The sequence below is a fragment of the Kluyvera sichuanensis genome, assembly GCF_014218705.1.
Classification (GTDB): domain Bacteria; phylum Pseudomonadota; class Gammaproteobacteria; order Enterobacterales; family Enterobacteriaceae; genus Kluyvera; species Kluyvera sichuanensis.
The window spans coordinates 115,344-173,014 of sequence record NZ_JABBJF010000005.1 but is presented as its reverse complement, the minus strand read 5'-3'; the positions used below and the strand labels follow the sequence as shown (position 1 = coordinate 173,014).

50 protein-coding genes and 1 tRNA gene (2 of these 51 cut by a window edge) are annotated in these 57,671 nt (G+C 55.0%); 30 read left to right on the top strand and 21 right to left on the bottom strand.

The window, feature by feature from the left end:
• Positions 1–240: the final stretch of a selenocysteine-specific translation elongation factor gene (selB, locus tag HII27_RS08290; protein WP_185667456.1), read on the top strand. The gene continues 1,611 nt to the left of window position 1, outside the view; the window shows 240 of its 1,851 coding nt (coding positions 1,612–1,851); its start codon lies beyond the left edge, outside the window; its stop codon occupies positions 238–240.
• A gap of 184 nt (positions 241–424) precedes the next feature.
• Positions 425–1,576, top strand: a complete 1,152-nt coding sequence (gene yiaY / locus HII27_RS08285; RefSeq protein WP_185667455.1) for an L-threonine dehydrogenase — start codon at positions 425–427, stop codon at positions 1,574–1,576.
• 129 nt (positions 1,577–1,705) lie between these two features.
• Here the strand turns inward: yiaY and HII27_RS08280 are convergent, their stop codons facing one another.
• Together HII27_RS08280 and HII27_RS08275 are read right to left on the bottom strand one after the other, a co-directional pair.
• Positions 1,706–3,676, bottom strand: a complete 1,971-nt coding sequence (locus tag HII27_RS08280) for a glycoside hydrolase family 127 protein (protein ID WP_185667454.1) — start codon at positions 3,674–3,676, stop codon at positions 1,706–1,708.
• Positions 3,677–3,686: 10 nt separating this feature from the next.
• Positions 3,687–5,087, bottom strand: a complete 1,401-nt coding sequence (locus tag HII27_RS08275; protein WP_185667453.1) for an MFS transporter — start codon at positions 5,085–5,087, stop codon at positions 3,687–3,689.
• Between the two features lie 240 nt (positions 5,088–5,327).
• Here HII27_RS08275 and HII27_RS08270 point away from each other — a divergent pair, with 240 nt between their 5' ends.
• The gene (locus tag HII27_RS08270; RefSeq protein ID WP_185667452.1) at positions 5,328–6,146 is read left to right on the top strand and encodes an AraC family transcriptional regulator; all 819 of its coding nucleotides are present in this window, start codon (positions 5,328–5,330) and stop codon (positions 6,144–6,146) included.
• A 121-nt stretch (positions 6,147–6,267) separates the two neighbouring features.
• Entirely contained in the window at positions 6,268–6,729 is a 462-nt protein-coding gene (locus HII27_RS08265) for a 4Fe-4S dicluster domain-containing protein (protein WP_185667451.1), read from the top strand.
• Here HII27_RS08265 and HII27_RS08260 read toward each other — a convergent pair.
• The 4 genes from HII27_RS08260 to HII27_RS08245 all read right to left on the bottom strand — a co-directional run bounded on the left by HII27_RS08260 (position 6,721) and on the right by HII27_RS08245 (position 13,438).
• On the bottom strand, positions 6,721–8,436 hold the full coding sequence (locus tag HII27_RS08260) for a ShlB/FhaC/HecB family hemolysin secretion/activation protein (RefSeq protein ID WP_185667450.1): 1,716 nt from the start codon (positions 8,434–8,436) through the stop codon (positions 6,721–6,723). The two genes, HII27_RS08265 and HII27_RS08260, sit on opposite strands and share 9 nt — an antisense overlap.
• Before the next feature lie 104 nt (positions 8,437–8,540).
• Entirely contained in the window at positions 8,541–9,608 is a 1,068-nt protein-coding gene (locus HII27_RS08255) for a collagen-like triple helix repeat-containing protein (RefSeq protein ID WP_185667449.1), read from the bottom strand.
• Between the two features lie 366 nt (positions 9,609–9,974).
• Positions 9,975–11,228, bottom strand: coding sequence for a valine--pyruvate transaminase (avtA, locus tag HII27_RS08250; RefSeq protein ID WP_185667448.1), 1,254 nt, complete (start codon positions 11,226–11,228; stop codon positions 9,975–9,977).
• A 173-nt stretch (positions 11,229–11,401) separates the two neighbouring features.
• The gene (locus tag HII27_RS08245) at positions 11,402–13,438 is read right to left on the bottom strand and encodes an alpha-amylase (RefSeq protein WP_185667447.1); all 2,037 of its coding nucleotides are present in this window, start codon (positions 13,436–13,438) and stop codon (positions 11,402–11,404) included.
• A gap of 307 nt (positions 13,439–13,745) precedes the next feature.
• Here HII27_RS08245 and HII27_RS08240 point away from each other — a divergent pair, with 307 nt between their 5' ends.
• Entirely contained in the window at positions 13,746–14,600 is an 855-nt protein-coding gene (locus HII27_RS08240) for a protein bax (RefSeq protein WP_185667446.1), read from the top strand.
• Between the two features lie 57 nt (positions 14,601–14,657).
• Here HII27_RS08240 and xylR read toward each other — a convergent pair whose 3' ends face one another.
• From xylR to xylF, 4 genes are all read right to left on the bottom strand, one after another.
• Positions 14,658–15,842 (bottom strand): D-xylose utilization transcriptional activator XylR, encoded by a 1,185-nt coding sequence (gene xylR / locus HII27_RS08235; protein ID WP_185667445.1) that lies wholly within the window; start codon positions 15,840–15,842, stop codon positions 14,658–14,660.
• Between the two features lie 70 nt (positions 15,843–15,912).
• Positions 15,913–17,094, bottom strand: a complete 1,182-nt coding sequence (gene xylH, locus HII27_RS08230) for a xylose ABC transporter permease XylH (protein ID WP_185667444.1) — start codon at positions 17,092–17,094, stop codon at positions 15,913–15,915.
• Complete coding sequence (locus HII27_RS08225; protein WP_185667443.1) at positions 17,072–18,613, bottom strand: xylose ABC transporter ATP-binding protein; 1,542 nt, start codon at positions 18,611–18,613, stop codon at positions 17,072–17,074. Before HII27_RS08225 ends, xylH begins: the two co-directional genes overlap by 23 nt.
• A gap of 57 nt (positions 18,614–18,670) precedes the next feature.
• Positions 18,671–19,663, bottom strand: a complete 993-nt coding sequence (gene xylF, locus HII27_RS08220) for a D-xylose ABC transporter substrate-binding protein (RefSeq protein WP_185667442.1) — start codon at positions 19,661–19,663, stop codon at positions 18,671–18,673.
• Positions 19,664–20,021: 358 nt separating this feature from the next.
• Between xylF and xylA the strand changes: the two genes are divergently transcribed.
• From xylA to yiaB, 3 genes are all read left to right on the top strand, one after another.
• Entirely contained in the window at positions 20,022–21,344 is a 1,323-nt protein-coding gene (xylA, locus tag HII27_RS08215; RefSeq protein WP_185667441.1) for a xylose isomerase, read from the top strand.
• An 80-nt stretch (positions 21,345–21,424) separates the two neighbouring features.
• Complete coding sequence (gene xylB / locus HII27_RS08210; RefSeq protein ID WP_185667440.1) at positions 21,425–22,879, top strand: xylulokinase; 1,455 nt, start codon at positions 21,425–21,427, stop codon at positions 22,877–22,879.
• A 167-nt stretch (positions 22,880–23,046) separates the two neighbouring features.
• Entirely contained in the window at positions 23,047–23,424 is a 378-nt protein-coding gene (yiaB, locus tag HII27_RS08205) for an inner membrane protein YiaB (protein WP_185667439.1), read from the top strand.
• On the opposite strand, the gene HII27_RS08200 is transcribed toward yiaB, so the two are convergent.
• Complete coding sequence (locus HII27_RS08200) at positions 23,389–24,384, bottom strand: acyltransferase (protein ID WP_185667438.1); 996 nt, start codon at positions 24,382–24,384, stop codon at positions 23,389–23,391. The two genes, yiaB and HII27_RS08200, sit on opposite strands and share 36 nt — an antisense overlap.
• Before the next feature lie 170 nt (positions 24,385–24,554).
• Here HII27_RS08200 and HII27_RS08195 point away from each other — a divergent pair, with 170 nt between their 5' ends.
• The 5 genes from HII27_RS08195 to HII27_RS08175 all read left to right on the top strand — a co-directional run bounded on the left by HII27_RS08195 (position 24,555) and on the right by HII27_RS08175 (position 30,520).
• Positions 24,555–24,860 (top strand): YsaB family lipoprotein, encoded by a 306-nt coding sequence (locus tag HII27_RS08195; protein ID WP_185667437.1) that lies wholly within the window; start codon positions 24,555–24,557, stop codon positions 24,858–24,860.
• Positions 24,861–24,998: 138 nt separating this feature from the next.
• Positions 24,999–25,910 carry a glycine--tRNA ligase subunit alpha gene (gene glyQ / locus HII27_RS08190; RefSeq protein ID WP_035893112.1) on the top strand — a complete coding sequence of 304 codons (912 nt, stop codon included), beginning with the start codon at positions 24,999–25,001 and terminating at the stop codon, positions 25,908–25,910.
• Positions 25,911–25,919: 9 nt separating this feature from the next.
• On the top strand, positions 25,920–27,989 hold the full coding sequence (glyS, locus tag HII27_RS08185) for a glycine--tRNA ligase subunit beta (RefSeq protein ID WP_185667436.1): 2,070 nt from the start codon (positions 25,920–25,922) through the stop codon (positions 27,987–27,989).
• 442 nt (positions 27,990–28,431) lie between these two features.
• A complete protein-coding gene (gene hokA, locus HII27_RS08180; RefSeq protein ID WP_185667435.1) occupies positions 28,432–28,596 on the top strand; it encodes a type I toxin-antitoxin system toxin HokA in 165 nt (54 codons plus the stop codon).
• A gap of 304 nt (positions 28,597–28,900) precedes the next feature.
• The gene (locus HII27_RS08175; RefSeq protein ID WP_185667434.1) at positions 28,901–30,520 is read left to right on the top strand and encodes an ABC-F family ATP-binding cassette domain-containing protein; all 1,620 of its coding nucleotides are present in this window, start codon (positions 28,901–28,903) and stop codon (positions 30,518–30,520) included.
• A gap of 54 nt (positions 30,521–30,574) precedes the next feature.
• Here the strand turns inward: HII27_RS08175 and cspE are convergent, their stop codons facing one another.
• Positions 30,575–30,787, bottom strand: coding sequence for a transcription antiterminator/RNA stability regulator CspE (gene cspE, locus HII27_RS08170; protein WP_035893107.1), 213 nt, complete (start codon positions 30,785–30,787; stop codon positions 30,575–30,577).
• 341 nt (positions 30,788–31,128) lie between these two features.
• Positions 31,129–32,502: an MFS transporter gene (locus HII27_RS08165; RefSeq protein WP_223883173.1), complete on the bottom strand. Its 1,374-nt coding sequence runs from the start codon at positions 32,500–32,502 to the stop codon at positions 31,129–31,131.
• Between the two features lie 419 nt (positions 32,503–32,921).
• On the opposite strand from HII27_RS08165, the gene HII27_RS08160 reads away from it, so the two are divergent.
• Positions 32,922–33,632, top strand: coding sequence for a DUF3053 domain-containing protein (locus HII27_RS08160; RefSeq protein WP_185667433.1), 711 nt, complete (start codon positions 32,922–32,924; stop codon positions 33,630–33,632).
• Positions 33,633–33,671: 39 nt separating this feature from the next.
• Here the strand turns inward: HII27_RS08160 and ghrB are convergent, their stop codons facing one another.
• Together ghrB and HII27_RS08150 are read right to left on the bottom strand one after the other, a co-directional pair.
• Positions 33,672–34,646, bottom strand: coding sequence for a glyoxylate/hydroxypyruvate reductase GhrB (gene ghrB, locus HII27_RS08155; RefSeq protein WP_185667432.1), 975 nt, complete (start codon positions 34,644–34,646; stop codon positions 33,672–33,674).
• A 137-nt stretch (positions 34,647–34,783) separates the two neighbouring features.
• On the bottom strand, positions 34,784–35,443 hold the full coding sequence (locus tag HII27_RS08150; protein ID WP_035893103.1) for an OmpA family lipoprotein: 660 nt from the start codon (positions 35,441–35,443) through the stop codon (positions 34,784–34,786).
• 166 nt (positions 35,444–35,609) lie between these two features.
• On the opposite strand from HII27_RS08150, the gene HII27_RS08145 reads away from it, so the two are divergent.
• Positions 35,610–37,943, top strand: coding sequence for a molybdopterin guanine dinucleotide-containing S/N-oxide reductase (locus HII27_RS08145; RefSeq protein WP_185667431.1), 2,334 nt, complete (start codon positions 35,610–35,612; stop codon positions 37,941–37,943).
• On the opposite strand, the gene HII27_RS08140 is transcribed toward HII27_RS08145, so the two are convergent.
• The 3 genes from HII27_RS08140 to HII27_RS08130 are packed head-to-tail and all read right to left on the bottom strand — an operon-like array spanning position 37,906 to position 39,147.
• Positions 37,906–38,352, bottom strand: a complete 447-nt coding sequence (locus HII27_RS08140) for an N-acetyltransferase (protein WP_185667430.1) — start codon at positions 38,350–38,352, stop codon at positions 37,906–37,908. The genes HII27_RS08145 and HII27_RS08140 overlap by 38 nt on opposite strands.
• Positions 38,330–38,911, bottom strand: a complete 582-nt coding sequence (tag, locus tag HII27_RS08135; protein WP_185667429.1) for a DNA-3-methyladenine glycosylase I — start codon at positions 38,909–38,911, stop codon at positions 38,330–38,332. The genes HII27_RS08140 and tag overlap by 23 nt, the downstream gene beginning before the upstream one ends.
• Positions 38,890–39,147, bottom strand: a complete 258-nt coding sequence (locus HII27_RS08130; RefSeq protein WP_185667541.1) for a hypothetical protein — start codon at positions 39,145–39,147, stop codon at positions 38,890–38,892. Before HII27_RS08130 ends, tag begins: the two co-directional genes overlap by 22 nt.
• Here HII27_RS08130 and HII27_RS08125 point away from each other — a divergent pair.
• The 12 genes from HII27_RS08125 to HII27_RS08070 all read left to right on the top strand — a co-directional run bounded on the left by HII27_RS08125 (position 39,069) and on the right by HII27_RS08070 (position 51,078).
• Positions 39,069–39,776 carry an autotransporter outer membrane beta-barrel domain-containing protein gene (locus tag HII27_RS08125; RefSeq protein ID WP_185667428.1) on the top strand — a complete coding sequence of 236 codons (708 nt, stop codon included), beginning with the start codon at positions 39,069–39,071 and terminating at the stop codon, positions 39,774–39,776. The genes HII27_RS08130 and HII27_RS08125 overlap by 79 nt on opposite strands.
• 171 nt (positions 39,777–39,947) lie before the next feature.
• A complete protein-coding gene (locus HII27_RS08120; protein WP_185667427.1) occupies positions 39,948–41,150 on the top strand; it encodes an L-lactate MFS transporter in 1,203 nt (400 codons plus the stop codon).
• Between the two features lie 211 nt (positions 41,151–41,361).
• Positions 41,362–43,053, top strand: a complete 1,692-nt coding sequence (gene eptB, locus HII27_RS08115) for a kdo(2)-lipid A phosphoethanolamine 7''-transferase (protein ID WP_185667426.1) — start codon at positions 41,362–41,364, stop codon at positions 43,051–43,053.
• An 80-nt stretch (positions 43,054–43,133) separates the two neighbouring features.
• Positions 43,134–43,210: transfer RNA gene (locus tag HII27_RS08110), tRNA-Pro, on the top strand.
• 644 nt (positions 43,211–43,854) lie between these two features.
• On the top strand, positions 43,855–45,462 hold the full coding sequence (dppA, locus tag HII27_RS08105; protein WP_185667425.1) for a dipeptide ABC transporter periplasmic-binding protein DppA: 1,608 nt from the start codon (positions 43,855–43,857) through the stop codon (positions 45,460–45,462).
• Positions 45,463–45,622: 160 nt separating this feature from the next.
• On the top strand, positions 45,623–46,642 hold the full coding sequence (dppB, locus tag HII27_RS08100; protein ID WP_185667424.1) for a dipeptide ABC transporter permease DppB: 1,020 nt from the start codon (positions 45,623–45,625) through the stop codon (positions 46,640–46,642).
• A gap of 9 nt (positions 46,643–46,651) precedes the next feature.
• On the top strand, positions 46,652–47,545 hold the full coding sequence (gene dppC / locus HII27_RS08095; protein ID WP_185667423.1) for a dipeptide ABC transporter permease DppC: 894 nt from the start codon (positions 46,652–46,654) through the stop codon (positions 47,543–47,545).
• A 10-nt stretch (positions 47,546–47,555) separates the two neighbouring features.
• Positions 47,556–48,539, top strand: a complete 984-nt coding sequence (gene dppD, locus HII27_RS08090) for a dipeptide ABC transporter ATP-binding protein (protein WP_185667422.1) — start codon at positions 47,556–47,558, stop codon at positions 48,537–48,539.
• Positions 48,536–49,546: a dipeptide ABC transporter ATP-binding subunit DppF gene (gene dppF / locus HII27_RS08085; RefSeq protein WP_185667421.1), complete on the top strand. Its 1,011-nt coding sequence runs from the start codon at positions 48,536–48,538 to the stop codon at positions 49,544–49,546. Before dppD ends, dppF begins: the two co-directional genes overlap by 4 nt.
• A gap of 396 nt (positions 49,547–49,942) precedes the next feature.
• The gene (locus HII27_RS08080) at positions 49,943–50,050 is read left to right on the top strand and encodes a type I toxin-antitoxin system toxin Ldr family protein (RefSeq protein ID WP_115073682.1); all 108 of its coding nucleotides are present in this window, start codon (positions 49,943–49,945) and stop codon (positions 50,048–50,050) included.
• 388 nt (positions 50,051–50,438) lie between these two features.
• The gene (locus tag HII27_RS08075; protein ID WP_115073682.1) at positions 50,439–50,546 is read left to right on the top strand and encodes a type I toxin-antitoxin system toxin Ldr family protein; all 108 of its coding nucleotides are present in this window, start codon (positions 50,439–50,441) and stop codon (positions 50,544–50,546) included.
• A 424-nt stretch (positions 50,547–50,970) separates the two neighbouring features.
• The gene (locus HII27_RS08070; RefSeq protein ID WP_115073682.1) at positions 50,971–51,078 is read left to right on the top strand and encodes a type I toxin-antitoxin system toxin Ldr family protein; all 108 of its coding nucleotides are present in this window, start codon (positions 50,971–50,973) and stop codon (positions 51,076–51,078) included.
• An 86-nt stretch (positions 51,079–51,164) separates the two neighbouring features.
• Here the strand turns inward: HII27_RS08070 and bcsG are convergent, their stop codons facing one another.
• The 3 genes from bcsG to bcsE are packed head-to-tail and all read right to left on the bottom strand — an operon-like array spanning position 51,165 to position 54,584.
• The gene (bcsG, locus tag HII27_RS08065) at positions 51,165–52,838 is read right to left on the bottom strand and encodes a cellulose biosynthesis protein BcsG (protein ID WP_185667420.1); all 1,674 of its coding nucleotides are present in this window, start codon (positions 52,836–52,838) and stop codon (positions 51,165–51,167) included.
• The gene (gene bcsF / locus HII27_RS08060; RefSeq protein ID WP_185667419.1) at positions 52,831–53,028 is read right to left on the bottom strand and encodes a cellulose biosynthesis protein BcsF; all 198 of its coding nucleotides are present in this window, start codon (positions 53,026–53,028) and stop codon (positions 52,831–52,833) included. The genes bcsG and bcsF overlap by 8 nt, the downstream gene beginning before the upstream one ends.
• On the bottom strand, positions 53,025–54,584 hold the full coding sequence (bcsE, locus tag HII27_RS08055) for a cellulose biosynthesis protein BcsE (RefSeq protein WP_185667418.1): 1,560 nt from the start codon (positions 54,582–54,584) through the stop codon (positions 53,025–53,027). The genes bcsF and bcsE overlap by 4 nt, the downstream gene beginning before the upstream one ends.
• 301 nt (positions 54,585–54,885) lie before the next feature.
• On the opposite strand from bcsE, the gene bcsR reads away from it, so the two are divergent.
• The 3 genes in view from bcsR to bcsA are tightly spaced (at most 10 nt apart) and all read left to right on the top strand, a layout consistent with a single transcriptional unit that may run on beyond the window.
• Positions 54,886–55,086, top strand: coding sequence for a cellulose biosynthesis protein BcsR (bcsR, locus tag HII27_RS08050; protein WP_185667417.1), 201 nt, complete (start codon positions 54,886–54,888; stop codon positions 55,084–55,086).
• A gap of 10 nt (positions 55,087–55,096) precedes the next feature.
• On the top strand, positions 55,097–55,849 hold the full coding sequence (gene bcsQ, locus HII27_RS08045; RefSeq protein WP_185667416.1) for a cellulose biosynthesis protein BcsQ: 753 nt from the start codon (positions 55,097–55,099) through the stop codon (positions 55,847–55,849).
• Positions 55,846–57,671 carry the 5' portion of a UDP-forming cellulose synthase catalytic subunit gene (bcsA, locus tag HII27_RS08040; protein ID WP_185667415.1) on the top strand. 793 nt of this gene lie beyond the right edge of the window, so 1,826 of the gene's 2,619 nt are visible here — the first part of the coding sequence; its start codon is at positions 55,846–55,848; the stop codon falls past the right edge of the window. Before bcsQ ends, bcsA begins: the two co-directional genes overlap by 4 nt.

Genomic DNA, 57,671 nt, shown 5'->3' with positions numbered 1-57,671 from the left:
GCGATTGTCAAAGACCGCTATTATCGCAATGACCGGATTGTGACCTTTGCGAGCATGATCCGCGAACTCGACCAGGAAAAAGGCTCGACCTGCGCGGCGGATTTCCGCGATAAGCTCAACGTCGGCCGTAAGCTGGCGATTCAGATACTGGAATATTTTAACCGTATTGGTTTTACCCGCCGCCGTGGCAACGACCACTTATTACGCGATGCGCTATTGTTCCCGGATAATAAAAATTAACAAATCAATGCGAAAAGATATCAAATAAAATACATAGATATATAAAACTCTAAAAAGCACACCATAAACAATAACATGGCGTGCTTTTTATTTTATTCATGGATAAAAATGCCAACTTGATCGGGTTTTCTCGATAAATATTGCTATAGCCTCGGGAGCCTGCTTATTAAATAAAGGAACTATCATGGCTGCATCGACTTTTTTCATTCCATCAGTGAATGTCATCGGTAATGGCGCGTTGAATGACGCAATGAATACAATGAAAGCGTATGGCTATCGCCGTGCGCTGATTGTCACCGATGCGGTGCTGAATAAGCTAGGTGTCGCGGGCGATATCCAGAAACGTCTGCAGGAATTCGACATTCTGAGCGTGGTATTTGATGGTACTCATCCGAACCCAACGACGGTTAACGTTGAAGAAGGTCTGGAAATGCTGCGCGCCAATGATTGCGATTGCGTCATCTCCCTGGGCGGTGGTTCCCCGCACGACTGCGCGAAAGGGATCGCGCTGGTGGCAGCCAACGGCGGCGATATCCGTGATTACGAAGGCGTTGACCGCTCTGCAAAACCGCAGCTGCCGATGATCGCGATTAACACTACCGCGGGTACGGCGTCTGAAATGACCCGTTTCTGCATCATCACCGACGTGACGCGTCATATCAAAATGGCGATTGTCGACAAACATGTGACGCCAGTGCTGTCCGTTAACGACTCCTCCCTGATGGAAGGCATGCCGAAAGGGCTGACTGCCGCCACCGGTATGGATGCGCTGACTCATGCTATCGAAGCCTACGTTTCTATCGCCGCAACGCCGATTACCGATGCGTGTGCGCTGAAAGCGATCACCATGATTGTTGAAAACCTGCCGACTGCCGTTGAACAGGGCAGCAATAGCGAAGCGCGTGAAGCGATGGCCTATGCGCAGTTCCTGGCGGGCATGGCGTTCAACAATGCTTCCCTGGGCTACGTTCACGCCATGGCGCACCAGCTGGGCGGTTTCTACGACCTGCCGCACGGCGTTTGCAACGCGGTACTGCTGCCGCACGTTCAGGTGTTCAACAGCAAAGTGGCTGCTGCACGTCTGCGCGATTGCGCGAAAGCGATGAATATCGACGTGAGCGCGATGAACGACGAGCAGGGCGCGGCGGCATGCGTTGATGCGATCCGTAAACTGGCGCGTCAGGTGAATATTCCTGCTGGCCTGCGTGACCTGAACGTGAAAGAAGAGGATATCCCGGTGCTGGCAACCAACGCACTGAAAGACGCGTGCGGTTTCACTAACCCTATCCAGGCCACCCACGAAGAGATCATGGCGATTTTCCGCGCGGCGATGTAATTCGGACTCGGCGTTAAAAAAAAGCAGAACGCTTGCGTTCTGCTTTTTTTGTGCCTGTAGCCCGGCCAAGCGCAGCGCCGCCGGGGGACCCGGAGTCGGCGTATTCACGCCTCGTCCGGGCTACAATGGTTACATCTCCGCTGACTTTTCTTCGTTAACCCAAATACGCATTTCCCCCTCGCCACGGTTAGCCCAGCTAAACCACGGAATAAAGGTCAGCGTCTGCGTCTGACGTTCGGCTGGCGCCGTGTCGTAATGCCACAACGACTGCTTTTCTGGATGACGCGTGGTGTATTTCACGCCTTGCGCCTGCAGCAAAACCTTGTGGGCGAAAATGCCTTTGCCTTCCAGCTCGGTAAACACTGCGTTATCCGGCAGCCACAGGTTATGCAGTTCTTCACCGTTATCGGCCTGCTCCAGGCAGTAGACCAGCGGCCCACGCTGCACGGCGACTTTCCCAGCGACGTGGCGCACCAGCGGGTTACCGTAGACGCGGCGCACCGGCATCGGCATTGTCAGGGTGAGCGTATCGCCCTCAACCCAAGTGCGGCTGATATGCAGATAGCCTTTTTTCACCGTCCCCGCGACGTCACGGCCGTTCAGCGCCACCTGCGGCGCGCTGCACCAGTCAGGCAGACGCAGCGCCAGCGTGTGGGTCAGCGGATCCGGTGAATCAATGGCTACCTTGACCTGCTCCTGCCACGGATAGTTGCCGCTAATGCGCAGGCGTAGCGTTCGATCGCCCACCGGCACTTCTACGCTGTTGCCAATGTAGAGGTTCACGTACAGCGCATCTTCGCGCGGCGTGTAGATATAGTGGCCGATGGAGGTCAGCACGCGGGCGATATTCGGTGGGCAGCAGGCGCAGCCGAACCAGCGCTGGCGCACGGGCTTCACGTGGTCGTAGATGTGGTTAAACTGCAGCGTTTTTGGGTGCACTTCCAGTGGGTTAACGTAGAAGAAGTGTTTCCCGTCCAGCGCCATACCGCCGAGCACCGTGTTATACAGGGCGCGTTCCATGACGTCGGCATACTGGCTGTCGCCTTCCATTTCCAGCATGCGGCGGGCGAACATCATCAGGCCAATCGAGGCGCAACTTTCGGCGTAGACCGTGTCGTTCGGCAGGTCGTAGTCGCTGCTAAAGGCTTCCCCGCTGCTTTGAGAACCGATGCCGCCAGTAATGTACAGCTGACGCTGCGCCATGTTGTTCCACAGGCGCAGACAGTCCTGGCGTTTACTTTCGTCATGGCTTAGCCGGGCAAGGTGCGCCACGCCGGTCATCAGGTAGACAAAGCGCACCGCATGGCCGATAGCGGTTTGCTGCTCGGCAAGCGGCTGGTGCGCCTGGCTGTAGGCTTTATCTTTCACCATCCAGGCCGGGCCGTAGGTATGCCAGTAGGAGGTGTGACCGCGTTTTTCGTACTCGTCGTCATAGAAGTGCGGCTGCTTGCCGCGTTCTTCGACGAAATAATTGACCAGCGCCATGTAGCGTGGCTCCTGAGTCACTTCATACAGGCGCATCAGCGCCAGTTCGATCTCTGGGTGGCCCGGATAGCCGTGGATCTGCTGCTCACCGGTGCCAAAGACCTGGTAGATATGGTCAGCCAGGCGGCATACCACCTCGAGCAGGCGGCGCTTGCCGGTGGCCTGGAAGAAGGCTACGCCCGCTTCTATCATATGCCCGGCACAGTAAAGCTCGTGGCATTCGGCCAGGTTGGTCCAGCGTTCATCAGGCGCTTTCGCCGTAAAGTAGGTGTTGAGATAGCCGTCTTCGCACTGGGCGGCGGCCACCAGTTCGATGACTTCATCGGCGGTGCGTTCAAGCTCGGCATCTGGCTTTTGGCATAGCGACCAGGCGACGGCTTCCAGCCATTTCGCTACGTCGCTGTCCTGGAAGACCATGCCGTAAAATTCCCCCTCCTGCTGCCCGGTGGCGATGCGGAAATTCTCTATTGCGTGGCTCGGCTCAGCGTCGTCTATCCGGTCATTCAGCGCATCCCATTGATACGGGATCACCACATCGCGCACCAACTGCTGGTACTGGGCGAAAAACGGGTCATTCACTTTCAAGGTATGCAAATCGACTTCCATAGCGGACATGACAAACTCCTCAGGATGAAACGTGACGCGCGCGCAGGTCGGTAGCAATGCGCGACATCATAGGGTTAGTGAGCTTGCAGGCGCGGATGGAGAACGCCAGCAGCAGGTGGAACAGCGCCGGTAACAGCGTCTCGGTGGCGGTGATCCCGGCCAGTGACGAGGCGGTTTGATTGCCTGCGCCCGGCTGATAGGCGACGTAGATAAACACCAGGCTGATGATGCCGGCGCTGGATGCCCAGGCGAGCTTGATGCAAAACAGATTGAAGGCGAAGTTCATGCCGGATGAACGTACGCCGGTTTTCCACTCGCCGTAATCATCGGAGAAGGCCATCAGGGAGAAGTGCAGCGGCAGCGTAAAGCCCAGAATGATGCCGTTGCCGAGGATAACGGCCAGCCATAGCGTCTGGTAGGCGGCCCCGGTCGGTAAGAACCACATCAGCACGGCGAGCGCCGCCAGTACCAGGTTGGTGTGGTAGTACAGTTTGACGGTATCAAAGCGGCGCGACAGGAAGTTGATGATCACCGAACCGAAAATAGACGCGAAGGTCACCATGGTGAAGAACAGCGAGGTGTAGCCGGTAGAGCCGCCGAGGACGTAGGTGATGAAGTACATATAGCCGCCGCCGCGAATATTAAACACGTTGATCAGCAGGAAGGACATCAGCAGCATCAGCAGCAGTTGGTCGTTTTTACGCAGCCCGGCGATGTGTTCACGCAGGGTGAATTTGCCCATCATGTCCAGCGAAACGCGCTCGCGAACCCAGAAGAAGCAGCACAGGAACATCACGGCGGCAATCGCGCAGAGGATGCCCACGCCATACTGATAGCCCTGAGCGCTGTTGCCCTGACCCAGTACGTTCACCAACCACGGCAGGCCGACGGAGACCAAAAAGCCCGCCACGCCGCACAGTACAAAGCGCCAGGCCTGGCAGGAGATCACCTCGCTATGGCGCGTAGTCATGGTGTTAATCAGCGCGCAATAAGGGACGTTAATGGCGGTGTAGCTAATGGAGAGCAGCAGATAGGTACCGAAGGCCCAGGCAATTTTTACGCCCATGCTGGCATCGGGCACGGTAAAGGTCAGCACGCCGACAATCGCAATGGGAACCGCAATCCACAGCTGCCATGGGCGAAAGCGCCCCCAGCGGCTGCGGGTACGGTCTGCGACCACGCCCATAATCGGGTCGGAAATTGCATCAAAAATGCGAAGTACCATAAAGAGCGTACCAACGACCGCGGGCGTCAGGCCAAAAACGTCGGTGTAGAAAAAGGTGAGAAAGTTGCCGATGAGACAGGTAATGACGGTGCCGCCTGCATCGCCAAGGCCGTAGCCGATTTTCTCCCGAACGGTTAACTTCTCGTCCAGGGTACCCGGCACAACCTCGCTGGTGGAAATGGGTGTAGCGGTCATGGGATGCTCCTCGCAGTGTGGAGATGTCTGCTTTTAGTAGGGATATTGTTGTTGTGTCATGACCTGTTTAATTTTGCCTGGAAAACGAAGACCAACAAGGTCACAAAGAAGTATAAAAAGTGGGTAATTCCGACCTGATTGGAAAAGTGTGAAGGTGATCGAGCATAAACGACTTTAATTGTTAATAATCAAATAGAAAGGGTGTTTGTTTTTGGCGAACAAGCGGGATTATTAATATTTATGCTCAATCTATCCATAGCGCTTCCGATTAAGGTGCAAAACGGTGGGCTGTTTATCTCCCGGGGCGTGGGTCGGCATCCGGCCCGCAGGCTGCGTTCGTGGGAGGTGCTGTTTGTTGAAAAAGGGACATTAGCGATTCAGGAGGAGGAGCGAATTTTTCACGTTGCCGCGGGCGATAGCCTGTTGCTCTGGCCCGGTCGCCGACACGTTGGTATCGAGGATTTTCCCGCCGACCTGAAATTCTACTGGCTGCATTTCGAGATTAGCGCCTCGGCATCGCCGCACCCGCTGTTAATGCAGTTAGCTATCCCTCAGCAGACCACGCTACACGACCCTCATTACCTGACATCGTTGTTTCGCCAGTTTCTCAACGAGCAGGAAAAAATTCAGCGCAACGCCTCGCTTGAACTGATTTTACTGTTGATATTGCAGCATATTTCGCTTTCGGCGCAGCAGGCGGAGCCAAAGGATGAAGGCGGCGCGGCGCTGGCATGGAAAGCCCAGCAGGTGATCCACACGCGCTACCATCTCCCGCTGTCGACTTCCATGTTAGCGCGGGAGCTGCACTGCAACGCGGACTATCTGGGGCGCGTTTATCGCCGCGTTTTCCACCTCACCATCACCGAAGCCATCCATCGCCAGCGGGTAAAGGCGGCGGAGAAGCTGCTGAGTAACCATGCAGGCTCACTAAAAGAAGTGGCCGAGCAGTGCGGTTTTGCCGATGTGGGGTATTTCCGACAAATTTTCCGTAAGCACACCGGGCTGACGCCCGCCGCGTGGAAGCGGCGGTACTGTAAGGAACATATCAATTCGGCCTGAGGCAAACGACTGAATTGACTCTGGCATTTATCAAAAAATGCCCATTCCCCACCTCGGATCAAAGCATATCGCCTCGCCGCTCTGGCACTCTTAGGGTTTATCTCTCGCAACGGAGTGGGGAATGAACCCGTTTATTGTCGCTGATTCTTTAAAGTGCATTGGCTGTCGAACCTGTGAAGTGGCCTGCGTAGTGGCGCATCAGGATGAACAGGCGTGTGCTAGCGTCTCGCGCGAGGCGTTTCTTCCTCGCATTCGGGTGGTGAAGGGCGGGATGTTTTCCACGGCGGTGGCCTGCCATCAGTGTGAAGATGCGCCGTGCAGTAACGTGTGCCCCACCGGCGCGATCCAGCGTGAAAACGGCGTGGTTGCTGTTCAGCAGGCACTGTGCATCGGTTGTAAGAGCTGTATGCTGGCGTGTCCTTTTGGGGCGATGAACGTCAGCGTGCAGGGGCGACGACCGCAGGCGATAAAGTGCGATTTATGCCGTCATCGCGAAGAAGGCCCCGCCTGCATGGCGGCCTGTCCGACGGGAGCGCTGGCCTGTGTTGACGTTAGCCAGCGCCCGGTGCCGGGATTAATGTAGGTTGTTGAAGTTCCAGCTGAACGTCAGGCTGTAGCGCCAGTCACGATTGTGGCTGTCGGTGGGCACATCGCCCACCGGGCGCGCGGCCTCTACCGTCAGGCTGTAGTGCTTGTTGTCGCCAAACATCACCCCGGTGGCAACAGACGCAAGCCGCTGATGCGGCAGCCCCGGCGCGTTAAACCAGGTCTGGGCGGTGTCGGTCAGCACGTACGGCTGCACGGTGGCAACCCAGCTGTTCTCTTTTATCGGATGCACGTAGCGAAGCTCAACCTGCCCACCATAACCGTAGTCACCGCTGGCCTCTCCGTCCTGGTAGCCGCGGCCAAAGCGCTGGGCACCGAAGCTGACGCGTTCAGGTTCGGGCAAGTCGTTATCTGACCAGTCACCCTCCATTGACGTGGAGAGGCGCCATTTGTCGGTGATCATCCAGGCCGCATCAATATTGCTTTTCCATAGCGTGAAGGAGAGATCGTTGCCGAAAGCCGGCGCGGCATCCGCCATTGACGAAATATCCACGCCCTGACGCAGCGTCAGCTTGCCGTTAATACTGGCGCGGTCGAATGCCTGCAGGCCGTTGATGCCGAACTCAAATGCCGGGTAGCGAACGTGGCTTTTGAGATCGAGGCTATCGACCGTTTGTGTGTTCTCAACCTGGCGGATGTGGTTGTCGTTCCGGCGGTCGGTGTAGTCGATGCCTCCATTGACGTTGAGCTGCTGCTTGCCGGTTAAGATAATCGGATAGCTGAACATCGCGCCGCCGTTATATTGCGTGGTTTCCTGCCGGGAATCTAAGTAGCCGCCCGAGTAGTACTGTAACGGCGTATAGTCCCGCGGGTTGTCGCGGTAGAAGCTGCCTTTGAGCTGCATCATCAGCCCGTCGTCGGTCAGGAACTGTTGATAGTTCAACCCTAAATAGGATTTCCGCGTTGAGCTGTCGAGTGGAATCAATGTCGCCAGCCCGAGCTGATCGCCATAGCTGGTTAAGTTGCTCAGCGACCCGGTGACGAAGGCCATGTTCTGGCTGCGACGGGTATCAATGGTCGATGAAATATCCCAGATATGCGGCTGAATACTTTTAGCCTGCATGGCCGCGGCGCCATAGATGTTTTGCGGCAGTTGCGCGCTGGCATCGACGGTGACGCCGGGGGTACGGGTCATCAACTGGGTATAGCGGTCGAAGGTTGCCTGTGTCAGCGGCTTCTCGGCCATGATTTTGGCTGCAAGCCGCTTTAAGCGCTCTGCCAGATTGGGGTTATTACTTTGAATGTCGCTGTGCGCAACATAGCCTTCCACTAGAACGATTTTGATCGTGCCGTCATGAAAGTTGTCATCCGGAAGCCACGCGTAGGAGAGCGGATAGCCGTCAGCGCGGTAGCGCAGCGTAATATCATTAATAAGCCCGACCAACGTTTTTAACGGAACCTGTTTGCGTGCATAGGGAACAAAAGGCTGCAAGAGCTCTTTTAACGGATATACCGTGCCGCCAATAAATTGAATATGATCGACTTTAATAAGCGTTTCCGGTGTTAATTTATTTTTAGGAACGCTTACGGTTAAACTCGGGGCTGCTGCAGGAGGGGCTTGCGGCGTGCTGTTATGTTCCGCTTTTGCCGGGTTATTGGGGTCAATCAATGCGGGTAATGTGTCTGCTCTGGCTATATTAAGCAGAACAACCCCCGATAGCGCATAAGCCAGGGTCGTTTTCATGACGCGTTCCTTGTGTATTTTATTGTGCAAGGATGATTATTGTTATTCTGCTGAAAAACGTGCCCCCATTGCGGGGGCACGGAAAGCATTAATAAATATATAGCTTATTTTTTTAACGTTAACCCGCTAAGCAGACCACCTAAAGGACTGGTCGTGGTAGTGGTTGAAGAGCTGCTGGCGCTGGCGTTAGCAGAGGTGCTGACGTTGAGCGTATTGGTTAATGAACTGACCGTGCCGCCCAGTGAAGCGCTCGCCAGCAGGCCACCGCTGCTGGTCTGGGTGCCGGTAGGTTTCACTAAGCCACCGGCATCCGTTACGATATTCCCAACGCTAGTGACCACCTGCCCGACGCCGCCCAGTGCCGGCGTTGAGGTGCTGACGTTGTTACCAAGCCCGCTTACGGTGGTGCCCACCTGGGTGAGCAGACCGTTAACCGGAGTGCCTAAACCGGTCGTTGTCCCGACGCCCTGAGTAACGCCCTGGACCCCAGAAAGCGTGTTATTGACGACGGAAGTCACGCCAGTTGTGGCGGCGACGGCACCTGGGCTTTGCAGGGTGCTGGTTAAGCCTGTGCCGGTGCTGCTGACAATCTGACCCGCGCTATTCACCACGTTGCCGACCAGCCCTGTCACCCCAGCAACCGGAGTGCCGGAGGTGCTGGTGGACAGGTTGCTACCCACGCCGGATACCGTATTCCCCAGCACCGTAACGGTACTGGTGGTGCCCTGCAGCGTCGTCCCCACGCCGTTAGGGTTTGATGAGTTCCCAACGCCGTTGGTTACGCCGGTTCCTAAGGTATCGACCGCGTTACCCACGCCGGTGACGGTAGTTGAAATGGTTGAGGTGACCGGGTTGTTGCCCGCCGTGCTGGTCAACTGACTACCCAGACCGCCCAACGTATCGCCCACGCCGGATACCGCTTTCCCGGTTTCACCCAGAATGCTGCTGCCAGCGGTTTGGCTGCCGCTACCCGAGTTGCCATTACCGTTCCCGCCGCCGCTACCATCGCCGCCGCCGGAGCCGTCTCCACCGCCAGAACCGCTACCCGAAGTGGTACCGTTTTTGGCCGTTGAATGTGAACCCCCGCCGCTTCCGCTACAGGCAGAGAGTGAGAAAGCAAGAAGCACCGCCATAGCAATTATGCTTAATTGGCTAATTTTTTTAGAGGCCATGATCTTATCTCCACCAGTTAAAAACGCCGAGTGCGTATTAGTCAGTGTATGGTGAAAATTAAGCCTTGCATGGGGCGTTTCTTTTCATACGAAAGTATGGAAAACTCTGATTTAACTTAAGCATAAACAAAGTCTGCTATGTAAATAAATATGCTCTTGAGAAACATGTTGTTACTCCATATTTAACATATTAAGCAATGATGAATAATGGGTGCGAGTGTTTAGTGGTAATAAAATAGCAGGCTGAAATTGGGAGTAATCCGAGTGGGGTAGTTAGGCTGTATTTCTATTTTCTTTTTCAAAAATAACAATGCAGATCACAGAAAAATATCAGCCTCCATATTTTGGAGGCTGATATATTATATTTTAACGCTGTTCATTCCAGGCTAATTCAATTTCTTCAGCAAGAATTTTGACACCGGCTTCAATTTTATCCGGCTCCGGCACATAGTTCATGCGCATACACTGGTGGGTATGCGGCCAGGGTTTATCCAGCCCAGGGAAGAAGAAATCACCGGGCACCATCAGGACGCCGCGTTTTTTCAGACGCTGATAGAGCACTTCGGTGGTAATCGGCAAATCTTTAAACCACAGCCACAGGAAGATGGCTCCTTCAGGCTTATGGATGAGGCAGCGCTCTTCCGGTAAATAGCGGCGAAGGATGGCGATGGTCTCCTGAACTCGCTGGTAGTAGAACGGCTTGATGACCGTTTCTGACAGTCGCAGCAGATCGTGGCGCTTAATCATTTCGCACATGATCGCCGGCCCAATGCCGCCCGGCGCAAGGCTGATGATACCGTTCATATTGCTGATGGCGGTGATAATCGACTCGTTGGCAATGATGATGCCGCAGCGGCTACCCGGCAGGCCGAGTTTGGACAGGCTCATGCACAGCACGGTGTTCGGGTTCCACAGCGGGCGCGCCTCGCTAAAGATGATTCCTGGGAAAGGAACACCGTAGGCATTATCGATAACCAGCGGGACGCCGTGCTGGTTGGCCAATGCATCGAGCTGTTTCAGTTCATCGTCGGTGATCACGTTACCCGTTGGGTTGGTCGGGCGTGAAACGCAGATCATCCCGGTGTCTTCACCGATCGGTAAATTATCGAAATCGACGTGATACTTAAACTGCCCTTCCGGGAGCAGTTCAATGTGCGGGCGGGTAGAGACAAACAGATCGTCTTCGAGGCCGGAATCCGCATAGCCAATGTACTCTGGCGTTAACGGGAACAGCACTTTGCGAGTAGAACCATCCGCGCGTCGTCCGGCGAACAGATTGAACAAGTAGAAAAATGCGCTTTGGCTGCCATTTGTCAGTGCAATATTCTGTGGGCCGATCTCCCAACCTAATTCATTGCGCAGCATATCGGCCAGGGCGACGAGCAGTTCATTTTTGCCCTGAGGACCATCGTAATTACACAGCGCTTCAGAGACTTTGCCGCTTTCCAGCATCTCCGCCAGTAGATTATTGAAGTACGCGTTCATCTCAGGGATCTGCGCCGGGTTACCGCCGCCTAGCATGATGGCACCTGGAGTGCGTAAACCGTCGTTGAGGTCTTCCATCAGGCGGGTAATGCCCGAATGGCGGGTGAATTTGTCGCCAAAAAGTGAAAATGTCATAGCCGAGCTTCTATTGCTTGTTCTGTGAAGCCGATAACGATAACGCCACTGACGATGGGGTGCAAATGACCTCGCGGAAGGTACTTTAGCGAATAACGCGTGATATTTGTGTTTATGCAGTCATTTATTCTAAAGGAGCCCGTATGATAAATACGGGCCATGATAAGAAAAAATTATGGCTTACCAGCCCAGACGACCATCACTTTATCTCCACCCATTTGACGAACAAAACCATAGCCTTGTGGGAGAGTAAGAGTGGTTTGCTTGCCCGCGCCGATAGCAGGGTGACGGGCGCGGAACTGGCCCAGCGTTTGCCAGTGTGTGACCGCGGCGGCGGATTGACCGGTGACGTCCTGCCAGTTCATCTGTGAGCGAGTGCCCTGTAGCGGGTCTGAGCCGGTTGGCCCAAAGGGACGATTGGACTCATCACCGTAGAAGATCTGCACAGCGCCGGGAGCAAGCAGCAACAGTTCAGCGGCGTTATTGCCTTTTTCGCGGAACAGGCGGGTATCGTGTGATGATAGGTAGCTTAAGACGTTGAAGCTTTGCAGCTTGTCGGCCATCTGCTGCCAGGTCATATCGATATTGGCCAGGCAGTCGGTAGCTTTTGCCGCCTGATCCTGGTAATCGAAGTTGATCATCGCATCAAAACCGTGGCGGTAGTACTCGCTCTCCATTACGCCGTGTCCCCAGGCTTCGCCGGTCATCCAGAACGGCGCTGCGTCGAGCGCTTTTTGAGGGTTGGCTTTCTTCCACTCGGCTAGCGCCTCGATAGATTGCGCTTTGAGTTGCTGCCAGGCGGCCATCTCAACGTGTTTGGCGGTATCCAAGCGGAAACCGTCAATACCGTAGTCGCGCACCCATTGGCTGAGCCAGTGATTCAGATAGTCGCGTGGCGTAAAGCCCTCGATGGCGCTGGCGTGGGTATCCGGCTTGTTGCGGTAGAAATTCGGCAGCCCGCTCGGCGTGGTGGACTCGGTCTTGAGGTCCGGCAGGAATGCCAGCGACATGGTTAAATCATCAAACCCGGGGTTGTCGTAATCACCAATATCGGTGCGGACCCACGCTTTGCCCCACCATTTTTCCCACGCGGCTTTATCGCTAAAGTTGATGTAATCGTTAAAGCTATGCCAGGTCTGGCCAGGGCCTGGCTTCCAGTCCGTCCACCGCTGGCCCAGCGTTTTGGTGATGTCATCGCCTTTAAGATAGAGCGCGCCGAACTGGTACTGCTGCATATCGGCAAGGGTAGCGTAGCCGGTGTGGTTCATCACCACGTCAAACAGAATGCGTATGCCGCGCTGATGTGCGCCATCCACCAACGCACGCAGGTCGTCTTCGGTACCCATATTGGCGTCCAGACGCGTCCAGTCCTGGGTGTAGTAGCCGTGATAGGCATAATGCGGGAAGTCGCCTTTTGTGCCACCGCCAACCCAGCCGTGGATCTGCTCGAGCGGAGAGCTAATCCACAGCGCATTGACCCCCAGTTTTTGCAGATAGTCGAGCTTGCTGGTCAAGCCTTTCAGATCGCCGCCGTGGAAGGTGCCAATCTCTTGCATGCCGTCGTTATGACGACCATAGCTATGGTCGTTGCTTGGGTCGCCGTTGACGTAACGGTCGGTCAGTACGAAATAGACCGTGGCGTTGTGCCAGCTAAACGGCGCAGTGCTGGAGACCTCTAAGCTTTCAAGCAACAGGAGGCCGTTGCTGTTATCGGCCGGGCGCAGCGTGATCTTTCCCTGCTTTACCGTTGCCGTCTGGCCGCTGTAAAAATCGCGCACGGTGCTGCCTTCCGGGAAGGTGTTGGCGACATCCAGCGTCAGCGGTTTGCCGTCCCAGCGCGGGCACTGGCGAACGGCTATGGTGTTTGCGCCGTCCTGGGCATCGTTTTGTACCGCAATGGTGAGCGTGGGTGTTCCTGAGCGGGTATCAACCTCCAGTACGTAACTGCCGTCACGAAATAGACGCCACTGCGGCGCTTCGCCCTGGCACGGTTCCAGCGACAACATTTGGTTGAGGCGAATGGGTGAAGAGGGCTGCCAGCACTGTTGGTCAAAATTCAGTCTTAGCGGGCGAGTACCCTTAGCGAGCATTTTTTGGCTGCTGAACTTGCCGGTGCCTTCCGCTGAAAAAGCAGGAAAGCCCTCGCTGGACCAGCTAGCTGCGCCAGCAAAAGTGGGAATCAGTAGCGGTATCAGGGCGGCGAATTTCATTCCGGGATCCTTGTGCCAACGAATTTTTCCTTAGTGTGCCAGTCGCTTATCGCGCTGTACTCATCCTGGCAAAAGGAGGAGAAGCAGGGCTGAGTGATAGAGGTCAAAAAATGAACTAAAATGAGAGGTGGCTGACATTTTGCCTGCGCAATTTGTCTTATGCTGAATCGCGTCCACATGCCGATTCGGAATCGGACTATTTCCTGAGCGTGCGTTGGCGGGGTATTTTTGCTATAATTTGAGATTCAGCTCTCAATTTTTTGAAATAATAAGGCGTTGGAATGATTAAATCCGACCAGGAGACCTAATGATATCGACTCCCATTCGACGATATGGGGCCGCGATACTTATGTTACTCATCTGGACTTTTTCAGGTGGGGTGTTTGCAACAACACACACGGTAACGAAGCATCAAAAAGCCTCGGTAACAAAACATACGAAGGCGACGGCACCAAAAGTAACAAAGGCAAGTTATAGCAAGGCAAGCAGTAAACAAGAGTATTCTCGCAATAGTGTAAAGAGCAGTTCACTTCCTGATTTGCGAAAATACCCTTCCGGAACCCTAAGGAAAAGAGCGTTTCTCCGGACGGTAATGCCTTATATCACAAGCCAAAATGCAGCTATCACTGCCGATCGTAACTGGCTGGTTTCTAAGCAGTACGAAGGCCGCTGGTCGCCGTCTGAACGTGCGCGTCTAAAAGATATCGCTGCGCGCTACAAAGTCAGCTGGAACGGCAACACCCGTAAGGTGCCGTGGAACTCGCTGCTTGAGCGTGTTGATATTATTCCAGGCAGTATGGTCGCAACGATGGCAGCTGCTGAAAGCGGCTGGGGTACCTCTAAGCTGGCGCGCGCCAATAACAACCTGTTCGGCATGAAATGCGGGAAAGGCTGTAAAAATGGCTCAGGTTCAGTGAATGGTTACACCAAGTTTGATTCCGTAAAGGAGTCCGTTCAGGCCTACGCAGCTAACCTGAATACGCACCCGGCGTATGCCTCGTTCCGTAAATCTCGCGCCCAGATGCGTAAGTCGGATCAGGAACTCACCGCCACGGCGATGATTCATAAGCTGAAAGGGTATTCGACCAAGGGGTCTAGCTATAACGACTACCTGTTCGCGATGTACCAGGACAACCAGCGTCTGATTGCTGCACATATGTAATCGGCGCGGTATTGAAAAAAGGCCTTCCACTGGAAGGCCTTTTTTTATGTCTCTGGCTTAAGTCTGAATCAAGGATTCACTGTGCTGCTCGCGATACTCTTTTGGCGTGGTGTCGTACTCTTTCTTAAACACTGAATAGAAATACTGCAGCGAGGGATAGCCGCACATCTGCGAGATCTCGTTAATGGATAGTGAGGTTGAAACCAGCAGGCTGCGGGCTTTTTCCAGCTTTTCGCTGTGGATCACCGCATGAATCGTTTCCCCTACCTCTTCTTTAAAACGCTTCTCGAGGTTTGAGCGGGATATCCCCACCGAGTCCAGCACCTGCTCGACCTTAATGCCCTTACAGGCGTTATTGCGAATGTAGTGCATCGCCTGAATTACCGCCGGATCGTTCAAAGAGCGGTAGTCGGTGGAGCGTCGCTCCATCACCCGCATCGGAGGGACCAGCACGCGCTGGAGCGGCAGGACTTCGTTATCGAGCAACCTTTGCATCAGTTTAGCTGCTTGATACCCCATCTGCCTGGCCCCTTGCGCCACCGAGGAGAGGGCCACGCGCGAGAGATAGCGCGTCAACTCTTCATTATCGATGCCAATCACGCATAGCTTCTCCGGTACCGGAATATGCAGATGCTCGCAGGCTTGCAGGACATGGCGGGCACGAGAGTCGGTAACGGCGATAATGCCGGTTTGCGGCGGGAGGGTTTGCAGCCAATCGGCCAGCCGATTTTGCGCATGCTGCCAGTTTTCCGGGGCGGTCTGCTGGCCCTGGTAGATGACGCCGCGATATTTCTCTTTGGCGACGATCTGGCTAAAGGCATATTCGCGCTCCTCGGCCCAGCGTTTACCGCTAGCGGAGGGCAGCCCGTAAAACGCAAAGCGATGCACCCCTTTTTCCTTCAGGTGCAGAAAGGCGCTTTCAACCAGCGCGTAGTTATCGGTGGCGATATAGTGAACGGGAGGATACTGCTCCTGGCGGTGATAGGAGCCGCCTACACCGACGATGGGGACGTTAACGTCGGTCAGGAGCGCTTCGATAGTCGGGTCGTCGTAGTCGGCGATAACGCCATCGCCCAGCCACTCTTTGATGTTTTCGATACGTGCGCGGAAGTCTTCTTCTATGAAGATATCCCACTCAGATTGCGACGCCTGTAAGTATTCGCCCACGCCTTCAACCACCTGACGGTCAAAGGCTTTATTGGCATTGAATAGCAGCGTCACGCGGTGACGTTTTCCAAACATGGTTCAGGGTTCCTCGTGAATCATGAGGGGTGTTGCCGTCATGGGGAACGGCAACACCACGGCTGGGCAATCAAGCACGCCGTTTGGTTGCGGAATCCATCCAGACGGCAAGTAATAAAATTGCACCTTTGACGATATATTGCCAGAAAGTGGGCACGTCCATCATACTCATTCCGTTGTCGAGTGAAGCCATAATAAATGCCCCCATCACCGCACCGGCCACGCTACCGACACCGCCCGCCAGGCTGGTTCCGCCGATAACGCAGGCGGCAATGGCATCCAGTTCGGCAATGTTCCCGGCAGACGGCGAACCCGCCCCCAGACGTGAGCTAAGGATCAGCCCAGCAATTGCGACCATCAGGCCATTAATGGCAAAGACCGCAAGCTTATTGCGCTCAACGTTAATACCGGAGAGACGCGCCGCTTCGATATTGCCGCCAATGGCGTAAATGCGCCGACCAAAGGCGGTGCGGGTTGCCATAAACATCCCTGCTAATAACAGCAGTGTAAGCAGCAGAACCGGTGTCGGGACGCCGCGATAATCGTTGAGCAACCAGATGGCGCCCAGCACAATCACCGCCGTCAGCGCCTGACGCCCCACCACGCCGCTGGATGCTGGTGTACCGAGCCCCATCGACTGACGGCGCATCCGCCCGCGCCATTGCCAGGCCACAAACGCCATCAGCCCGATGGCGCCGAAGGTAAAGCCGATGCCGTTTGGCAGGTAGCTTTGACCAATCTGCGACATGGCCGCGCTGGTAGGGGAAACGGTGGTGCCGTTAGTGATGCCAATCAGAATGCCGCGGAAGGCGAGCATCCCGGCCAGGGTGACGATAAACGACGGCACTTTGCGATAGGCCACCCACCACCCGTTCCAGGCACCGAGCACCAGGCCCATCGCCAGTGTAACGACAATGGTCAGCGGTAGCGGCCAGCCCAACCAGACGTCAAAAATAGCCGCAGCACCGCCCAGCAGGCCCATCATGGAGCCGACGGAGAGGTCGATTTCGGCGGAGATAATCACAAACACCATGCCGACGGCGAGAATGCCGGTGATGGCGGTCTGGCGCAGCAGGTTAGAGACGTTTCGCGCACTGAGGTAAGCGCCCTCGGTGGTCCAGGTGAAGAACAGCATAATCACAATAATGGCCGCGATCATGACGAAGACCTGCAGGTTAAGCGATTTTAGCCGCAATGCAGGGGCGGATGCAGGGGCCGCCAGTTTGATTTCAGACGGGTTGTTTTTCGACATGACGTTCACTCCTTAAGGCGGCTTCCATCACTTGTTCCTGAGTCAGATTGTCGTTGACCAGGTTGGCTTTTAATTTCCCTTCATGCATTACCAGCACCCGGTCGCTCAGACCCAGTACCTCCGGCAATTCAGAAGAGATAACGATGACGGCAATCCCTTGCTGCACCAGTTGATTGATAAGCTTGTAGATTTCGTATTTCGCGCCGATATCGATCCCGCGCGTGGGTTCATCCAGAATGAGGATGCGTGGATTGAGCAGCAGACAGCGCGCCAGAATGGCTTTTTGCTGGTTGCCGCCGCTCAGGCGACCAATGGCGAGATCCGGCGAAGAGGTTTTGACCTTCAGGCGTTGAATGGATTGCAAAATGCACTGCTGCTCTTTGGCGTCATCAAGGCTGCTGAGCGCGCCGCTGAAGTCGCTCAGCGCGGCAAGCGTAATGTTCTTACCGACCGCCATCACCGGCACGATACCGTCTTTTTTGCGGTCCTCCGGTACCATCGCAATGCCGTGGGCGATGGCCTGCTGGCAGTTGCGGATATCTACCGGCTTACCATCAATAAAGATTTTTCCCTCCCAGCGCCCGCGCCATACGCCAAACAGGCACTGTACCGCCTCGGTTCTCCCGGCGCCGACCAAGCCCGCGATACCGAGGATCTCCCCACGCTTGAGGTTAAAGGAGATATCGTTAACGCGTTTAATATGGCGGTTCACGGGGTGCCAGGCGGTGAGATGCTCCACGCGTAGAATTTCGTCACCGGCGGAGTGAGGTTCGCTCGGATAAAGCGCGGTCAGTTCGCGCCCAACCATCATGGTGATGATGTCATCTTCGGTCATGTTGGTGGCATCGCGGGTACCAATGTGCTGGCCGTCGCGGATCACGCAGATGGTGTCTGAGATGGCTTTGACTTCGTTGAGCTTGTGGGAGATGTAGACGCAGGCGATGCCGTGGTTCTGCAGATCGCGAATAATCCCCAGCAGCACGCCGGTTTCCTGTTCGGTTAACGACGCGGTGGGTTCGTCAAGGATCAGCAGTCGCACCTGTTTATTCAGCGCCTTAGCAATTTCAACCAGTTGCTGTTGCCCGAGCCCTAAATCTCCCACTCGCGTATCCGGCGAAATGGCCAGGTTGACCTGCGCGAGCAGCTTTTCGCAGCGCAGCGTCATGGTGTCGTAATCCAGCACGCCGTGGCGGCTAATTTCCGCACCGAGGAAAATGTTCTCTAGCACGGTCAGATGCTTAACCAGCGCCAGCTCCTGGTGAATAATGGCAATGCCTTTGCGCTCGGTGTCGCGAATATGCGTCGGCTGTAGCGTCTCACCGGCAAAAACGATTTCCCCTTCATAGCTGCCATGCGGGTAAATACCGCATAGCACCTTCATTAAAGTCGATTTCCCTGAACCATTTTCGCCGCACAGGGAAACCACCTCGCCGGGGTTTAATCGCAGGCTGACATTATCAATCGCCTTCACCACCCCGAAGGTTTTGGTGATGTTTTTCATTTCGAGTAAATACGGCATAAGTGCTTGTGCTCCGCGTAAGCCAGGCTGCCCCAGCGCGAGGCCGGGGCGGGCCGTTTAGAGTTCGCTCTTCTTATGGAAACCGTCTTTCACTACGGTCTCGTCAATATTGGTTTTATTGACTTCAATCGGGGTCAGCAGGCGGGACGGTACATCTTTCAGCCCGTTATTCAGCGTGGCATCGGCTTTAGGCTGTTTTCCGTTACCGAGTTCGACGGCAATTTCTGCCGCGCTGTTGGCCAGCAATGTAATCGGCTTATACACGGTCATGGTCTGCGTGCCGTTGATGATGCGCTTCACGCCAGCCAGATCGGCATCCTGGCCAGAAATGGCCACTTTGCCAGCCAGGCCCTGGGCGCTGAGTGCCTGAATGGCGCCGCCTGCGGTGGCATCGTTTGAGGCGACCACGGCATCCACTTTGTTATTGTTGGCGGTGAGGGCGTTTTCCATAATTTTCAGCGCATTTTCCGGCAGCCAGCCGTCAACCCATTGATCGCCTACGACTTTAATCTTGCCGTCATCAATATAAGGTTTTAATACTTTCATCTGCCCGGCGCGGAACAGCTTGGCATTATTATCAACCGGTGAGCCGCCCATCAGGAAATAATTTCCCTGAGGGACCTGGTTGACCAGACTTTGTGCCTGCATTTCACCGACTTTTTCATTGTCGAAGGAGATATAAAAATCAATATCCGCATTATTAATCATGCGGTCATAGGCTAATACTTTAATGCCTTCTTGTTTGGCTTCTTTAATTACGTTGCTAAGTACTTGCCCGTTATAAGGAATAATGACAAGGACATCCACGCCGCGGTTGATCATATTTTCTATCTGCGACATTTGCGTCTCTTCGTTACCGTTGGCGGACTGCACGAAGACCTGTGCGCCCAGCTGTTCGGCCTTGTTCACGAAGATGTCGCGGTCTTTTTGCCAGCGCTCCAGGCGCAGGTCATCAATAGCCATACCGATTTTAACTTCTTTAGCACTGCTCGCCATGCTGGTGAGAAGTAGCGATGCGCAGAGTGTGAGGCAAAGGTTCTTTATCTTCATAATCGTAATGCCTTCTGTAGGGATAGGAGATGAGATTGGCGATAAAAGAAACAGAGATGACTTAACACGCAGCAAATTTTTAACATGTATACGCCTGCTGGCAATTACAGATTTTTATCTTCCCATTACGATATTTCGTTTAATTGTCAATTTTTGACCGCGATCTGATTTTAAAATTACTTTATGCAAAATTTGCTGACATAAAGGGAGACGGATTCCTATTTATTTTGCGAGCCAGCGCACATTTGTGGATTCTCTTAATAGCAGTGTGAAATAACGTAATTGAGCTACCGCAAATCAGAATTCAGTATTACAACACGAAGTATTCCTCGCCGCGTGTCAGATTATGGAGTTCATTATGCAAGCTTATTTCGACCAACTGGATCGTGTTCGTTTCGAAGGCCCAAAAACCGAAAATCCGCTGGCTTTCCGCCACTACAACCCAGATGAACTCGTGCTGGGCAAACGTATGGAAGACCACCTGCGCTTTGCTGCCTGCTACTGGCATACCTTCTGCTGGAACGGCGCGGATATGTTTGGTGTCGGCTCATTCGATCGCCCTTGGCAGCAGCCAGGCGAAGCCATTGAGCGTGCGAAACGCAAAGCTGACGTGGCGTTTGAGTTTTTCCATAAACTGAACGTGCCTTACTACTGCTTCCACGACGTGGACGTCTCCCCGGAAGGCGCCAACCTGAAAGAGTATCTGAATAACTTTGCTCAGATGGTGGACGTGCTGGCTGAAAAACAGCAGCAGAGCGGCGTGAAGTTACTGTGGGGTACCGCAAACTGCTTCACTAACCCACGCTACGGCGCGGGCGCAGCGACTAACCCGGACCCAGAAGTCTTTAGCTGGGCGGCGACTCAGGTGTTCACCGCCATGAATGCAACCCATAAACTGGGTGGCGAAAACTACGTGCTGTGGGGCGGTCGCGAAGGCTATGAATCACTGCTGAATACCGATCTGCGTCAGGAACGTGAACAGATTGGCCGCTTCATGCAGATGGTGGTTGAGCACAAACACAAAATTGGCTTCCAGGGCACGCTGCTTATCGAGCCGAAACCTCAGGAACCGACCAAACACCAGTATGACTACGATGCATCAACCGTTTATGGCTTCCTGAAGCAGTTCGGTCTGGAAAAAGAGATTAAGCTCAACATTGAAGCGAACCACGCTACGCTGGCGGGCCACTCTTTCCATCACGAAATTGCGACCGCCATTGCGCTGGGCCTGTTTGGTTCCGTCGATGCGAACCGCGGTGACCCGCAGCTGGGTTGGGATACCGACCAGTTCCCGAACAGCGTAGAAGAAAATGCGCTGGTGATGTACGAAATCCTGAAAGCGGGCGGCTTTACCACCGGTGGCCTGAACTTCGATGCGAAAGTTCGTCGTCAAAGCACCGATAAATATGACCTGTTCTACGGCCATATCGGCGCGATGGACACGATGGCGCTGTCCCTGAAAGTGGCGGCCCGTATGATTGAAGGCGGCGAGCTGGATAAACGTGTGGCGAAACGCTATGCGGGTTGGAACGGCGAACTGGGTCAGCAGATCCTCAAAGGTCAGATGTCACTGCAGGATCTGGCGAAATATGCTGAACAGCATCAGCTGGCGCCGCAGCACCAGAGCGGCCATCAGGAACTGCTGGAAGGGCTGGTAAACCACTACCTGTTCGACAAGTAAGTTCATCACGCATTTCGCAGTATACCGTGCCCGGGAGCGCAAGCTTGCCGGGCATCGTACCACCTAAAGGAGCAGTCGCGATGTATATCGGCATAGATCTAGGCACGTCTGGCGTTAAGGCGATTCTGCTTGATGAGCAGGGTACAGTCCTGGCGTCGCAGACGGAAAAACTGACGGTTTCCCGTCCGCATCCGCTATGGTCCGAACAGGATCCTGAGCAGTGGTGGCAGGCGACGGATCGTGCCATGAAGGGGCTCGGTCAGCAGCATAGCCTGCAAGGGGTGAAAGCGCTGGGGATCGCTGGGCAAATGCATGGTGCAACGCTGCTGGATAAACAACAGCGCGTGCTGCGTCCCGCGATTCTGTGGAACGATGGCCGCTGCGCGCAAGAGTGTGAACTGCTGGAAGCGCAGGTTAAAACATCGCGACAGATAACCGGCAATCTGATGATGCCGGGCTTTACCGCGCCGAAACTGCTGTGGGTGCAGCGCCATGAGCCTGAAATCTTCCGTCAGGTTGATAAAGTGCTGTTACCAAAAGATTATCTCCGTCTGCGGATGACCGGCGACTTTGCCAGCGATATGTCAGATGCTGCCGGTACCATGTGGATGGACGTGGCGAAGCGTGACTGGAGCGACGAGATGCTTGCCGCCTGTCATCTGAGCCGTGACAACATGCCTGCGCTGTATGAAGGCTGCGACATCACCGGGCACCTGCTGCCAGCGGTGGCCAGCGCATGGAATATGCCTGCGGTGCCGGTGGTGGCCGGTGGTGGTGATAACGCCGCTGGCGCCGTCGGCGTCGGGATGGCGGATGCCGGTCAGGCGATGTTGTCGTTGGGAACATCGGGGGTCTACTTTGCGGTGAGCGAAGGTTTCCTGAGCAAGCCGGAAAGCGCCGTGCATAGCTTCTGCCACGCGCTGCCGGGCCGCTGGCACCTGATGTCGGTGATGCTGAGCGCGGCTTCCTGTCTGGATTGGGCCGCCAGGCTGACCGGCCTGACGACCGTGCCTGCGCTGATTAGCGCGGCGGAATCTGCCGATAATCAGGCTGATCCTATCTGGTTCCTGCCGTATCTTTCCGGTGAACGCACACCGCACAATAATCCGCAGGCCAAAGGCGTCTTCTTTGGTCTGACTCACCAGCATGGGCCTGCCGAGCTGGCGCGTGCGGTGCTTGAAGGCGTGGGCTACGCGCTGGCGGATGGGATGGATGTCGTGCATGCCTGCGGCGTGACGCCAAAGAGCATCACGCTTATCGGCGGTGGAGCGCGCAGCCCCTGGTGGCGACAAATGCTGGCGGATATTAGTGGGCTGCAGCTGGACTATCGCACCGGGGGGGATGTTGGCCCGGCGCTGGGTGCGGCGCGGCTGGCGCAAATTGCCGTTAATCCGGACAAACCACTTTCAGACCTGCTGCCGCAACTGCAGTTGGAACAAACGCATTGCCCGGATGCTCAGCAGCATACGGTTTATCAGCAGCGCCGTGAGACTTTCCGCAGGTTGTATCAGCAGCTTCTCCCGCTGATGTCCTGACGATAAATCCCTCCTGTTCGCAGGAGGGATTTACTCCCGCAATTAAACCGGCGAAAACGATAAAAAAATCGCATGGTTTTATTCTGAAATGCTCCCTTGACTCCCTTTTTCAGTGTCGCCGTTCTCCCGTATCCCATAATGTGCATTTGATGGATAAGGAGATCCCAATGAAACGTTCTGTGCTTATTGCATGGTTATTTATGCTGGTCGGAGCCCTGATTTACCTCATTGGTTTATGGCGGGCTTGTCCGTTATTAAGCGGTAAAGGCTATTTTCTGGGTGTGTTGATAACCAGCATGTTCATCATCTATGTCTACCAGCGTGAAGTGAAACGTGGACTGCTTGACGAGCGTTTTGCTGCTGTCTGCCAGATGGTGGCGCTTATGACTAGCGGGTTGCTGCTGGTGGGATTATGGAATGCGCCGCTCTCGCTGGTCGAAAGAGGCGCATATCTTGCGGCGTTCTGTCTCTGTATATCAGGTCAGTATCTTCTGATGCGGGTCGCGGTATTAACTGACCAGCCTACGGGTATCGACACGCTGTAGCATCATAGAAAGCACGAGGCTTCCGGCAAGCGTTGCGGTGAATATCCAGAGAATATCCAGGGCAGGCCAGCGTTTTAATTCCAGACCGCCGGTACGTAAGGTGTAAATAATTAGCGCGTGAAAGCCATAAATACCCAGCGAATGTTTTGAAATAAAGCCCAGTCCTGGAAGCACTCGTGCATTCAGGGTGTTTTTAACCAATGTCAGCAGCGATGCGGCGCAGATAAAGACCATCGGGCCGCAGTAGACGTACCAGGTGTCGGCGAAGTTGCCGCGCCATTGCAATTCGTGGAGCGTCCCGCGCGAAATAATCCACACCGCGGCTGCAAATAACAGCCCGCAGCACCACGTCAGCGATTTTTTATCGGTTTCCATCATGCCGATAGCGCGGCCAAGTAGCCCGTAAATAACGTAATAAAACGTATCGCCGTTGATGTACAGATTGACCGGCAACCATTCAACGCCGTGCGTACTCAACGAAACGGTATTGGGGTTTGCCACCAGGCCAATCACCACCATTAAAGCCAGCAGCATTTTACCGCTCATAGCTTTGACCTCAATCAGCGGCGAAACCAGGTAAATGACGATGATGGCGAAGAAAAACCACAGGTGATAGAACACCGGTTTTTGCAGCAGATGCTTCAAAGAGGCTTCAACGCTGATATGGGTAAAAGAGGCGATAAACAGCAACGCGATAGCGCTATAGAACAGCAGGCAGAGCGCAATGCGGAGAAAATGGCGCGGCTGTGCGCTGCGTGGGCCGAAAAACAGGTAGCCGGAAATCATAAAAAAGAGCGGCACGCTGACGCGGGAAGCGGAGTTTAAGACGTTGGCAAAGTCCCAGCTTAGCGGGCTCACGTCGTGCGGGTGGGTGATATACCAGGTTGTAGTATGGATCATCACTACCATCAGGCAGGCAATTCCGCGTAAGTTCTCAATCCAGCTAATCTTTGCTTGCATCAGATACCTATTATTCCGCTATAAATAAGGTCAGACTCGCCCCAGTGCTAGCTATCTCACTGGATAATTCCGAGTTTCTCACCCTGCACTTGTGATGGCGTAGCAATCTTCGCACAATGCGGCGGTAAGAAAGGGGTAAAGCCTAAAATAACAGCCCGGTAAGATAAATAATGATGATGAAGTCTCTCTCTACTTTGCTGGCACTTATTGTCCTCGCAGGGTGCTCGTCGGCTGAACCGCCGGTGGTGCAAAAATCGCAAAGCGCGCGGGTGAATTCCGAGCGTTCGCTCTCCATGGAGCAACTGTGCAAAGACAACGCGGCAGAGCGCTATAATACGGCGGCGAAGAAAATCGACGTCACCGGGTTTGAACGTTTTCAGGGCAGCTACGAACTGCGTGGCTATACCATGCGAAATGAAAGTTTTGTCTGCTCTTTCGATGCTGATGGCCGATTTTTACATCTCTCCATGAGCTAAAACAGGTAGGTTGGCGGCAAAAACCGGCCTGTTTTTCCCAATTTAGTCTAAACAACCTCGTTTCATACTGTATATCTCGCAGCCAGCGGGTATACTGACTCCTTCCTTTAAATCCACACGTATCCAGCACGAAATCATATGCAAAAGTTTGATACCAGGACCTTCCAGGGCCTGATCCTGACCTTACAGGATTACTGGGCTCGTCAGGGCTGCACCATTGTTCAACCACTGGACATGGAAGTTGGCGCCGGCACCTCACACCCGATGACTAGCCTGCGTGCGTTGGGGCCAGAACCGATGGCAACTGCCTACGTGCAGCCTTCCCGTCGCCCAACCGATGGCCGTTATGGCGAGAACCCGAACCGTTTACAACACTACTATCAGTTCCAGGTAGTGATTAAACCGTCTCCGGACAATATCCAGGAGCTGTACCTCGGATCGCTGAAAGAGCTGGGTATGGACCCGACCATTCACGACATTCGTTTCGTGGAAGACAACTGGGAAAACCCAACGCTGGGTGCCTGGGGTCTGGGTTGGGAAGTGTGGCTGAACGGCATGGAAGTGACTCAGTTCACTTACTTCCAGCAGGTTGGCGGTCTGGAATGTAAGCCGATCACCGGCGAGATCACCTACGGTCTGGAACGTCTGGCGATGTACATTCAGGGCGTAGACAGCGTTTACGACCTGGTCTGGAGCGACGGCCCGCTGGGTAAAACCACCTACGGCGACGTGTTCCATCAGAACGAAGTGGAGCAGTCCACCTACAACTTTGAATACGCGGACGTGGACTTCCTGTTCACCTGCTTCGAGCAGTACGAGAAAGAAGCGCAGCAGCTGCTGGCGCTGGAAACTCCGCTGCCGCTGCCTGCTTACGAGCGTATTCTGAAGGCCGCCCATAGCTTTAACCTGCTGGATGCGCGTAAAGCCATCTCCGTCACCGAACGTCAGCGCTATATCCTGCGCATTCGTACCCTGACCAAAGCAGTGGCAGAAGCTTACTATGCTTCCCGTGAGGCCCTCGGCTTCCCGATGTGCAACAAGAATAAATAAGAGGCGGCCATGTCTGAAAATACTTTTCTGGTGGAAATCGGCACTGAAGAGCTGCCACCAAAAGCGCTGCGCAACCTGGCTGAATCCTTTGCTGCGAACGTCACGGCAGAGCTGGATAACGCCGGCCTCGCGCACGGTAACGTTGAATGGTTTGCAGCTCCTCGCCGTCTGGCGCTGAAAGTGGCAAATCTGGCGGCTGCGCAAGCGGATCGCGAAGTTGAAAAACGCGGCCCGGCGATTGCCCAGGCGTTTGACGCGGAAGGTAAACCAAGCAAAGCGGCTGAAGGCTGGGCGCGCGGCTGCGGTATCACCGTCGATCAGGCTGAGCGTCTGACCACAGATAAAGGCGAATGGCTGCTGTATCGCGCGCACGTGAAAGGTGAAAGCACCGAAGCGCTGCTGCCGAACATGATTGCCAACTCGCTGGCTAAGCTGCCAATTCCTAAACTGATGCGCTGGGGCGCGTCTGACGTCCACTTCGTGCGTCCGGTTCACACCGTGACCCTGCTGCTGGGTGATAAAGTCGTTCCGGCGACCATTCTCGGCGTGCAGTCCGATCGCATTATCCGCGGTCACCGCTTTATGGGCGAGCCTGAGTTCACCATCGACAATGCCGACCAGTACCCGCAGATTCTGCTGGAACGCGGCATGGTGATGGCTGACTACGAAATGCGTAAAGCCAAAATTAAAGCCGATGCTGAAGAAGCGGCGCGTAAGATTGGCGGCAATGCGGATCTCAGCGAAAGCCTGCTGGAAGAAGTTACCTCACTGGTGGAATGGCCGGTGGTGCTGACCGCGAAGTTCGAAGAGAAATTCCTCGCGGTACCAGCTGAAGCGCTGGTTTACACCATGAAGGGCGATCAGAAGTACTTCCCGGTTTATGACAACGCGGGCAAGCTGCTGCCAAACTTCATCTTCGTGGCGAACATCGAGTCGAAAGACCCGCAGCAGATTATCTCCGGTAACGAGAAAGTGGTTCGTCCACGTCTGGCTGATGCAGAGTTCTTCTTCAATTCTGACCGTAAAAAACGTCTGGAAGATCACCTGCCGCGCCTGCAAACCGTGCTGTTCCAACAGCAACTGGGTACGCTGCGCGATAAGACTGACCGTATTCAGGCGCTGGCCGGTTGGATCGCGGGCCAGATTGGCGCTGACGTCAACCACGCAACCCGCGCGGGCTTGCTGTCCAAGTGTGACCTGATGACCAACATGGTCTTCGAGTTCACCGACACCCAGGGCGTGATGGGCATGCACTACGCGCGCCATGATGGCGAAGCGGAAGACGTTGCCGTTGCGTTGAACGAGCAGTATCAGCCGCGCTTTGCCGGTGACGATCTGCCGTCTAACCCGGTTGCTTGTGCGCTGGCGATTGCTGACAAGATGGACACCCTGGCGGGTATCTTCGGTATTGGTCAGCATCCGAAAGGCGACAAAGACCCGTTTGCGCTGCGTCGTGCTGCGCTGGGCGTGCTGCGTATCATCGTTGAGAAGAACCTGCCGCTGGATCTGCAGACCCTCACCGAAGAAGCGGTGCGTCTGTATGGTGACAAGCTGACCAACGCGAAAGTGGTGGATGAAGTTATCGACTTCATGCTCGGTCGTTTCCGCGCCTGGTATCAGGACGAAGGCTACACCGTTGACACCATCCAGGCCGTGCTGGCACGTCGTCCGACGCGTCCGGCAGATTTCGATGCGCGTATGAAAGCAGTGTCCCACTTCCGCACGTTGGAAGAGGCCTCTGCGCTGGCTGCGGCCAACAAGCGTGTATCCAACATCCTGGCGAAATCAGACGAAACGCTGAACGATATCGTTCACGCTTCCGTGCTGAAAGAAGCGGCGGAAATCAAGCTGGCGGGTAACCTGGTTGTGCTGCGCGACAAACTGCAGCCGTACTTTGCGGAAGGTCGTTATCAGGAAGCGTTGGTTGAACTGGCCTCCCTGCGTGAGCCGGTGGATGAGTTCTTCGAGAACGTGATGGTTAACGCTGAAGACCAGAACGTGCGTGTGAACCGTCTGACGCTGCTGTCTAAACTGCGCGATCTGTTCCTGCAGGTAGCGGATATTTCGTTGCTACAGTAATCAGTCTGCTGATAATTAAAAACCTGCTCTCGAGCAGGTTTTTTTATGTCTAAAATATTATTACCAGAAACATTAATAATTCCAGTATTAATAAATATGTTTATAGATATTTATGACTGAGAAATATTTTAGGCATACATCAAAGTAAGATAGTGTAATATTTAAGGTAGAATGATTGCGGGTGCTTGAGACTGTCTGTCTCAGGTATTCGCCCGATGGCAGACAGAGAAAAGCCCCACCTGATGGTAAATCAAAGTGAGGCCAACTCTATGCCTAGACCACATAAGGTTAGCCTCTTACTTGTTGAAAATCAACACAGGAGGCCAGGGATGCCGCAAAAATCTATGTTGTATATACCCGTCATACTTCAAGCTGCAGGCGCGTTGGCTGCGTTCGCTCACCCCAGTCACGTACTTATGTACGCTCCTGGGGATTCCCTCTCTTGCCGCCTTCCTGCAACTCGAATTATTTAGGGTATAGTTTGATAGTGATATGTCTCACTATTTTATTATTTACCTGGATGATTCGTGATTCATTATGTGAATTGCATATTAAGCAAGGAAACAATGAATTAGCGGCATCTTTAGCTTGCGATATTAGACAGTAAGGGCGTACGGCGGGGAATATTCCCCGCCGCTATTGCGGCGTTATGCAGGCTCAATGCACCCTATTTTATTTACCAAAATAATATTATGGTTTTCCGTTAGCGGAAGGACTATTTTTTTATGGATATGAAAATTGTGCAAAAAAGAACCTTGAAATGGCTGGCGCAATGCGTTTATGCTTTGCCGCGACGAATCCCTCGTCTCACTGAGGCACACTGAAAATGGACAAACACACCTGCTGAATTCGAATCCTTGCTGGGCGCTTGCCGCAAGCAGGGGAACTATTGATTTCATTCAGGAGTGCTTATGGCCCATTGTGCGCAATCCCCTTCTTTTGTTTTACATCAGGTTACCTGTCAGTTTCCGACGGGTGATACTCTTTTTGGTCCGCTGAATTTATCGCTGGAGCGTTCACTGTGTGGCCTTGTCGGGCGCAACGGTGTGGGCAAATCCCGACTGCTGCGCCTGCTGGCGAGCGTTGATGAACCTTCCTCCGGACATATTGAATGTTTTACATCCTGCGCTTATGTGGCTCAGCAGCATGCGGCCTCAGCGGAAACCACGCTAGCTGAGTTGCTGGGATACGAGGCAATTTTTGCCGCGCAGCGGCGTCTCGAGCAAGGCCAGCCCCACGATGACGACATCGAGACGCTGGACGGTTTCTGGGATCTATCGGACCGGCTCCATGTCGCTTTCCAGGGGGCAGGGTTGGGTGAGTTTAGCCCGCTAAGGCTGGCCAGCTCCTTAAGCGGCGGCGAACGGGTGAAAGCGCTGCTTTGCGCTGCGTTCACCTCCGGCGCCCATTTTCTGCTCCTTGATGAACCCACCAACCATCTGGATAGGTCAGGACGCGAGTGGTTCTATCAACAGCTCGACGCCTGGCAGGGCGGGGCGCTTGTCGCGAGCCACGACCGGGAACTGTTGGCTCGGATGCCGCGCATTCTTGAGCTGACGCCTGTGACGCTACGCAGTTATGGCGGTAGCTACGAGCAGTATCAGCAGCAGCGTGATGCGGAACAGCAGGCGGCGCGAGCCGCGCTCGATCATGCCGCCACTGAACGCCGTCGCACGCGTGCCAGGCTGCACAAAGAGCATGATGACTGCCAAAGGCGTTCAGCTAAAACGCTGCGCACCGTCGATTCTCTCAATATCGCCTCGTTTGAACGGGTGAAGTACAAAGGGGCGGCAAGAGAGCGGCCTGGTACCCTGTTGCGCCAGCATCGTGAGCAGCAGAGTGCATTGGACAGTGCGGTGAAGCAGGCACGGGAGCGGGTGGAAGAGGATACGCCAGTGATGTTTACACTGCCCGGTAGCATGGTGCCCTGCGGTAAGCAGGTTCTGGTGCTGGAGGCGTTACAGCTGGTACATCAGGCGCATCCTGCTCTCGACTGGCGCATGGACGGTCCGATGCGGGTCGCGCTGCGTGGCCCTAATGGCTGCGGAAAAACGACGTTGCTTAAAACGATCGTTGGGCTTGAAACGCCTCTGACCGGACACTGTCAGCTTTCGGTCGCGGCTGCCTGGCTGGATCAGCACCTTAGCCAGTTCGACTTATCGTTATCAGTAATGGACCATCTTCGCGCGGGCGATACGCCGCTGGAGGAAGGGGTGCTTCGCACCCGGCTGGCGCAGTTGCAGCTTGGGGCGAATAAAGTCAATCTGCCGTTATCAGCGCTCAGCGGTGGTGAGCGGTTAAAGGCGGCGCTGGCCTGCGTGCTGTGGCGGCGAGAATCTACGCAGCTCTTGTTGCTGGATGAACCGACCAACCATCTCGATCTGGCATCGGTGCAGGCCATTGAAGCGGCGCTGGCTGATTTTCCGGGGGCGATGCTGGTGGTGTCTCACGATGAGACGTTCTTACAGAGGCTGAAACTGACACATGCGCTGGAGTGGCGTGAGTCGGGCTGGCATTTTACCGCGCTATAGATAAAAAAAATCCCCGCCATAGGGCAGGGATTTTCAATTCTTAGCGGCGTTAACTTACAGGGAAGTTACGTTGCCAGCTGCTGGGCCTTTAGCGCCGTTCTCGATGGTGAAGGAAACTTTCTGACCTTCGTCCAGAGATTTGTAGCCATCGTTCTGGATAGCAGAGAAGTGTACGAACACGTCTTTAGAACCATCGTCAGGAGTGATGAAGCCGAAACCTTTATCAGCGTTGAACCATTTTACGATACCAGTCATTTTACCGGACATAGAAATTACCTTTAAAAATTAATTGAGCCTTACGGCGATATGGCATGCTTTACAGAATTTAAAGCGTAAAGGAAATGTCACTACGAGGGGTACCAATGGATAACCTTGAAGGGAACTGCTTTACTCAACTGCTTTGTGGTCTGTATGTCAAACCGTGGACGTATTAACGCATACTTCTTATCGCAAAAGCAAACGTTATCTACGGATAAATTACAAAGCCCCTGGGGTTTTAGCATTGGTATTGATTCGTAATTGATTGATAAGTAATGATTGTTGATACTTGTGAGCGGTTTGTAAAAAAACGTTATTTGACCCCGGCAGCGCACTGCCGGGGTCAAATATCAGACCTTTTGCGCCGATTCAGGCAGCGTTGTCGCTGCGTTGTCGCTTTGATTCTGCTGATTTTTACCGGCCGCGTACTTCACCATTAGCGCGATGGCCGACAGCACTGCGGGGATCGCCAGCAGGGCAAAAATGGTCTTAAACGACAGCTCGGCCTGCATCAGGAAAGCGCCGCTGAAGGCACCGAGGATCCCGCCGAAGCGCCCCAGGCCCAGCATCCAGGCCACGCCAGTTGCACGTCCCTGGGTTGGATAAAAGCCGGCCGCCAGCGCTGGCATCGAGGACTGTGCGCCGTTCATAATCGTCCCCGCGATAAACACCATCACGCCCATCAGCACCAGGTTGCTGGTTGAGAAGCCCACCAGGCAGACAAAGATGCCAGTTAGCAGGTAGCCTACCGCCACCACTTTGTTTGGGTTGATTTTGTCCATCAGCGCGCCCAGCACCAGCACGCCAATGCCTCCACCGAGCGGGAACAATGCGGTGATGACGGAAGCCTGGCTCAGCGTCGCGCCGGTCTCACGGATCAGCAGCGGTAACCAGCTGGTCAGCAGATAGAAGATCAGCAGGCCCATAAAGTAGGTCAGGCACAGCATGATGGTACCCACCAGGTAGCGCGGCGAGAAAATGACCCCCAGCGCCGACTGCTCTTTGACCTGGCCCGCCTCCTGCAGGACAAAGCGCGTGTTCTCGGGCAGCGCGGCAATGCGGCGCAGAATATTGCTAATCTGCTGCTGAGAGCGGTTTTTGACCGCCAGATAACGGGCCGACTCCGGCAGCAGGAAAATTAACGCGACCGCCAGCGCCAGCGGCATCACGCCGCCCAGCACCAGTACGCTCTGCCAGCCGTAATGCGGGATCATCCATGCGGAGATAAAGCCGCCCATTGATGAACCAATCGGGAAGCCGACGAACATCAGGTTAACCATCAGCGCGCGGCGGCGCTCCGGCGCGTATTCGCTCATTAACGTTGCGGCGTTAGGCATGGCGGCACCAAGCCCTAAGCCGGTTAAGAAGCGCAAAACCGTCAGCTGCGTCAGCGAGGTTGCGAAGGCGGTAATCAGGCTGAAGCCGCCAAAGACCAGAATCGACAGCACCAGCACCTTTTTGCGGCCAATGCGGTCGGCCATCGGCCCTGCGGTCAGCGCGCCGACGGCAAGTCCCACCAGCGCGGCGCTCATCACCGGGCCGAGGTCAGATTTCTGCACGCCCCATTCCTGAACCAGGTCGGACGCAATAAAGCCGATAATGGCGGTATCGAAGCCGTCCAGCGCGACGGTCACAAAGCACAGCACCAAAATCATCCACTGGTACTTTGAGAAGGGGTGGCGGTTGATAAAAGCCTGAATATCCGTTGTTGTCTGTGTTGTCATGCGGTAATTCCTGCTAATCGGTGCAAAGAAGTGGTTTTTTCAACGCTTATCTTCTTCGTCGGTATTGAGGTATTTGGGCGATTATCGAACGTTTTGTCGTTAATCGTTCGTTAAATAAAATCACTTATGCCGCAGGACAACAATCTGCCGTGGTCAGGAAGTGTGCGATTATCGCGCTATCCGTGATGAATTGGCTTGTTAGTAGATGAAAAATGGTTCTATATCATAGTGTTAATCCTTTTTTTGTACCGGGTTTTCACGACGATAAATGTGATGGATGCAACAGCTCGTTAACATTTTTCGGTAACCGCCGGAGAACGTATGAAAAAGGTATCTTGCGGCGCGGCTCTGGACTATCCTTGTCACCGTTAGGCACGCGTGTGCCGGTTTGCGCTTTTTTTGGCTGAAGGAGTATGAAAATGGCGACAGGAAAGTCCTGCTCTCGCTGGTTTGCGCCTGTTGCGGCGTTATTAATGGTGGTTAGCCTGAGTGGGTGTTTTGATAAGGAAGGCGATCAGCGTAAAGCATTCGTCGATTTCCTGCAGAATACCGTTATGCGCGGCGGTGAACGCCTGCCGACGTTGACCGCTGACCAGAAAAAACAGTTCGGTCCTTTTGTTTCCGACTACGCCGTTATTTATGGCTACTCACAGCAGGTAAGCCAGGCGATGGATGCAGGTTTGCGTCCGGTTGTTGATAGCGTTAACGCGATTCGCGTGCCGCAGGATTACATGACCCAGCGCGAGCCGCTGCGTCAGGCTAATGGTTCACTGGGCGTGCTGAGCCAGCAGCTGCAGAATGCGAAAATGCAGGCTGATGCCGCGCATGCTGCGCTGAAACAGGCCGATGACCTGAAGCCGGTGTTTGATCAGGTGTACAGCAAAGTCGTGACCGGCCCGTCCGATGCGCTGCAGCCGCTGATCCCAGCCGCGCAGGTGTTCACTCAGCAGCTGGTGCAAGTGGGTGATTTTGTTGCGCAGCAGGGTACTCAGGTGAGCTTCGTGGCGAACGGTATCCAGTTCCCAACTTCACAGCAGGCAAGTCAGTACAATTCGCTGATTGGCCCATTGGCGGCACAGCACCAGGCGTTTAGCCAGGCGTGGACCGCGGCAGTTAACGCTACCAGATAAGCATTATGGCTGCCCGGCGCGATGCCGGGCAGCATCGTTTTACCCCGCAATCTGCGGGTTCACGCAGTTCTTCTCAACGTTCCCCTTCAGCGCATCAATCAGGTTATCCACCGCGCAGGCCGCCATGTTGTAGCGGGTCTCATGCGTCGCGGAACCGATATGCGGTAACGCCACCACATTAGGCAACTTCAGCAGTGGGGAGTCTACCGGCAGCGGCTCTTGCTCAAATACGTCCAGCCCGGCGGCGTGGATCTCACCGTTTTGTAGCGCGGCAATGAGTGCCTTTTCATCCACCACCGGGCCACGGCCGGCGTTGATAAAGATGGCGGAAGATTTCATTCGGGCAAACTGCTCGGCGCCGAACAGGTGGTGCGTTTCTTCGCTTAGCGGCAGGATCAGGCAGACAAAATCGGCTTCTTCCAGCAGCGTATTTAAATCACAGTAACGGGCATTAAAGCGCTCTTCCGCCTGCGGGTGGTGGCGTCGTGCGTTGTAGAGAATCGGCATGTTGAAGCCGAAATGCGCGCGTTGGGCGAGGGCCATACCAATACGCCCCATCCCGACAATCCCCAACGTCTTGTGGTGTACGTCGATGCCGAACCAGTCTGGGCCAATCCCCTGCTTCCACTCGCCTGCTTTGACACGCTCAGCCACTTCCACCACGCGACGGGCGGAGCTTAATACCAGCGTCATCAGCGTATCGGCCACGGTTTCGGTGAGCACCGTCGGCGTGTGCATCAGCAGAACGCGACGAGCGTTTAGCGCCTCGACATCGAAATTGTCATAGCCCACGGAGATGGTGGAGGTGGCGCGCAGCTTCGGCATCTTCTCTAACAAAGCAGTATCAACGGTTTCACTCGAGCCCAACAGCCCTTCGGCATTGGCGAACGCCTCGGCGTGCTGTTGCACAGTCTCCGGGTGCAGGTTGGGTACGCGGGTGACGGTGAAATGATCGTTCAGGCGTTGTAACAAATCATCAGGCAGGGCTTTGTAGAGAATAACGGACGGCTTCATGGGTATCTCCATGGGTTGAAGAGGGAAGTGTTGATCGTTAGCAGGCTTAACAATCCCACAGCGGGGCGAAAAGTACCAGTCCTGAAAATGGGGTGGGAAGAAACCGGACAGGGAAAGCGTCCTGTCCGGTCAGGGCGTTACTGCGGGCTTAAGGTGATTTCTACGCGACGGTTCTGCGCTTTGCCTTCCGCGGTGCTGTTACTGGCGATAGGATTCGCCGGGCCCATGCCGGAAGTCCGGATACGAGCAGCGGCCACGCCCTGGGTGATAAGCGAGCTGGCAACGGAGTCAGCGCGCTGTTGCGACAGCGTCATGTTCAACTGCTGGCTGCCGGTGCTGTCGGTATAGCCGACCACGTTCACCGCGGTTTTCTCATACTCTTTCAGCACCATTGCTACACCGGTCAAAGTGTTAGCCCCTGCGGGTTTGAGGGTGGAAGAGGAGCTGTCGAAGGTGACGTTGTTTGGCATGTTCAGCACGATATTATTGCCGTTACGCGTGACGCTCACGCCGGTCCCCTGCATTTTCTGACGCAGTTTGGCTTCCTGTGCATCCATGTAATAGCCCACGCCACCGCCAACGGCTGCACCGGCCGCCGCGCCAATCAGCGCGCCTTTGCCGCGATCGTGCTTAGACGAGGCCAGTGCGCCGATACCCGCGCCCACGAGTGTCCCGAGGCCTGCGCCAATGCCGGTTTTGCTGGCTTCCTGTTCGCCGGTATACGGGTTGGTGGTACAGCCGGAAACGGCCAGTGCGCCGCTAACCAGGGCTGCAATCATGAGCATGCGTTTTTTCATCTTATTTCCTTAATCCTTTTTATTCTTTGCCACGGCAGGTGTGGCGGTTGATTATGACGTGCAAAACCGGGGAAAATTCCCGGAAGATTTTGTCTTTTTGTAAAAAACATTGAGCGATGAACACAACGTCGCCGAACCACCTGCATCAGCTATCCGGGAGCTCGCTTTGCCACATTCACCGACCACGAAAACTATCCTGACTGCCGCCCACTGGGGCCCCATGTGGGTTGAGACCGACGGAGAGCGCGTGCTCTCTTCACGCGGTGCGCTGAAAACGTCGTTCACCAATTCTCTGCAAAGCGTGGTCCGCGATCAGGTGCACAGTAAAACGCGTGTACGCTACCCGATGGTGCGTAAGGGCTTTCTGGCATCGCCGAGCCGTCCTCAAGGCGTTCGCGGTCAGGATGAGTTTGTGCGGGTGAGTTGGGACGAGGCGTTGACGCTGATTGACCAGCAGCACCGCCGTATTCGTGAAAGCTACGGGCCGTCGTCCATTTTTGCGGGGTCGTACGGCTGGCGTTCAAACGGCGTATTGCACAAAGCGGCGACGCTACTTCAGCGCTATATGAGCCTGGCGGGCGGTTATACGGGGCATCTGGGGGATTATTCCACCGGCGCGGCACAGGCGATCATGCCGCACGTGGTGGGCGGCAACGAGGTCTATCAGCAGCAGACCAGCTGGCCGATGGTGCTGGAACACACCGACGTGGTGGTGCTGTGGAGCGCCAACCCAATGAATACGCTGAAAATTGCCTGGAACGCTTCTGACGAGCAGGGTCTGCCCTATTTTGAACAACTGCGTAAAAGCGGTAAACGCCTGATCTGTATCGATCCGATGCGATCGGAAACCGTTGCCTTCTTCGGCGAGTCAATGGAGTGGATTGCGCCACACATGGGCACGGACGTGGCGCTGATGCTGGGCATCGCCCATACGCTTGTCGTCAATAATTGGCACGATACCGACTTTTTATCGCGCTGCACCACCGGTTTCCCGACGTTTGCCGATTACCTGCTGGGTAAAAGCGACGATGAACCGAAGTCTGCTGAATGGGCGGCTGCGATTTGTGGTGTGAGCGCAGATAAAATTCGTGAACTGGCGGAAATCTTCCATAAAAATACCACCATGTTGATGTCTGGCTGGGGGATGCAGCGCCAGCAGTTTGGTGAGCAAAAGCACTGGATGCTGGTGACGCTCGCCGCCATGCTGGGGCAGATCGGTACGCCGGGCGGCGGCTTTGGCCTCTCTTACCACTTTGCGAACGGTGGTAACCCGACGCGTCGCGCAGCGGTGCTGGCATCCATGCAGGGCACGGTGAAAGATGGCGTTGATGCCGTTGATAAAATTCCGGTAGCGCGTATCGTCGAGGCGCTGGAAAACCCCGGTGCGCCGTACCAGCATAACGGATTGGATCGCCACTTCCCGAATATCCGCTTCGTCTGGTGGGCCGGCGGTGCCAACTTTACCCATCATCAGGACACCAACCGGCTGATTCGCGCCTGGCAAAAGCCAGAACTGGTCGTCATTTCTGAATGCAACTGGACGGCAGCGGCGCGCCATGCCGATATCGTGCTGCCCGCCACCACCTCGTTTGAACGCAACGACCTCACCATGACCGGCGATTACAGTAATCAGCACCTGGTGCCGATGAAGCGAGTGGTGATGCCGCGTGATGAAGCGCGCGATGATTTTGAGGTGTTTGCCGACCTCAGCGAGCGTTGGGAAACCGGTGGGCACGCGCGATTTACCGAAGGGAAAAGCGATCTGCAGTGGCTGGAAACCTTCTATCACATTGCCGGGCAACGCGGAGCCAGCCAGCAGGTGACGCTGCCGCCGTTTGCTGAATTCTGGCAGGCCAACGAATTGATTGAGATGCCGGAGAGCGAGCAGAACGCCGCCTTCGTGCGCTTTGGCGCATTTCGTGCCGATCCGCAGGCGAATCCGCTGAAAACGCCAAGCGGTAAAATTGAGATCTACTCCGAGCGTATTGCCAGCTTCCAGTATCCCGACTGTCCGCCGCACCCGATGTGGCTGGAGCCAGACGAGTGGCACGGCAATGCGCAACCGGGCCAGCTTCAGCTGTTGTCCGCCCATCCGGCGCATCGCCTGCACAGCCAGCTTAACCATACTACGCTGCGTGAACGCTATGCGGTTGCTGGGCGTGAGCCGCTAACGCTGCACCCACAGGATGCGCAGGCCCGGCAGATTAACGATGGCGATCTGGTTCGTGTCTGGAACCATCGCGGGCAGGTGCTGGCGGGGGCGGTGGTGAGTGAGGACATCAAGCCCGGTGTTATCTGCCTGCATGAAGGGGCATGGCCGGATTTAGACCTTCAGGCGGACGGTATTTGTAAAAACGGTGCGGTGAATGTTCTCACCAAAGATATCCCCAGCTCGCGGCTGGGGAACGGGTGCGCGGGGAATACGGCGCTGGCCTGGATTGAAAAATATGCAGGGCCAGCGCTTACGCTAACGGCATTTGATCCGCCTGCCAATGCATAATCCAGGTCGGATGCCGGGTTTCATCCTGCCACGCGCTGTCCTGAATACGGAAACCCTGCGCGTGATAGAAATTCACCGCCCGGCTGTTTTTCTGATACACCTCCAGGCTGAGCTCGGAGAAGCGCTGCTTCACGACGCTCAGCAGCGCGCTACCAATGCCGTGGTGGAGCCGGTTCGGCGCGACAAACAGCGCGCCGACGAACCTTGCTTCAATCACGCTGACAAACCCCTGTAGCCGCTGCTCCTCCTCAAAGACCCAGGTTTCTGCCGCCGGGAGATAGGTATCGCGCACGATGGGCAGGCTCTCCTGCCAGTACTGGGGGGCGATAAACGGGTGTGCGTAGGTGGTGCTTTCCAGCCACAGCCCCAACAGCGGTTCAAACTGGCTAGTGTTCCATTTTCTTATCATGCTGAGCTCCAGGATGGCAGAAGCAGTGGGTGACATGGTCGTTGACCAGCCCACAGGCTTGCATGAAGGAATAACAAATCGTGGTGCCAACAAACTTAAAGCCACGTTTTTTCAGTGCCTTAGATAGCGCATCAGAGGCGGGCGTTGAGGTAGCAATGCCGCTCAGTTCGGCGGCCTGGGTGACGATTGGGGTGTTATCAACAAACGACCAGACAAAATCATTAAACGATTCGCCGTTGGCTTCCATCGCCAGGAAGGCGCGAGCGTTGCCGATAATGGCCTGAATTTTTCCCCGATGGCGAATGATACCGGCATCCAGCACCAGTCGCTCCACGTCAGCTTCGGTCATCGCGGCAACCTTGACCGGATCGAAATGGTGAAACGCATGGCGATAGTTTTCGCGTTTTTTCAGTACGGTAATCCAGGAAAGTCCGGCCTGTTGTCCTTCCAGACAAATCATCTCAAACAGCTCCTGGTTATCCCTTTGGGGCACGCCCCATTCAGTGTCGTGATACGCGATGTACAGCGGATCCTGACTTACCCAACCACAGCGTTGCATTTGATTCTCCCTGTTTTTGTTGATGGATCACGACTGATAATAAAACCCTGCACTTCTCTTGACGCTGATAAGAAAATAGCAATAGTTAGTACAGGGGAGTTCCCCTCTAAAAACATAACAATAATTGCCGAATCTGGCTCTTTAGTGGAGTCAATTAATGAATAATAAGAAATGCAATGGCCTTTGGCGATGTGCTGTTCCGGCATCGGGCTTTGTGTGGATGTTACTTTCGCCACATGCAAATGCCTGGCAACAGGAATATATCGTGTCTGATGGGCAAAGTAATACTGCCGAGCGCTATACATGGGATAGCGATCACCAACCGCGCTATGACGATATCCTTGCTGAACGCATTGAGGCGCTGCAGGCGGGGGCCGGGGTCAATATGAATCTGCCGGATAACACCCCGCTGGATGCGACTAAAACCATGAGCATCGGCTTGAATATTCCGCTAACGGAAAATATGACGATGGGCCCCGTCGCCGCCTGGCACTATGACGGCTCGCCGGGTTTCATGTGGAATGAGTTCGGCGATACGGTGAACAGCGTTTCGCAGTCCGATGCGCTGTGGCACGCCAGCGTCAGTACGCTGGGATGGCGTGTGGATACCCATCCGTGGCTAGGAATCCGTCCTTGGGCCCAGGTGAGCTACAACCAACAGTTTGGTGAAAACCAATGGAAAGCGCAGTCCGGGCTTAACCGTACGCCAACCTCAACGCAGGATGGCAACTGGGTCGATGTGACTCTGGGGGCTGATATGTTATTAAATTCACATCTGGCCGCCTATGCCGCGCTCTCGCAGGCCGATAACATGTCTGCTGGCACCAACTACTCCTACATGATGGGCGTGAGCGCGCGCTTCTGATCTACGATGTTTCTTTGAAAAATTCAGCGGCAGGTGATTTTTGGCAATGCCATTCATTCCGCCGCTGATGCATTTCATTCCGTCCTGAATGCACTTCATGCCTTTTAAAACCCGCAAAAATGCTAACTTCGTTATCGTTGGCAGCAGTTAATTTAAGAAGGCATCATCATCATGAACGCTGCAACCAAAAATCATACCCGCTGGCTGACATTATTCGGCACCATCATTACCCAATTCGCATTAGGTTCCGTTTATACCTGGAGCCTGTTTAACAGCGCGTTGTCCACTAAGCTGGATGCATCCGTTAGCCAGGTGGCGTTCTCCTTCGGTTTATTAAGTTTAGGTCTGGCGCTCTCTTCTTCCGTCGCCGGTAAATTACAGGAACGCTTCGGTGTAAAACGCGTCACGATGGCTTCCGGTATTCTGCTGGGTATCGGTTTCTTCATGACTGCTCATGCGAACAATCTGATGATGCTGTGGCTGAGCGCGGGGGTTATTGTGGGTCTGGCGGACGGCGCGGGTTATTTGCTGACGCTCTCCAACTGCGTGAAATGGTTCCCGGAGCGTAAAGGCCTGATCTCCGCCTTTGCGATCGGTTCTTATGGTTTAGGTAGCCTTGGTTTTAAATTCATCGATAGCCAACTGCTGGCAACGGTAGGTCTGGAAAAAACCTTCATGATCTGGGGCGCTATCGTACTGGTGATGATTGTCTTTGGTTCCATGCTGATGACCGATGCACCAAACCAGAAAGTCACCACCACCAACGGCGTTGTCGCGAACGATTTCACCCTGGCAGAATCCATGCGTAAACCGCAGTACTGGATGCTGGCCGTGATGTTCCTGACTGCCTGCATGAGCGGCCTGTATGTTATCGGCGTAGCGAAAGACATCGCGCAGGGTATGGTACACCTGGATCTGGCAACTGCAGCGAACGCCGTGACCGTTATCTCCATTGCTAACCTGGGCGGCCGTCTGGTTCTGGGTATTCTGTCTGATAAAATTGCGCGTATCCGTGTTATTACCATCGGCCAGGTTATCTCGTTGGTGGGTATGGCGGCGCTGCTGTTCGCTCCGCTGAATGAAGTGACCTTCTTTGCGGCGATTGCCTGTGTGGCCTTTAACTTCGGTGGCACCATCACCGTCTTCCCATCGCTGGTCAGCGAATTCTTTGGCCTGAACAACCTGGCGAAAAACTACGGTGTGATTTATCTGGGCTTCGGTATCGGCAGCATCTGTGGTTCCCTGATTGCGTCGATGTTCGGCGGGTTCTACATCACCTTCTGCGTCATCTTCGCACTGCTGATTCTCTCTCTGGCACTGTCTACAACAATTCGTCAGCCAAAAAAAGAAGTTCTGCAGGAAGCTCACGCTTAATTATTACCTTTCCTCTTAAGTTGATTCTGACCAAATATTGTAAATGTTTGGTCAGATCACACTCTCTCCGAATACTTTTCTCCTTTCTTGTTGTCTACTTATCGCGCTTGCATGTGATGCCTGTAATGGCATAACACATATATTAATTGGTTCGCTAATAATGTGATTTGGCACCAGTTTTTCTTTTTCCCTTTTTCCAGGGTTTTGTTGAATGCGATATATAAAAGCGATGTCCCAGCAGACGTTGAGTCTTCTGCTGGCGGTCTACATCGGCTGGTTTATGAACTTCTCCGTATTGTCCCGTCGGTTTGAGGGGTATTTGCAGGACTTCAGTTTCGAGAAAGGTCTGTTCATCGTTATTGAGCTTGTTGGTACGCTGCTGGTGACCTTCTTCTTATTCCGCGTGCTTTCTATTGGGGGCCGTCGGTTGTGGAAGGTGCTGGCAACGCTGGTGGTGCTGATTTCTGCTGGCGCCAGCTATTACATGACCAACCTGAACGTCGTGATTGGCTATGGCATTGTGGCTTCGGTCATGACCACTGATGTTGATCTGTCGAAGGAGGTCGTAGGCTGGCACTTCATCAGCTGGCTGGTGCTGACCAGTATCCTGCCGCTGGCCTGCATCTGGATTAATCAGGCGCGCGATACGCTGCTTTATCAACTGCGCACGTCGGGGCAGCGCCTTCGCGGTATTGCGATTGTGCTGCTGTCAGCGCTGCTGGTTTGGGGGCCGATTCGTCTGATGGAGGTCCATCTGAAGGAGACCGAGCGGCTGTCGCAGGTGGATCTGCCGAGCTATGGCGGCGTGCTGGCGAACTCTTACCTGCCAAGCAACTGGGTGGCGGCGCTGGGTCTTTACGGCTGGACGCAGGTTGATGAGTCGACGGATACCCGTGAACTGTTCGACCCGGCGAAGAAATTCACCTATATCGCGCCAAAGGATATTGATGACACCTACATGGTGTTTATCATCGGCGAAACCACCCGCTGGGATCATATGGGCCTGTTTGGCTACGAGCGCAATACCACGCCGGGTCTGGCAAAAGAGAAAAACCTGGTCGCGTTCCGCGGCTACTCCTGTGATACCGCCACCAAGCTTTCGCTGCGCTGTATGTTTGTCCGCCAGGGCGGGGCGAGCGATAACCCGCAGCGCACGCTGAAAGAGCAGAACGTCTTTGCGGTGCTGCATCAATTGGGCTTCACCGGCGACCTGCTGGCGATGCAGAGCGAGCTGTGGTTCTACAGCAACACGATGGCGAACAATATTGCCTATCGCGAGCAGATTGGCGCGGAGCCGCGTAATCGCGGTAAGAGCGTGGACGACATGCTGCTGGCTGATGAGCTACAAAACGTGCTCGCCCGTCAGAGCGAGAAGGGCAAACACCTCATTATTATCCACACCAAAGGCTCGCACTTTAACTACACCCAGCGTTACCCGCGCAACTTTGCGCAGTGGAAACCGGAGTGTGTGAACGTGGACGACAAGTGCAGTAAGGCGGAGCTTATCAACTCCTACGATAACTCCATTACCTATGTCGATCACTTCCTGGTGAACGTCTTTGATCAGCTGCGCGACAAGAAAGCGATTGTCTTCTTTGCCGCGGATCACGGTGAGTCGATTAACGAGCACGAACGCCTGCACGGCACGCCGCGTAAGATGGCGCCACCGGAGCAGTTCCGCGTGCCGATGATGGTCTGGATGTCGGATAAATATCTGCAAAATCCGGATCACGCGAAGTCGTTCGCTTACCTGCAACAGCAGGCGGCGATGAAGCAGCCGAAGCGCCACGTGGAGCTGTACGATACGATCATGGGCTGCCTGGGTTACACCTCACCAGACGGCGGTATCAATGCGTTCAACAACTGGTGCCACGTGCCGGAAACCCAGAAAGTGGCGCAGTGATGCGTTCTTCATCGAACAAAAGGCATGGTTTTAATAAGGGATTGACGACCAAAAAACGCAGCAGTAAGATCTGCTGCGTACGGTGATTGGCGCAGTCTGGTAGCGCACTTCGTTCGGGACGAAGGGGTCGGAGGTTCGAATCCTCTATCACCGACCAGTTTGGAAAGCCTGCTCAACGAGCAGGCTTTTTGCGTTTATAGCCCTGGTAGCCTGGACGAGACGTTTATGCTGATTCCGGGGAGATCCCGGCGGCGCTTCGCTTGACCGGGCTACATGCTACTTGTTCACAATTTTGTGACATATTCCATTGTATTTTCGTATGCATAGACGAATCTTTTTTTTCGCTGCTTATGACTAAGCTCAGCATTTTCCCCTGTGCGTTTTAACGTTCGCGGCATTAATCGCTCAGATTATCATCATATCGAAATAAATTTTTCACATAACGGCTAAATGTTAATCGCTGAATGTTGCAAAATATTAAGTGGATTACTCTGCCTTCTTGCCCATAGCATAAATTTCTCTGCTGAAAATAGTGCTTCGGGGTTTTTTTAATCTTTGCCCATCCATTCTCACCTTCAATACAAATCCCGGTTAACTGTATTGACGTTTTCACATTCTATTGACAGATTGTAGGGCATGAGGGGCATTTCATGGAGAATCCGCACTGCAACTCAGATGTTCCAGTGAAAGGAATCCCTCGCCTCTATATGCACCGACCAAGCCGGGTAAAAAATAAATAAGGTCAGGCGGTGTAACCCAATGCAAAGGGTAAAAACAACACATATCACATTGGAGCAGAAAATGAGTATTTCCTTGAAGAAGTCAGGGATGCTGAAGCTGGGTCTCAGCCTGGTCGCCATGACCGTTGCAGCCAGCGTACAGGCAAAAACCCTGGTTTATTGTTCAGAAGGCTCGCCGGAAGGCTTTAACCCACAGCTCTTTACGTCTGGTACCACCTATGATGCCAGCTCCGTACCAATCTATAACCGTCTGGTTGAATTCAAAACCGGCACCACGGAAGTCATTCCAGGTCTGGCAGAGAAGTGGGACATCAGCCCGGACGGCAAAACCTACACCTTCCACCTGCGTCAGGGCGTGAAGTGGCAGGACAATAAAGATTTCAAACCAACGCGTGACGTGAACGCCGACGATATCGTCTTCTCCTTCGACCGTCAGAAAAACGCGCAGAACCCGTACCACAAAGTCTCTGGCGGCAGCTATGAATACTTTGAAGGGATGGGCCTGCAGGACCTGATTAGCGAAGTGAAAAAAGTCGACGATCATACCGTTCAGTTCGTGCTGACTCGCCCGGAAGCGCCGTTCCTGGCCGACCTGGCGATGGACTTCGCGTCTATTCTGTCAAAAGAATATGCTGACAACATGCTGAAAGCCGGCACGCCGGAGAAAGTTGACCTGAACCCAATCGGTACTGGTCCTTTCCAGCTGGTTCAGTACCAGAAAGACTCCCGTATTCTGTACAAAGCCTTCCCGGGCTACTGGGGCACCAAGCCGCAGATCGATCGCCTGGTCTTCTCCATCACGCCTGACGCTTCCGTGCGTTACGCCAAGCTGCAGAAGAATGAGTGCCAGGTCATGCCGTACCCGAACCCGGCTGACATCGCACGCATGAAAGAAGACAAGAGCATCAACCTGATGGAACAGGCTGGCCTGAACGTGGGTTACCTCTCCTTCAACACCGAGAAAAAACCATTTGATGACGTGAAAGTGCGTCAGGCGCTGACCTACGCGGTCAACAAAGAAGCGATCATCAAAGCCGTTTATCAGGGTGCAGGCGTTGCGGCTAAGAACCTGATCCCGCCAACCATGTGGGGCTATAACGACGACGTCAAAGACTACAGCTATGATCCGGAAAAAGCCAAGGCGCTGCTGAAAGAAGCGGGCCAGGATAAAGGCTTCACCGTTGAGCTGTGGGCGATGCCGGTACAGCGTCCGTACAACCCGAACGCTCGCCGTATGGCCGAGATGATTCAGGCTGACTGGGCGAAGATCGGCGTACAGGCCAAAATCGTGACCTACGAATGGGGTGAGTACCTCAAGCGTGCGAAAGCCGGTGAACACCAGGCTGTCATGATGGGCTGGACCGGCGACAATGGGGATCCGGATAACTTCTTCGCGACGCTGTTCAGCTGCGCGGCGGCGAAAGACGGTTCTAACTACTCTCGCTGGTGCTACAAGCCGTTTGAAGATCTGATTCAACCGGCACGTGCTACCGATGACCACAACAAACGCGTTGAGCTGTACAAACAGGCTCAGGTGGTGATGCACGATCAGGCTCCAGCGCTGATCATCGCTCACTCCACCGTATACGAGCCGGTGCGTAAAGAAGTCAAAGGCTATGTGGTTGACCCATTAGGTAAGCACCACTTCGACAACGTATCTATCGAATAATAAAGACGATGCCCTAACCGGCAGCGCATCGCTTCCTGCCCCCCTTGGGGTGGGAAGCTGTGCCGTATCTGCGCCTCTCGCGTTTAAGAAAGGCGGCAGATTTGTGAGCAATACAGACGACCTGTGACCAGGCGGGCCGTCATTAGAGAGAATCAGGGTTATGTTGCAGTTCATCCTCAAACGATTGGGTCTGGTGATCCCGACGTTTATCGGTATCACCCTCCTCACGTTTGCCTTCGTGCATATGATCCCCGGCGATCCGGTGATGATTATGGCGGGCGAGCGTGGTATTTCCCCTGAGCGCCATGCCCAGCTTCTGGCCGAACTCGGCCTGGATAAGCCAATGTGGCAACAGTACATCCACTATATCTGGGGCGTACTGCACGGTGACTTAGGCATTTCATTGAAAAGCCGACTCCCGGTGTGGGACGAGTTCGTGCCGCGCTTTAAAGCGACGCTGGAGCTCGGTATCTGCGCCATGATTTTCGCCATTGCCGTGGGTATCCCGGTGGGCGTGCTGGCCGCGGTTAAGCGAGGTTCCATCTTCGATCACACCGCCGTTGGCCTGGCGCTGACCGGCTACTCCATGCCGATTTTCTGGTGGGGCATGATGCTTATCATGCTGGTGTCGGTGCACTGGAACCTGACGCCGGTCTCTGGACGCGTCAGCGATATGGTGTTCCTTGACGACTCTAATCCGCTGACCGGCTTTATGCTGATTGATACCGCCATCTGGGGCGACCCGGGCAACTTCATTGATGCGCTGGTGCACATGGTTCTGCCGGCCATCGTGCTCGGGACTATTCCGCTGGCGGTGATCGTGCGTATGACCCGTTCCTCCATGCTGGAAGTGCTGGGCGAAGACTATATCCGTACCGCGCGCGCCAAGGGCTTAACCCGTATGCGCGTGATCATCGTTCACGCCCTGCGTAACGCGATGCTGCCGGTGGTGACCGTTATCGGCCTGCAGGTGGGTACGCTGCTGGCAGGTGCGATTCTGACGGAAACCATCTTCTCCTGGCCGGGTCTCGGACGCTGGCTGATTGACGCGCTGCAACGCCGTGACTATCCGGTAGTGCAGGGTGGGGTGCTGCTGGTGGCGACGATGATTATCCTCGTCAACCTGCTGGTAGACCTGCTGTACGGCGTGGTGAACCCGCGCATTCGTCATAAGAAGTAAGGGGCCATCATGTCACAAGTTACTGAGAATAAAGCACCGGTGCCGATGACCCCGTTCCAGGAATTCTGGCACTACTTTAAGCGCAATAAAGGCGCGGTTGTCGGCCTGGTTTACGTGGTTATCGTGCTGTTTATCGCTATCTTCGCCAACTGGATTGCGCCGTACAACCCGGCCGATCAGTTCCGCGATACGCTGCTCGCGCCGCCGGCGTGGCAGGAAGGTGGCACCTGGGCGCATCTGTTTGGTACCGATGATGTGGGCCGCGATGTGCTGTCCCGTCTGATGTACGGTGCGCGCCTGTCGCTGCTGGTTGGCTGTCTGGTCGTTGTGCTGTCGCTGGTGATGGGCATTGTGCTGGGGCTGGTTGCGGGTTACTTTGGCGGCCTCGTCGATAACATCATCATGCGCGTCGTCGACATCATGCTGGCGTTGCCAAGCCTGCTGCTGGCGCTGGTGCTGGTGGCTATCTTCGGCCCGTCGATCGGCAACGCCGCGCTGGCGCTGACCTTTGTCGCCTTGCCGCACTACGTCCGTTTAACCCGCGCTGCCGTTCTGGTGGAGGTGAACCGCGACTACGTGACCGCTTCCCGCGTGGCGGGTGCCGGGGCGATGCGCCAGATGTTCGTCAACATTTTCCCAAACTGCCTTGCGCCGCTGATTGTTCAGGCATCGCTCGGTTTCTCCAACGCCATTCTCGATATGGCTGCCCTCGGCTTCCTGGGGATGGGCGCACAGCCGCCTACGCCGGAGTGGGGCACCATGCTCTCTGACGTACTGCAATTTGCGCAAAGCGCCTGGTGGGTTGTGACCTTCCCTGGGCTGGCAATTTTGCTGACGGTACTGGCGTTTAACCTGATGGGTGACGGTCTGCGTGACGCGCTCGATCCCAAACTGAAGCAGTAAGGGGACCGAGATGGCGTTATTAAATGTAGATAAATTATCGGTGCACTTCGGCGACGAAGGCACACCGTTCAAAGCCGTAGACCGCGTGAGCTACAGCGTAAACCAGGGCGAGGTTGTCGGCATCGTCGGCGAATCCGGCTCGGGTAAGTCCGTGAGCTCGCTGGCGATTATGGGGCTGATCGATTATCCCGGCCGCGTGATGGCCGAAAGCCTGCTGTTTAACGGTCAGGATCTGAAGCGCATCTCTGAGAAAGAGCGTCGCAACCTGGTGGGCGCCGAAGTGGCGATGATCTTCCAGGACCCGATGACCAGCCTTAACCCGTGCTATACCGTCGGCTTCCAGATTATGGAAGCGATTAAGGTGCATCAGGGCGGCAACAAGAGCACGCGTCGTCAGCGGGCCATCGACCTGTTAAATCAAGTGGGTATCCCTGATCCGGCTTCGCGCCTGGACGTGTATCCGCACCAGCTTTCCGGTGGGATGAGCCAGCGCGTGATGATCGCCATGGCGATTGCCTGTCGTCCGAAGCTGCTGATTGCCGATGAACCAACTACCGCGCTGGATGTGACTATTCAGGCGCAGATTATCGAGCTGTTGCTGGAGCTTCAGCAGAAAGAGAACATGGCGCTGATCCTGATCACTCACGATCTGGCGCTGGTGGCCGAAGCCGCGCACAAAATCATCGTGATGTACGCCGGTCAGGTGGTAGAGACGGGCGCTGCGGGCGATATTTTCCGCGCCCCGCGTCATCCGTACACCCAGGCGCTGCTGCGTGCGTTACCGGAATTTGCTCAAGATAAAGCGCGTCTGGCATCACTGCCGGGCGTGGTGCCGGGTAAATACGACCGCCCGAACGGTTGTCTGCTGAACCCGCGTTGCCCGTATGCTACGGATAAATGCCGTAGCGTAGAGCCTGAGCTGAATACCGTTGACGGTGCTCGCCAGTCAAAATGTCACTACCCACTCGATGATGCCGGGAGGCCCACACTATGAGTACGCACGAGGCCACCTTGCAACAGCCGCTGTTGCAGGCAATTGACCTGAAAAAACACTATCCGGTGAAGAAGGGGATGTTCGCCCCGGAACGCCTGGTGAAAGCGCTGGACGGCGTGTCATTTACCCTGGAGCGCGGCAAAACGCTGGCGGTGGTCGGGGAATCCGGCTGCGGTAAATCGACGCTGGGCCGTCTGCTGACGATGATCGAAACGCCGAGCGGCGGTGAGCTTTACTATCAGGGGCAGGATCTGCTCAAGCATGACCCGCATGCGCAGAAACTGCGTCGGCAGAAAATCCAGATTGTGTTCCAGAACCCGTACGGTTCTCTGAACCCGCGTAAAAAAGTGGGGCAAATTCTGGAAGAGCCGCTGCAGATTAACACCTCGCTCAGCAAAGAGCAGCGCCGCGACAAAGCGCTGGCGATGATGGCGAAAGTGGGCTTAAAAACCGAGCACTATGACCGCTATCCGCACATGTTCTCTGGCGGCCAGCGTCAGCGTATTGCGATTGCCCGTGGTCTGATGCTTGACCCGGACGTCGTGATTGCCGATGAACCGGTCTCCGCGCTCGATGTTTCCGTGCGTGCGCAGGTGCTGAACCTGATGATGGATTTGCAGCAGGAGTTGGGGCTCTCTTACGTCTTTATCTCCCACGACCTGTCAGTCGTAGAGCACATTGCTGATGAAGTGATGGTGATGTACCTCGGCCGCTGCGTGGAGAAAGGGACGAAGGACCAGATCTTCAACAATCCGCGTCACCCGTACACCCAAGCGCTGCTCTCCGCGACGCCGCGTCTGAATCCGGACGATCGGCGCGAGCGCATTAAGCTGACCGGCGAGCTGCCAAGCCCGCTGAATCCACCGCCGGGCTGTGCTTTCAACGCCCGCTGCCGCCGTCGCTTTGGCCAGTGCACCCAGCTGCAGCCGCAGCTGAAAGAGTATGGTGGTCAACTGGTCGCGTGCTTCGCGGTCGATCAGGATGAGAATCCAGAGAAAACGGCGTAACCCGATAACCGAGCCGCAGAGGTAAAACTCTGCGGCTTTTTTGTATTGGTAGCCCGGGCAAGGCGTTTACGCCGCCCCCGGGACTGCTCCGTGCCTATCCCGGCATCGATTCCCGGCGTCGCATGCGCTCGGCCGGGCTACGCGTAGGTCGGGCGCAATTCTGAAAATGGGGTTGTGACGGCGAGCTGAAAGGTTGTTTGCAGTAGTATCGTCGTCAAGCCGGGTTTCCGGTGAGGCGCAATGTTGCGGGGGCTTGATCCCCGGTGGCATAGGTTGCTGGAATGAGAAAACCCCCGCACGTTGTTTGGTATAAACCAGCAACATAACGGGGGCCATTCTTTGACTCGCAAACAAAGGATAGCCGCGAACTGTTGCTATTGCAACCAAGGCGGCTACATGACGCTTGCAGAGCTTGGCGTGCTTTTCTGGCACGATCTGGCAGCTCCGATTGCGGTGGGAATTATCACCAGCGCCATTCTGAGCTGGTGGCGTAACCGGAAATAACGCCCGCTGAGGGGCGTCTGTCCGCTGCAGTGGCAGCATGCGCCCGAACCGGGCCGCAGGAGTAAAACCCTGCGGCCTTTTTCGTTTTTGTCGCCCGGGCAAGGCGTTTACGCCGCCCCCGGCCGGGCTACGCGTAGGTCGGGCGCTATTCTGAAAATGGGGTTGTGACGGCGAGCTGAAGGGTTGTTTGCAGTAGTATCGTCGTCAAGCCGGGTTTCCCGGTGAGGCGCAATGTTGCGGGGGCTTGATCCCCGGCGGCATCGGTTGCTGGAAAGAGAAAACCCCCGCATGTTGTTTGGTATAAACCAGCAACATAACGGGGGCTATCACTTGCCTGAACAACAAGAGAATAGCCGCGAACTGTTGCTATTGCAACCAAGGCGGCTACATGACTCTTGCAGAGCTTGGCGTGCTTTTCTGGCACGATCTGGCAGCTCCGATTGCGGTGGGAATTATCACCAGCGCTATTCTGAGCTGGTGGCGTAACCGGAAATAACGCCCGCTGAGGGGCGTCTGTCCGCCGCAGTGGCAGCATGCGCCCGAACCGGGCCGCAGGAGTAAAACCCTGCGGCCTTTTTCGTTTTTGTCGCCCGGGCAAGGCGTTTACGCCGCCCCCGGGACCGCTCGGTGCTCATCCCGGCGTCGCTGCGCTCGGCCGGGCTACGCGCAGGTCGGGCGCTATTCTGAAAATGGGGCTGTGACGGCGAGCTGAAGGGGTGTTTGCAGTAGTATCGTCGTCAAGCCGGTTTCCCGGTGAGGCGCAATGTTGCGGGGGCTTGCTCCCCGGCGGCATAGGTTGCTGGAAAGAGAAAACCCCCGCACGTTGTTTGGTATAAACCAGCAACATAACGGGGGCTATCACTTGACCAGACATCAAGAGAATAGCCGCGAACTGTTGCTATTGCAACCAAGGCGGCTACATGACGCTTGCAGAGCTTGGCGTGCTTTTCTGGCACGATCTGGCAGCTCCGATTGCGGTGGGAATTATCACCAGCGCCATTCTGAGCTGGTGGCGTAACCGGAAATAACGCCCGCTGAGGGGCGTCTGTCCGCCGCAGTGGCAGCATGCGCCCGAACCGGGCCGCAGGGGTAAAACCCTGCGGCCTTTTTCGTTCTACTGCGGGTACGGCACCCAGGAACCGCCGTTTAAGCGAACGTACGGTTTGCCCTGGTATTGCACGACGACGGCGTTGGAGTTTTCTGACACCGCGGCGGTCTGCGGCAGGTTGCCGGTGAAGGCCGACCAGTCGACGCTATCTTCGGTAAAGATTTTGCCGTCTACCGCGCGGGCAACCAGTTCGGAAATTGCCAGGTAACTGCTTGGCTGATTGATATCAATGGCGGCGCCCTGATGCGGTGCTTTCATGCCAAAGAATTTAATCGCAGCCGGTACGTGGGTAATCGACGGGCTTGGGATATCGCGCAGGCCGGAGACCTGCATTTTATCGCCCTGCAGCGCCGCACCATGCTCTGGCACCACAACCACCATCACTCGACGGCCAGACTTCTCAAGTTCGGTAAAGAAAGCATCCAACTCATCAAACAGCTTCTGCGCGCGGGTCTTGTAGTCCGCCGTTTTGCTCTGTCCCTGGAAGTGGTTACCGTCGTGCAGCGGCAGGATGTTATAGAAGGTTGCCGAGCGGCCACCGACTGGCATATCCGGTGACTGCAGCCAGCGGTCGAGCACCGCCAGGTCGTCATACACCGGGGAACCGTCGAAGGAGAGCAGGTTAACCGGCAGCTTGCTTTGATCCATCAGCGGGCTCTGCATGCCACCGTTCTCACGTACTTCTTTGAGGAAATCGCCGAATACGCCGTTATGGTCAAGCATCAGGTGCTGGGTGAAGCCGAGTTTGGACAGGTTATCAAACAGGTAGCACTGGTTGCCCGCAGGCTGATACAGATTGGTATGCGACGGCTGACCGCAGCTTGCGCGCAGTAAACGAATCGCGGCCGGGCCGCTGTACGAAGTCGCAGAGTTGAAGTTGCTAAAACGAATATCAAAGTGTGACCACAGCGGATGCTGCATCAGACCCGCCGCTTCGATATCGGAGCTAGCCAGCGAACAGATGTTGATAACCAACAGGTCAAACGGCTGTGCATCTTCCGGCAACTGTGCCGGGAAGGTGGTGGTGCGTTTGCTTTCCGACGCGTAGAAGCTGTTTAACCAGGCATTCAGGTTATCTGACGTTGGCGCGGCGGTTTGCGCGGGAAGGTCGCCACTTGCCGTCGTGCTGCCTGCTGCTGCGGCGGGTGCCGAGGAAGTTGCGGCGGCAGTAGCGGTGGTTGCTTGCCCGGTTGACCACAAGTTAATGGATGGAAGCAGCGGGCCGACGTTAACCCATACCATCGCGGCGACCACAAAAACGGTAATGCGGATCCACTGATTTAAAAACAGCCAGGCGACCACGAGCACGAAGAAAGCGCCGACCATCTGCCAGTTAATAAAACGGGTGACGAGATCCCAGATGTAATCCGCGCTAAAGCCCGCAATCTGCGAGCCCTGACTCATGATACTCTCCGGGCCCGGCAGCCAGGTATCATGCCAGAACAGCCCTATACCGAGCGGAATGGCAATCCAGTGGCGCCAGCGGTGCAGTCGGCTGTTTGGCAATGGGAAGAGCAGGAATGCCATGAACACCAGGTTCATCATGGGATGGAAATTGAGGTATCCCGCCCACAGCAGGCCAAATTTGACCAGGAAATAGAGGTTCCAGCCAGAGAGGCCCCGCCAGTAGTGCCACAGCGGAGAAGGAGTAACGGCGGCGTTTTTCGTCGAATTAGTCATTTTTTGATTTTGCCCTGACGGCCTGATCCCGGCGTATTACGCCGACGGGTTTAACAAAGCGCGGTTTTAGAAACATCAGACGGAACGCGTTCTCAATACGGCGCTGGTGATGACGTGCCAGATAACCCAGCGGGAAAAAGATCAGCGCGCAGAGAATCACGAGTTGAATAATATCGCTTATCGACATCATGACGATGTTCCTTCGGTATCCGTAGACAGGCGGCACGGCTCGGGATAACGGCGCCAGCTGTTATCTTCATAGGTCGCATTAATCACGTTTTTCGGTTTCGGTGAGATACGCAGTGGCTGCGTCCACAGCTCCGGCTTCACGCTACGCATATCAATCAACTCGGCGGAAATCTGTTTATCTTCAAACCACATCATACGGTTAGAGAAAATATCCCCGGTTGGCAGGGGGAAAATATGGTTGAGTGCTTTATCGAGGTCGTTAACGCGGCAGAAAGGGAGGAACAGCACCAGGCGACGATCGGCGATGGTCACAATATCGCCCATACGGTGCGGACGGCACAGCGTCAGCGCCTGCTCGACGCGTAACCCCGGCGCGGGTCGGAGCGCCACCATCACGCCTTTACTGTCCGCGGGCAGCAGCGTGTTGTTGATGACCTTTTGCACCGCATCGCAGAACACATCCCACTTCTGGTAGCCCTTCAGCTTCAACGGTTCGGTGTTGGCGAGCAGAGTGGCTAAATCTTCCGGTACGTGACGGTTAAACTGCTGTGTCTGTACGCTTTCTATCAGGGTCAGGCTACGAGAGAGCGGCGCGCTGGCGGAGATAACGATATTGGCCCCGCAGCTTAACAGCAGGCGCTCATCGGTGGCTCGCAGGCTAGGAGTGGTCTCTCGGACAATAAGTTTTAAAGCACTTCCGCGCTGTCGACGCAGAGTATGAATATATCGGGCAAGCTGCTCAACCTGGCTATTTTGGTTTAGCGAGAATATGACGGTTGCGGCCTGTGCGGTACGTGCAGCATTAAAAACAGCGTCATTGGTATCAAATAAAGTCCAGTGCTCTGAAAGTGCCGGTGCGCCTTCGAGAATATTGATATTACTAAGCACTTCTTTTTCATCGCTGCGCGGCTGGACGTTCGCAACTTCGTCCTGCGCCAGGTGCCAGCCGTGGTCATTTTGTTTAATTAACAGCTGTTGGCGGGCGCTTACCCCTTTTTCATTTGACCAGTAAGATATATCCAGTAGTTGACTATCACCCTGGTAACGTAAACTGGCCAGGCCAGAAAGGGCACGATATTCACCGAGTAAAACGGAGGTTTGAGCGTCGGCATTGTTGCCAGGATTCAGTACCAGAAGCGTGCAGCCATAGTATTTAGCCCATTTTTGAGACTTGTTTACCCAATCATGAACTTTATCAGCAGGAATATTTTTCCAGGCGTTATGTGAGCATAACAGGATGACGAAATAATCGTTGGGTTCGAGCGTGCGCAGTAAATCGCGGCGCATAAAGTATAGGCTATCTACGCTATCCTGCATGGTAAACAGCGACACTTTTTTAGGGCCGGAATTTCCCTTTAATTCTATAAGGTTATTAGGGTTTTCACCCATGCAAACCACCGCCACTTTCGCCGCATCTTGCTGTGCTGAAAGCGTCTGGTTTAGCAGGCTGACGGCATCCTCATGGCGATCGGTATTCACCCACCACACGCCGCCTGCAGGCATATGACTCACTTCATCCCACAGCGACTGGATACCAATAGAAAATATGGGGTTCATCGTGTCCCTCTTATCGACGATAATCCTGCGTATAAGTTTACTAGTGTAAACGTCAGAATAAACCTAATATTGAAATTAAATAGCATCAGATTTAGCATGTATACTCTGATTTATTAGCGTTATCGTCAGGCGATAAGTGAGCCAATCCCCTGAAACCTGCATAACTATGTGGTTGAAATGAGTAAAAGCAAAACTACTCATCTGCAATCAGAAGTATGACGAGTATAAACGAATTTCATGGAAAGGTTGCCCTTCGAATGATGGGGCGCATTTGTACTTTGATTTCAGAGGGAGCAAAAAAATGTCAGATAATGAACCAGTGACATCAGCTGATTCTCAACTTGGCTACACTTTCCAGAATGATTTTCTCGCACTGAGCCGGGCTTTCTCTCTACCCAATATAGATTACACTGATATTTCCCAGCGTGAAAAATTAGCTGCGGCGTTTAAACGCTGGCCGCTGCTGGCAGAGTTTGCAGAACAAAAAGCCGAACAAAAATAAGGAAGCCATAATGGCTATTCTGGGATTACAGGGCGTTCGCGGTGGCGTGGGTACGACGTCCATCACGGCGGCATTAGCGTGGTCGTTACAGTTGCTCGGGGAGTCGGTGCTGGTCATCGATGCTGGCCCTGACAATATGCTGCGTCTGTCGTTTAACGATGAGATCGGACGGCAGAGCGGCTGGGCGCGCGCGGTGTTGGACGGCGAGGATTGGCGTGACGCGGGATTACGTTACACTTCACTGATTGATGTGCTGCCGTTTGGTCACCTCCAGCCGGGTGAGTTGCAAAACGCGGCCGCGTTGGGCGATACGCTATCGACCATTGCCGATATCGCCGAAACCTTAGAACGCGAAGGGCGCTACCAGTGGATCTTGCTGGATCTCCCGCACGGTTTTTATCCCTGGACTGCGCCGCTGGTCGAAGCCAGTCACTTTACGCTGACGATTCTGAAACCAGACGCTAACTGCCATATTCGCCTGCATCAACAGCCGCTACCGGCTGATACCCACCTTTTGATCAATGGGTTACGCATGAGCAGCCCGCTGCAGGAAGACCTTTATCAGGTCTGGCTGCAAACCCAGCGTCGTCTTCTGCCGGTGGTTATCCATCTGGATGAAGCGATGGCTGAAAGCCTGGCGAACAAGCAGCCGCTTGGCGAATACCGCCACGATTCCCTTGCCGCCGAAGAGATGATTACGCTCGCCAACTGGTGCCTGATGCACTACGCAGGCCGCCGTCCGGTCGCGGAGCGCGAAGCATGATTCGCCTCGGCAGCTGGATATTCGTCCCGCCGGTCTACGCTCGCCTGCGCGAGCGCTATCTTGGTTATCGAAAGGCGGGGTCGTCCTGGCTTTCCGCGACATTGACCTGCCTATGGGTGGGGCTGGCATGGCTCTTTCTGCCGTTGGAAAATGCCCGCTGGCAGGCGCTGACTGACCGTCACGACGAACTGTTCCCGCACATTAATTTCTCGCGACCACGCCCGCTGGATCCGCTGCGCTTTGCGCTACAGGCGGTCTGGCTCATTGCCACCAAGCCTGCAGAACAACGCAGCGCTCGCCCCTGGCGACCGCTGGCAGGCATCGATCGTCTGCGCGAGCGCTACAACCGCTGGGCTGATGAGCTGCTAGGCCGGATGAATGCGCAAACCGGCCATCTCGATGAGAAGAAAGAGCTGGCGCACCTGAATCCAAAGCTGCGCCGCCTGATCCTTGGCGTGGTGGTTACGCTCTCCTTAATTCTGGCCCTGGTCTGCATTACCCAACCGTTTAACCCGCTCTCGCAGTTTATCTTCTTGCTGCTGCTCTGGGGCGTGGCGCTGCTGGTGCGGCGCATTCCGGGGCGTTTCTCGGCGCTGATGCTGATCGTGCTCTCGCTGACGGTCTCCTGTCGCTACATCTGGTGGCGCTATACCTCAACGCTCAACTGGAACGACCCGGTAAGCCTGGTATGTGGCCTGATCCTGCTGTTTGCCGAAACCTACGCGTGGATTGTGCTGGTGCTGGGTTACTTCCAGGTGGTCTGGCCGCTGAACCGTCATCCGGTGCCGCTGCCGAAGGACATGAACGAATGGCCTTCGGTCGATATCTTCGTCCCGACCTATAACGAAGATTTGAACGTTGTCAAAAACACCGTTTACGCTTCGCTCGGTATCGATTGGCCAAAAGATAAGATTCAAATCTGGATCCTTGATGACGGCGGCCGCGAAGAGTTTAAGCAGTTTGCCAAAGACGTGGGCGTCCACTACGTAGCACGCACCACGCATGAACATGCAAAAGCCGGGAACATCAACAACGCGCTGAAGTATGCCAAAGGCGAGTTTGTATCGATTTTCGACTGCGACCACGTGCCGACGCGCTCGTTCCTGCAGATGACCATGGGCTGGTTCCTGAAAGACAAGAAGCTGGCGATGATGCAGACGCCACACCACTTCTTCTCGCCTGACCCGTTCGAACGTAACCTGGGCCGTTTCCGTAAAACGCCGAACGAAGGCACGCTGTTCTACGGGCTGGTGCAGGACGGTAACGACATGTGGGATGCGACCTTCTTCTGCGGCTCGTGTGCCGTGATTCGTCGTAAACCGCTGGATGAAATTGGCGGCATCGCCGTGGAAACGGTGACTGAAGATGCGCACACCTCGCTGCGTCTGCACCGTCGCGGCTACACCTCTGCCTACATGCGTTTGCCGCAGGCGGCGGGGCTGGCGACGGAAAGCCTGTCGGCGCATATCGGCCAGCGTATTCGTTGGGCACGCGGCATGGTGCAGATCTTCCGCATGGATAACCCCTTGTTTGGTAAAGGGCTGAAGCTACCGCAGCGGCTGTGCTACCTCAACGCCATGTTCCATTTCCTGTCGGGCGTACCGCGGCTTATCTTCCTCACCGCACCGCTGGCCTTCCTGCTGCTGCACGCCTACATCATCTACGCCCCGGCGCTGATGATCGCGCTGTTCGTGCTGCCGCACATGATTCACGCCAGCCTGACCAACTCAAAAATTCAGGGCAAATACCGCCACTCCTTCTGGAGTGAAATCTATGAAACGGTGCTCGCGTGGTACATCGCGCCACCGACGATGGTCGCGCT

What these genes read in the sequence shown, in the direction of transcription:
- avtA (WP_185667448.1), bottom strand. Translation starts at nt 11,228, where the DNA reads ATGACATTTTCACTTTTTGGCGACAAATTCACCCGCCATTCGGGCATT.
- HII27_RS08240 (WP_185667446.1), top strand. Translation starts at nt 13,746, where the DNA reads ATGATATCGACTCCCATTCGACGATATGGGGCCGCGATACTTATGTTA.
- xylB (WP_185667440.1), top strand. Translation starts at nt 21,425, where the DNA reads ATGTATATCGGCATAGATCTAGGCACGTCTGGCGTTAAGGCGATTCTG.
- HII27_RS08245 (WP_185667447.1), bottom strand. Translation starts at nt 13,438, where the DNA reads ATGAAATTCGCCGCCCTGATACCGCTACTGATTCCCACTTTTGCTGGC.
- tag (WP_185667429.1), bottom strand. Translation starts at nt 38,911, where the DNA reads ATGCAACGCTGTGGTTGGGTAAGTCAGGATCCGCTGTACATCGCGTAT.
- HII27_RS08075 (WP_115073682.1), top strand. Translation starts at nt 50,439, where the DNA reads ATGACTCTTGCAGAGCTTGGCGTGCTTTTCTGGCACGATCTGGCAGCT.
- HII27_RS08265 (WP_185667451.1), top strand. Translation starts at nt 6,268, where the DNA reads ATGAACCCGTTTATTGTCGCTGATTCTTTAAAGTGCATTGGCTGTCGA.
- HII27_RS08195 (WP_185667437.1), top strand. Translation starts at nt 24,555, where the DNA reads ATGATGATGAAGTCTCTCTCTACTTTGCTGGCACTTATTGTCCTCGCA.
- HII27_RS08200 (WP_185667438.1), bottom strand. Translation starts at nt 24,384, where the DNA reads ATGCAAGCAAAGATTAGCTGGATTGAGAACTTACGCGGAATTGCCTGC.
- dppF (WP_185667421.1), top strand. Translation starts at nt 48,536, where the DNA reads ATGAGTACGCACGAGGCCACCTTGCAACAGCCGCTGTTGCAGGCAATT.
- bcsR (WP_185667417.1), top strand. Translation starts at nt 54,886, where the DNA reads ATGTCAGATAATGAACCAGTGACATCAGCTGATTCTCAACTTGGCTAC.
- xylA (WP_185667441.1), top strand. Translation starts at nt 20,022, where the DNA reads ATGCAAGCTTATTTCGACCAACTGGATCGTGTTCGTTTCGAAGGCCCA.
- HII27_RS08080 (WP_115073682.1), top strand. Translation starts at nt 49,943, where the DNA reads ATGACGCTTGCAGAGCTTGGCGTGCTTTTCTGGCACGATCTGGCAGCT.
- glyS (WP_185667436.1), top strand. Translation starts at nt 25,920, where the DNA reads ATGTCTGAAAATACTTTTCTGGTGGAAATCGGCACTGAAGAGCTGCCA.
- xylR (WP_185667445.1), bottom strand. Translation starts at nt 15,842, where the DNA reads ATGTTTGGAAAACGTCACCGCGTGACGCTGCTATTCAATGCCAATAAA.
- HII27_RS08255 (WP_185667449.1), bottom strand. Translation starts at nt 9,608, where the DNA reads ATGGCCTCTAAAAAAATTAGCCAATTAAGCATAATTGCTATGGCGGTG.
- HII27_RS08070 (WP_115073682.1), top strand. Translation starts at nt 50,971, where the DNA reads ATGACGCTTGCAGAGCTTGGCGTGCTTTTCTGGCACGATCTGGCAGCT.
- bcsE (WP_185667418.1), bottom strand. Translation starts at nt 54,584, where the DNA reads ATGAACCCCATATTTTCTATTGGTATCCAGTCGCTGTGGGATGAAGTG.
- ghrB (WP_185667432.1), bottom strand. Translation starts at nt 34,646, where the DNA reads ATGAAGCCGTCCGTTATTCTCTACAAAGCCCTGCCTGATGATTTGTTA.
- HII27_RS08120 (WP_185667427.1), top strand. Translation starts at nt 39,948, where the DNA reads ATGAACGCTGCAACCAAAAATCATACCCGCTGGCTGACATTATTCGGC.
- dppB (WP_185667424.1), top strand. Translation starts at nt 45,623, where the DNA reads ATGTTGCAGTTCATCCTCAAACGATTGGGTCTGGTGATCCCGACGTTT.
- HII27_RS08140 (WP_185667430.1), bottom strand. Translation starts at nt 38,352, where the DNA reads ATGATAAGAAAATGGAACACTAGCCAGTTTGAACCGCTGTTGGGGCTG.
- HII27_RS08150 (WP_035893103.1), bottom strand. Translation starts at nt 35,443, where the DNA reads ATGAAAAAACGCATGCTCATGATTGCAGCCCTGGTTAGCGGCGCACTG.
- bcsF (WP_185667419.1), bottom strand. Translation starts at nt 53,028, where the DNA reads ATGATGTCGATAAGCGATATTATTCAACTCGTGATTCTCTGCGCGCTG.
- xylH (WP_185667444.1), bottom strand. Translation starts at nt 17,094, where the DNA reads ATGTCGAAAAACAACCCGTCTGAAATCAAACTGGCGGCCCCTGCATCC.
- HII27_RS08125 (WP_185667428.1), top strand. Translation starts at nt 39,069, where the DNA reads ATGAATAATAAGAAATGCAATGGCCTTTGGCGATGTGCTGTTCCGGCA.
- HII27_RS08160 (WP_185667433.1), top strand. Translation starts at nt 32,922, where the DNA reads ATGGCGACAGGAAAGTCCTGCTCTCGCTGGTTTGCGCCTGTTGCGGCG.
- HII27_RS08225 (WP_185667443.1), bottom strand. Translation starts at nt 18,613, where the DNA reads ATGCCGTATTTACTCGAAATGAAAAACATCACCAAAACCTTCGGGGTG.
- bcsG (WP_185667420.1), bottom strand. Translation starts at nt 52,838, where the DNA reads ATGACTAATTCGACGAAAAACGCCGCCGTTACTCCTTCTCCGCTGTGG.
- yiaB (WP_185667439.1), top strand. Translation starts at nt 23,047, where the DNA reads ATGAAACGTTCTGTGCTTATTGCATGGTTATTTATGCTGGTCGGAGCC.
- yiaY (WP_185667455.1), top strand. Translation starts at nt 425, where the DNA reads ATGGCTGCATCGACTTTTTTCATTCCATCAGTGAATGTCATCGGTAAT.
- HII27_RS08260 (WP_185667450.1), bottom strand. Translation starts at nt 8,436, where the DNA reads ATGAAAACGACCCTGGCTTATGCGCTATCGGGGGTTGTTCTGCTTAAT.
- HII27_RS08175 (WP_185667434.1), top strand. Translation starts at nt 28,901, where the DNA reads ATGGCCCATTGTGCGCAATCCCCTTCTTTTGTTTTACATCAGGTTACC.
- HII27_RS08165 (WP_223883173.1), bottom strand. Translation starts at nt 32,502, where the DNA reads ATGACAACACAGACAACAACGGATATTCAGGCTTTTATCAACCGCCAC.
- bcsQ (WP_185667416.1), top strand. Translation starts at nt 55,097, where the DNA reads ATGGCTATTCTGGGATTACAGGGCGTTCGCGGTGGCGTGGGTACGACG.
- cspE (WP_035893107.1), bottom strand. Translation starts at nt 30,787, where the DNA reads ATGTCCGGTAAAATGACTGGTATCGTAAAATGGTTCAACGCTGATAAA.
- eptB (WP_185667426.1), top strand. Translation starts at nt 41,362, where the DNA reads ATGCGATATATAAAAGCGATGTCCCAGCAGACGTTGAGTCTTCTGCTG.
- xylF (WP_185667442.1), bottom strand. Translation starts at nt 19,663, where the DNA reads ATGAAGATAAAGAACCTTTGCCTCACACTCTGCGCATCGCTACTTCTC.
- HII27_RS08275 (WP_185667453.1), bottom strand. Translation starts at nt 5,087, where the DNA reads ATGACCGCTACACCCATTTCCACCAGCGAGGTTGTGCCGGGTACCCTG.
- dppC (WP_185667423.1), top strand. Translation starts at nt 46,652, where the DNA reads ATGTCACAAGTTACTGAGAATAAAGCACCGGTGCCGATGACCCCGTTC.
- glyQ (WP_035893112.1), top strand. Translation starts at nt 24,999, where the DNA reads ATGCAAAAGTTTGATACCAGGACCTTCCAGGGCCTGATCCTGACCTTA.
- dppD (WP_185667422.1), top strand. Translation starts at nt 47,556, where the DNA reads ATGGCGTTATTAAATGTAGATAAATTATCGGTGCACTTCGGCGACGAA.
- dppA (WP_185667425.1), top strand. Translation starts at nt 43,855, where the DNA reads ATGAGTATTTCCTTGAAGAAGTCAGGGATGCTGAAGCTGGGTCTCAGC.
- HII27_RS08280 (WP_185667454.1), bottom strand. Translation starts at nt 3,676, where the DNA reads ATGTCCGCTATGGAAGTCGATTTGCATACCTTGAAAGTGAATGACCCG.
- HII27_RS08270 (WP_185667452.1), top strand. Translation starts at nt 5,328, where the DNA reads ATGCTCAATCTATCCATAGCGCTTCCGATTAAGGTGCAAAACGGTGGG.